This is a genomic window from Phaeodactylibacter xiamenensis, from assembly GCF_965229835.1.
In the GTDB taxonomy this organism is placed as follows: domain Bacteria; phylum Bacteroidota; class Bacteroidia; order Chitinophagales; family Saprospiraceae; genus Phaeodactylibacter; species Phaeodactylibacter xiamenensis.
In genome coordinates this window covers 6084847-6142517 of the sequence record NZ_OZ245931.1, presented here as the reverse complement: position 1 = coordinate 6142517, position 57671 = coordinate 6084847, and the positions used below count along the sequence as shown (strand labels likewise).

General features: G+C 52.9%; 43 protein-coding genes and 1 riboswitch (2 of these 44 only partly in view). Of the genes, 29 read left to right on the top strand and 14 right to left on the bottom strand.

Going from position 1 to position 57671, the window contains the following annotated elements; all coding sequences use genetic code 11:
• A protein-coding gene (locus ACO08I_RS23365; RefSeq protein ID WP_421947275.1) for a 2Fe-2S iron-sulfur cluster-binding protein crosses the window boundary here: on the bottom strand, nt 1-23 show its beginning. It extends 1051 nt beyond the left edge of the window; only the first 23 of its 1074 coding nucleotides appear in the window; its start codon is at nt 21-23; its stop codon lies beyond the left edge, outside the window.
• A gap of 197 nt (nt 24-220) precedes the next feature.
• Between ACO08I_RS23365 and pdhA the strand changes: the two genes are divergently transcribed.
• The 3 genes from pdhA to ACO08I_RS23350 all read left to right on the top strand — a co-directional run bounded on the left by pdhA (nt 221) and on the right by ACO08I_RS23350 (nt 4002).
• The gene (gene pdhA / locus ACO08I_RS23360; RefSeq protein WP_282782041.1) at nt 221-1261 is read left to right on the top strand and encodes a pyruvate dehydrogenase (acetyl-transferring) E1 component subunit alpha; all 1041 of its coding nucleotides are present in this window, start codon (nt 221-223) and stop codon (nt 1259-1261) included.
• Nucleotides 1262-1436: 175 nt separating this feature from the next.
• Nucleotides 1437-3044, top strand: coding sequence for a phosphoenolpyruvate carboxykinase (ATP) (gene pckA, locus ACO08I_RS23355; RefSeq protein WP_282782043.1), 1608 nt, complete (start codon nt 1437-1439; stop codon nt 3042-3044).
• Between the two features lie 124 nt (nt 3045-3168).
• Nucleotides 3169-4002, top strand: coding sequence for a universal stress protein (locus tag ACO08I_RS23350; protein WP_282782045.1), 834 nt, complete (start codon nt 3169-3171; stop codon nt 4000-4002).
• Nucleotides 4003-4100: 98 nt separating this feature from the next.
• Here ACO08I_RS23350 and ACO08I_RS23345 read toward each other — a convergent pair whose 3' ends face one another.
• The 3 genes from ACO08I_RS23345 to ACO08I_RS23335 form a co-directional block, all read right to left on the bottom strand.
• Nucleotides 4101-4637, bottom strand: coding sequence for an META domain-containing protein (locus ACO08I_RS23345; protein ID WP_282782047.1), 537 nt, complete (start codon nt 4635-4637; stop codon nt 4101-4103).
• A gap of 163 nt (nt 4638-4800) precedes the next feature.
• Nucleotides 4801-5499 carry a PolC-type DNA polymerase III gene (locus tag ACO08I_RS23340; RefSeq protein ID WP_282782049.1) on the bottom strand — a complete coding sequence of 233 codons (699 nt, stop codon included), beginning with the start codon at nt 5497-5499 and terminating at the stop codon, nt 4801-4803.
• Between the two features lie 35 nt (nt 5500-5534).
• On the bottom strand, nt 5535-7469 hold the full coding sequence (locus ACO08I_RS23335; RefSeq protein WP_282782051.1) for a DUF294 nucleotidyltransferase-like domain-containing protein: 1935 nt from the start codon (nt 7467-7469) through the stop codon (nt 5535-5537).
• A gap of 158 nt (nt 7470-7627) precedes the next feature.
• Between ACO08I_RS23335 and ACO08I_RS23330 the strand changes: the two genes are divergently transcribed.
• The 5 genes from ACO08I_RS23330 to ACO08I_RS23310 all read left to right on the top strand — a co-directional run bounded on the left by ACO08I_RS23330 (nt 7628) and on the right by ACO08I_RS23310 (nt 11846).
• A complete protein-coding gene (locus ACO08I_RS23330) occupies nt 7628-7918 on the top strand; it encodes an ArsR/SmtB family transcription factor (RefSeq protein WP_044148253.1) in 291 nt (96 codons plus the stop codon).
• Nucleotides 7919-8167: 249 nt separating this feature from the next.
• Entirely contained in the window at nt 8168-9460 is a 1293-nt protein-coding gene (locus tag ACO08I_RS23325; protein ID WP_282782053.1) for a porin, read from the top strand.
• 69 nt (nt 9461-9529) lie between these two features.
• Nucleotides 9530-9787, top strand: a complete 258-nt coding sequence (locus ACO08I_RS23320; RefSeq protein WP_421947274.1) for a DUF4212 domain-containing protein — start codon at nt 9530-9532, stop codon at nt 9785-9787.
• Nucleotides 9788-9841: 54 nt separating this feature from the next.
• Nucleotides 9842-11536, top strand: a complete 1695-nt coding sequence (locus tag ACO08I_RS23315) for a sodium:solute symporter family protein (protein WP_282782056.1) — start codon at nt 9842-9844, stop codon at nt 11534-11536.
• Between the two features lie 73 nt (nt 11537-11609).
• Nucleotides 11610-11846: a hypothetical protein gene (locus ACO08I_RS23310; protein WP_282782057.1), complete on the top strand. Its 237-nt coding sequence runs from the start codon at nt 11610-11612 to the stop codon at nt 11844-11846.
• On the opposite strand, the gene ACO08I_RS23305 is transcribed toward ACO08I_RS23310, so the two are convergent.
• From ACO08I_RS23305 to ACO08I_RS23295, 3 genes are read right to left on the bottom strand one after another with little or no spacing between them, the layout of a single operon-like run.
• Nucleotides 11843-14923, bottom strand: a complete 3081-nt coding sequence (locus ACO08I_RS23305; protein ID WP_421947273.1) for an efflux RND transporter permease subunit — start codon at nt 14921-14923, stop codon at nt 11843-11845. The two genes, ACO08I_RS23310 and ACO08I_RS23305, sit on opposite strands and share 4 nt — an antisense overlap.
• Nucleotides 14924-16144: an efflux RND transporter periplasmic adaptor subunit gene (locus ACO08I_RS23300; RefSeq protein ID WP_421947272.1), complete on the bottom strand. Its 1221-nt coding sequence runs from the start codon at nt 16142-16144 to the stop codon at nt 14924-14926. It lies immediately after the preceding gene.
• A 10-nt stretch (nt 16145-16154) separates the two neighbouring features.
• Nucleotides 16155-17543, bottom strand: a complete 1389-nt coding sequence (locus ACO08I_RS23295; protein ID WP_421947271.1) for an efflux transporter outer membrane subunit — start codon at nt 17541-17543, stop codon at nt 16155-16157.
• Nucleotides 17544-17892: 349 nt separating this feature from the next.
• Between ACO08I_RS23295 and ACO08I_RS23290 the strand changes: the two genes are divergently transcribed.
• The 5 genes from ACO08I_RS23290 to ACO08I_RS23270 all read left to right on the top strand — a co-directional run bounded on the left by ACO08I_RS23290 (nt 17893) and on the right by ACO08I_RS23270 (nt 25449).
• On the top strand, nt 17893-18099 hold the full coding sequence (locus ACO08I_RS23290) for a hypothetical protein (RefSeq protein ID WP_421947270.1): 207 nt from the start codon (nt 17893-17895) through the stop codon (nt 18097-18099).
• A gap of 2 nt (nt 18100-18101) precedes the next feature.
• The gene (locus tag ACO08I_RS23285; RefSeq protein WP_282782066.1) at nt 18102-20855 is read left to right on the top strand and encodes a sensor histidine kinase; all 2754 of its coding nucleotides are present in this window, start codon (nt 18102-18104) and stop codon (nt 20853-20855) included.
• A 111-nt stretch (nt 20856-20966) separates the two neighbouring features.
• Nucleotides 20967-21347, top strand: a complete 381-nt coding sequence (locus ACO08I_RS23280; RefSeq protein ID WP_044145973.1) for a response regulator transcription factor — start codon at nt 20967-20969, stop codon at nt 21345-21347.
• A gap of 114 nt (nt 21348-21461) precedes the next feature.
• Complete coding sequence (gene acs, locus ACO08I_RS23275) at nt 21462-23363, top strand: acetate--CoA ligase (protein WP_282782069.1); 1902 nt, start codon at nt 21462-21464, stop codon at nt 23361-23363.
• 202 nt (nt 23364-23565) lie between these two features.
• Entirely contained in the window at nt 23566-25449 is a 1884-nt protein-coding gene (locus ACO08I_RS23270) for a propionyl-CoA synthetase (RefSeq protein WP_421947269.1), read from the top strand.
• 227 nt (nt 25450-25676) lie between these two features.
• On the opposite strand, the gene ACO08I_RS23265 is transcribed toward ACO08I_RS23270, so the two are convergent.
• Together ACO08I_RS23265 and ACO08I_RS23260 are read right to left on the bottom strand one after the other, a co-directional pair.
• The gene (locus ACO08I_RS23265; protein WP_421947268.1) at nt 25677-28361 is read right to left on the bottom strand and encodes a gliding motility-associated C-terminal domain-containing protein; all 2685 of its coding nucleotides are present in this window, start codon (nt 28359-28361) and stop codon (nt 25677-25679) included.
• An 82-nt stretch (nt 28362-28443) separates the two neighbouring features.
• Nucleotides 28444-30171 (bottom strand): T9SS type A sorting domain-containing protein, encoded by a 1728-nt coding sequence (locus ACO08I_RS23260; RefSeq protein WP_421947267.1) that lies wholly within the window; start codon nt 30169-30171, stop codon nt 28444-28446.
• A gap of 377 nt (nt 30172-30548) precedes the next feature.
• Between ACO08I_RS23260 and ACO08I_RS23255 the strand changes: the two genes are divergently transcribed.
• From ACO08I_RS23255 to ACO08I_RS23240, 4 genes are all read left to right on the top strand, one after another.
• Nucleotides 30549-30824, top strand: a complete 276-nt coding sequence (locus ACO08I_RS23255; protein ID WP_044215854.1) for a co-chaperone GroES — start codon at nt 30549-30551, stop codon at nt 30822-30824.
• 62 nt (nt 30825-30886) lie between these two features.
• Nucleotides 30887-32527: a chaperonin GroEL gene (gene groL, locus ACO08I_RS23250; RefSeq protein WP_421947266.1), complete on the top strand. Its 1641-nt coding sequence runs from the start codon at nt 30887-30889 to the stop codon at nt 32525-32527.
• A 126-nt stretch (nt 32528-32653) separates the two neighbouring features.
• On the top strand, nt 32654-33634 hold the full coding sequence (locus ACO08I_RS23245; RefSeq protein ID WP_421947265.1) for an OmpA family protein: 981 nt from the start codon (nt 32654-32656) through the stop codon (nt 33632-33634).
• A gap of 106 nt (nt 33635-33740) precedes the next feature.
• Entirely contained in the window at nt 33741-34358 is a 618-nt protein-coding gene (locus ACO08I_RS23240; protein WP_421947264.1) for a Uma2 family endonuclease, read from the top strand.
• Here ACO08I_RS23240 and ACO08I_RS23235 read toward each other — a convergent pair.
• Nucleotides 34355-35206, bottom strand: coding sequence for a hydroxymethylglutaryl-CoA lyase (locus tag ACO08I_RS23235; protein WP_421947263.1), 852 nt, complete (start codon nt 35204-35206; stop codon nt 34355-34357). The genes ACO08I_RS23240 and ACO08I_RS23235 overlap by 4 nt on opposite strands.
• A 100-nt stretch (nt 35207-35306) precedes the next feature.
• On the opposite strand from ACO08I_RS23235, the gene ACO08I_RS23230 reads away from it, so the two are divergent.
• Nucleotides 35307-35531: a hypothetical protein gene (locus tag ACO08I_RS23230; protein ID WP_293570250.1), complete on the top strand. Its 225-nt coding sequence runs from the start codon at nt 35307-35309 to the stop codon at nt 35529-35531.
• Here ACO08I_RS23230 and ACO08I_RS23225 read toward each other — a convergent pair.
• Nucleotides 35528-37099, bottom strand: coding sequence for a hypothetical protein (locus tag ACO08I_RS23225; RefSeq protein ID WP_421947262.1), 1572 nt, complete (start codon nt 37097-37099; stop codon nt 35528-35530). The two genes, ACO08I_RS23230 and ACO08I_RS23225, sit on opposite strands and share 4 nt — an antisense overlap.
• Before the next feature lie 215 nt (nt 37100-37314).
• On the opposite strand from ACO08I_RS23225, the gene ACO08I_RS23220 reads away from it, so the two are divergent.
• From ACO08I_RS23220 to ACO08I_RS23195, 6 genes are all read left to right on the top strand, one after another.
• Nucleotides 37315-38487, top strand: coding sequence for a 2-isopropylmalate synthase (locus ACO08I_RS23220; RefSeq protein WP_421947261.1), 1173 nt, complete (start codon nt 37315-37317; stop codon nt 38485-38487).
• Nucleotides 38488-38490: 3 nt separating this feature from the next.
• Nucleotides 38491-39885, top strand: a complete 1395-nt coding sequence (leuC, locus tag ACO08I_RS23215; RefSeq protein ID WP_421947260.1) for a 3-isopropylmalate dehydratase large subunit — start codon at nt 38491-38493, stop codon at nt 39883-39885.
• Nucleotides 39886-39897: 12 nt separating this feature from the next.
• A complete protein-coding gene (gene leuD, locus ACO08I_RS23210; RefSeq protein WP_421947259.1) occupies nt 39898-40497 on the top strand; it encodes a 3-isopropylmalate dehydratase small subunit in 600 nt (199 codons plus the stop codon).
• A 26-nt stretch (nt 40498-40523) separates the two neighbouring features.
• The gene (gene leuB, locus ACO08I_RS23205; RefSeq protein WP_421947258.1) at nt 40524-41660 is read left to right on the top strand and encodes a 3-isopropylmalate dehydrogenase; all 1137 of its coding nucleotides are present in this window, start codon (nt 40524-40526) and stop codon (nt 41658-41660) included.
• A gap of 530 nt (nt 41661-42190) precedes the next feature.
• Nucleotides 42191-44098: a RecQ family ATP-dependent DNA helicase gene (locus ACO08I_RS23200; protein WP_421947257.1), complete on the top strand. Its 1908-nt coding sequence runs from the start codon at nt 42191-42193 to the stop codon at nt 44096-44098.
• Nucleotides 44086-45192, top strand: coding sequence for a glycosyltransferase (locus tag ACO08I_RS23195; protein ID WP_421947256.1), 1107 nt, complete (start codon nt 44086-44088; stop codon nt 45190-45192). The genes ACO08I_RS23200 and ACO08I_RS23195 overlap by 13 nt, the downstream gene beginning before the upstream one ends.
• Here ACO08I_RS23195 and ACO08I_RS23190 read toward each other — a convergent pair.
• Complete coding sequence (locus tag ACO08I_RS23190) at nt 45189-45743, bottom strand: helix-turn-helix transcriptional regulator (protein ID WP_044215871.1); 555 nt, start codon at nt 45741-45743, stop codon at nt 45189-45191. The genes ACO08I_RS23195 and ACO08I_RS23190 overlap by 4 nt on opposite strands.
• Entirely contained in the window at nt 45733-46206 is a 474-nt protein-coding gene (locus tag ACO08I_RS23185; RefSeq protein ID WP_421947255.1) for a hypothetical protein, read from the bottom strand. Before ACO08I_RS23185 ends, ACO08I_RS23190 begins: the two co-directional genes overlap by 11 nt.
• Nucleotides 46207-46592: 386 nt before the next feature.
• Nucleotides 46593-46711, top strand: a riboswitch (SAM riboswitch).
• 224 nt (nt 46712-46935) lie between these two features.
• Here ACO08I_RS23185 and ACO08I_RS23180 point away from each other — a divergent pair.
• The 4 genes from ACO08I_RS23180 to ACO08I_RS23165 all read left to right on the top strand — a co-directional run bounded on the left by ACO08I_RS23180 (nt 46936) and on the right by ACO08I_RS23165 (nt 52448).
• Complete coding sequence (locus tag ACO08I_RS23180; protein WP_421947254.1) at nt 46936-48258, top strand: O-acetylhomoserine aminocarboxypropyltransferase/cysteine synthase family protein; 1323 nt, start codon at nt 46936-46938, stop codon at nt 48256-48258.
• A gap of 58 nt (nt 48259-48316) precedes the next feature.
• On the top strand, nt 48317-49429 hold the full coding sequence (gene metX / locus ACO08I_RS23175; protein WP_421947253.1) for a homoserine O-acetyltransferase MetX: 1113 nt from the start codon (nt 48317-48319) through the stop codon (nt 49427-49429).
• Nucleotides 49430-49517: 88 nt separating this feature from the next.
• Nucleotides 49518-50156 carry a peroxiredoxin gene (locus tag ACO08I_RS23170; RefSeq protein WP_421947252.1) on the top strand — a complete coding sequence of 213 codons (639 nt, stop codon included), beginning with the start codon at nt 49518-49520 and terminating at the stop codon, nt 50154-50156.
• 129 nt (nt 50157-50285) lie between these two features.
• Nucleotides 50286-52448 carry a hypothetical protein gene (locus ACO08I_RS23165; RefSeq protein WP_421947251.1) on the top strand — a complete coding sequence of 721 codons (2163 nt, stop codon included), beginning with the start codon at nt 50286-50288 and terminating at the stop codon, nt 52446-52448.
• Between the two features lie 33 nt (nt 52449-52481).
• Here the strand turns inward: ACO08I_RS23165 and ACO08I_RS23160 are convergent, their stop codons facing one another.
• The gene (locus tag ACO08I_RS23160) at nt 52482-57392 is read right to left on the bottom strand and encodes a DUF7619 domain-containing protein (RefSeq protein ID WP_421947250.1); all 4911 of its coding nucleotides are present in this window, start codon (nt 57390-57392) and stop codon (nt 52482-52484) included.
• 194 nt (nt 57393-57586) lie between these two features.
• Between ACO08I_RS23160 and ACO08I_RS23155 the strand changes: the two genes are divergently transcribed.
• Nucleotides 57587-57671 carry the start of a hypothetical protein gene (locus ACO08I_RS23155; RefSeq protein WP_421947249.1) on the top strand. It continues 1313 nt past the right edge of the window, so only the first 85 of its 1398 coding nucleotides appear in the window; it begins with the start codon at nt 57587-57589; its stop codon lies beyond the right edge, outside the window.

The window sequence follows — 57671 nt, the reverse complement described above, 5'->3', positions numbered from 1 at the left end:
AGGGTTAGAAGTTCCTGGTTCATATTTATGCTTAGTCATGCGCCGACCACCGCTTCCAAAACGGCAATCTTAAGGTACGAACATACAACACTTAGTGTAAAAATTGGCAAAACCCTGCAAGCTGAGTATATTTGCCCACGCGAAACAGCAGCGCCGCAAACAAGGTATACCTTTAGGTGTTGTAATGACAAATATTGAACACTAACCATAGAATTCAGGTATGGATACAGCGACGGAAAAGAAAAAAACCACCCGCAAACCGCGGTCTAAAAAGCCTAAGTACAGCAAAGAACAGTACCTGGAGTGGTACGAACTGATGTTCCGCATACGCAAATTTGAGGAGCGGGCACTGATGATGTACGGCCAGCAGAAAATCCGCGGGTTCTGCCACGTTTATATTGGGCAGGAAGCGGTTGCAGCGGGTATGGAATCTGCCATCCGCCGCGAAGATGCCATCGTTACCGCTTACCGTCAGCACGGTACGGCACTGGGGCGTGGCTGTGACGTCAACGCCTGTATGGCTGAGCTTTTCGGTAAGGAAACGGGCATCGTGAAGGGCAAAGGTGGCTCTATGCACTTCTTCTCAAAAGAGCACCGCTACTTTGGCGGCAACGGCATCGTGGGCGCTCAAATCCCAATCGGTACAGGCATCGCTTTCGCGGAAAAGTACAAAGGGACAGACAACCTTTGCGTCACGATGTTTGGTGATGGCGCTGCCCGTCAGGGTGCGCTGCACGAATCCTTTAATATGGCTATGGCGTGGAAGCTACCGGTGCTTTATATCGTGGAGAACAACGGCTACGCCATGGGTACTTCCGTAAAGCGGACGAGTAACGTGACCGAGCTCTACAAGATGGGGCTGGCCTACGATATGCCCAGTGAAGCCGTAGACGGCATGCAGCCGGAAGCTGTTCACGAAGCAGTGAGCCGTGCTGCTGAGCACATCCGTGCCGGCAATGGCCCTTACTTCCTTGAAGTGCAGACTTATCGCTACAAAGGGCACTCCGTCTCCGACCCGGCCAAGTACCGGACCAAGGAAGAGGTACAGGAGTACAAGGACCGCGACCCGATCAAGATTACAGAAAGAACGATTCTGGACAATAAAATTGCGACAGAAGACGAACTCAAGGAAATCGAGAATAAAATCAAGGAAGAAATCAAGGCAGCTGTAAAGTTTGCGGAAGAATCAGACTACCCTGATCCTTCAGAACTCTACACGGATAATTACCTGCAGGAAGACTATCCTTTCATCAGGGATTAGAATTCCAAAGGATATTCTGTTTAAAGAGACAACGTATCAGCAGTTCCAAATTTGGGGCTGCTGATTTTTTTTGCCCTCCTGATAAATGTCAGTGGCTCAAGTGAGCAATCTCAATTGCAAGGCTAATTATATGGCGCATATTTGAACCGTAATCAACAACAAAAAACTAGGATTCATGCAAAACGCCAAAGCAATTGAAACGGCCCTAAAGAATCTGGGCATAGAAAGCCCGGCAGCAGTTCGCTACAACTTGCTACCGGAGGAATTGGTCGAAGCTACCCTATGCAAGGATCAGGGTGTACTAGCCGACAGCGGCGCACTCTGTGTCAGCACAGGGAAATTTACCGGCCGCTCACCACAGGACCGCTTCATTGTTGAGGATGAGGTGTCTAAGGACCGGGTAGACTGGAATGCGATCAACAAGCCTTTTGAGGCCGCAGACTACGATAAGCTACGCGCCAAATTGGTGAAGTACTTCGGTGGCAAGGAAATTTACGTACGCGATGTACAGGCGTGTGCTGACCCTGAATACCGGACAAACATCCGTATTGTTACCGAATACCCCTGGAGCAACCTCTTCGTATACAACATGTTCCTGCGCATGAGCGAAGAAGAACTCGCACAGTTTGACCCCGAGTGGACCGTACTTTGCGCGCCTGGCTTCGAGGCAGATGTTGAGACTGACCATACCCGCCAACCTAACTTCTCAATCATCAACTTCGCTAAGAAAGAGGTGATCGTAGGAGGCTCCGGCTATACCGGCGAAATCAAGAAGGGCGTATTCTCCGTACTCAACTTTGAATTACCTGCCTTCCGTGACCTACTGACCATGCACTGCTCTGCAAACGTAGGCAAAGACGGCGACGCTGCCGTATTCTTCGGGCTGAGCGGTACCGGCAAGACCACCTTGTCTGCTGACCCTAACCGTCTGCTGATTGGTGACGATGAGCACGGCTGGGGCGAGAATGGCATCTTCAACTTCGAAGGTGGCTGCTACGCTAAGACCATCGACCTGACCCGCGAAAAAGAACCGGAAATCTTCGATGCCATCAAGCATGGCGCAATCCTGGAAAACATTGCGTTCTTCCCTGATACCCGCACTGTCAATTACGAAGACAGTAGCGTTACCCTAAATACCCGGGTATCCTATCCGATTTACCATATTGATAATATCGTCGAGCCATCTATGGCCGGGCATCCGAAGAATATCTTCTTCCTGACCGCTGATGCCTTTGGCGCACTGCCTCCGATCAGCAAGCTGACGCCCGGACAGGCGATGTACCACTTTATCTCTGGCTATACTTCTAAAGTAGCAGGTACAGAAGTAGGTATCGACGAGCCAGTGAAGACCTTCTCCGCCTGCTTCGGCGCACCATTTATGCCCCTGCACCCCACTGAGTATGCCCGCATGCTGGGTGAGCGCATGGAAAAATACGGTGTAAATGTATGGCTGATCAATACCGGCTGGACCGGTGGCCCTTACGGTGTGGGCACCCGCATCAAACTGAAGTACACCCGGGCGATGATCACTGATGCCCTGGAAGGCAGACTCGACAACGTGGAGTATGAACAGGAGCCGGTATTCGGCCTGCACATTCCAAAAGAATGCCCTGGCGTGCCTTCAGAACTGCTCAACCCTCGTAATACCTGGGCAGACAAAGACGCATACGACTACAGAGCTAATAAGATGGCGAAAGCCTTCATTGACAACTTCCGCAAGTTCGAAGACGGCGCGGATGAGGAGATGATGGCGGCAGCACCACGCGTCATTGAAACGGCGTGAGCAACTACAGCATACTGACTGACAACTAGACAATAGCTTGGTTTTCGAATGCTGCGGGCGAACTTTTGTTCTCCGCAGCATTTTTTATTAATACAGGTATTGATCAATACTAAAACCTAACCATATGAAAAACCTACTCATCCCCGTTGATTTTTCCAATGCTTCCCGCAATGCCTTTCAGTATGCCATGGAGCTGGCTGCCCGTATTGGTGCAGAACAGGCCAAACTGGTCCACGTATTCCTCCCGGAATCAAGTGGGGAAGCCGACTTTATCCCACCGGTAAATGCCCTGATGGAGACCCGCCACAAGCTGCTGAATGACTTCCTTGAAGAACTGATCAGCGAAAGCCCGGGCGGCTTGCCTGTGGATGTACAAACGGAACTGCTCGTAGGATTCCCTGCTGATGAAATTGCCTCGAAGAGTGAAGATTACGACCTTGTAGTGATGGGTACTACCGGTGATGGGGGCGTTTTGGAGCGTGTGTTTGGCAGCGTCTCCTCCAGCGTATCGCAAAGAGCCGGGTGCCCGGTGCTCCTGATCCCAAAAGATGTCCGCTATGCCCCGATCAAACATATGGTCTACGCCAGTCATTATGATGCCCACCATGAAACGGTAGTCAAAAAACTTATCGCTTTCAACCGGCTCTTCAATGCCCACGTCCACTTTGTGCATGTACAACGCAACAAGGACATCCCGTTTGAAAAAGAGCAGGGAAAATTGTTTGAAGAGCTATTCGAGCAGGGCGACCCGCCTTTTGCTTTCGAAATGGCAGAAGTCAAAGACGACTCAGTTGTTGAGGGGCTGAGCGCTTATGCTGCTGCTCACGGTGCACAGGTCATCGTAATGGCAACCCGTCACCGGGGCTTTTGGGAAAATATACTCCACAGCAGTCAGACCAAAAAGATGGTGTTAGCTGCAGAAACGCCCTTGTTGATTCTCCACCTGGACATGGACTAAAAAAGAGGGGGCGCCCGGACTTTAGGCACCCCCTTCATGATTTTAACGATGCGTCAAAGACCGCGAGATCACGCCCTTTGACAGAAGTGTCTTTGGGATTACTCCGCGTTATCGGGCTGAGGCTTGTATTCTGCCCGGAAAGACAGTTGCCCCTGCCCGCCTGAGATTTCCAGAAAGACTTTATTCACGCTATAGGCATTTGCAGACTTCAGCAAATCGAAAAAGCGGGATTCCTGAGTCATTTTACCCTGGCAAAGCATTTTCGTGGATGCCAGTTCACCGATATTAAGGGTGCCGTCTTCCTGAAGGGTGATAGTAGAACTGAACTTGTTGCAGCCACTATGACCGGAGATTTTACCGTTAGCGATGGTAATCATGGGGATGTCCTCCTTTCCCATTTTCACACTCCGCCCATCGTAAACATACTCTGTCAGGTACCACTTCTTCACCTCCACCTGAGGAAAAGCAGGCTCATAATCCGGTGATACCAGGCTGGCATCTTCAACAGGTGACACCTCAGCCTCCGCCGGAGCGGCAGGAGCCTGACTCGTACCTCCTTCTGTTCCTTCCTGAGCAGCATCACTGCCACAAGCCAGCAGGCTGAACGACAGCAACATCATCAAAAGCGTTCTCATTTTCTATCTTGTTTATTAGAAATAGATTCTTTTTCGCAGCAGGACAGGCGCTTCGGCCCCACCTGTGCTTGTGCGGGCGAAATTACAAAATTTTAGTGCGATACTATCTTTTAGGTGTGCAGAATGGACGGATAAAACTACCTCTCCATTCACAACCGTATGCTCACAACCCCATTCCTGGCGCTGACCGCAAAGCCCCCAGCGTATCTACTCCCCGTTTTTGGAGCCGGTGCAACAGCTTGAGCAGCAATAGTGCTGTAATGAAAGCGTCTCCCGGGGCCGTATGCCGGTCACTTTGAGGAATCCGGTAGGTATCACAAAGATGATCGAGTCCGAATGTACCGGGGCGGGCTAGCTGAGGGTTCCGCGCGGCTCTGCGGGCCAGTACCCCCGTGTCCAGGACGGTATTCTGCAATTTTCCGCCTCCTGCTGAATGGATTGCCGCGTTGAGCATCGCAACATCAAAGGCAGCGTGGTGAGCAACCAGCACATCGCCCCCAACAAATTCCAAAAAACGGCGCACGCCCTCTGACTCCGCGATACTATGCAGTTTTTCTCCTGGCAAAATACCATGTACGGCTACTGTTTTCCCATCCGGATAGTACTCCTGATGAATATAACACTCCAAACGGTCCTCTACACTGATCTGCCAGTTTTTTACCCGTACGGCACCTATGGAAAGGATCTGATCTTCCTGTACATCCAGGCCTGTTGTTTCGGTATCAAAAACCACAAAGCCAATCTCTTCTATTGGCGTCCTTTTGTCGTAGGCCGTAGCAGCCAGGCTTTCCAGATAAGCCTTCCAGAAAGCAGGGGCATTTGGGTCCGGAGGGGGCGGCTTTTTTTTGAACCATCTGAACATAAGGCGCGGGGTATATTGGTTAGGGAATGGGGCGGTTAACTGAGCAGGGCAAGCCGGAACCGGGTATTCAACAGGGACTGCAACTCTTTAATCGGGCGGAAACAATTGCGCAGGTTGATCCGCTCCATCTTAGTCAGGTCGGACGGATTGAAATACCGGCCGGAATTTTGCTTTTTCAGCCCCTGAAGGGCCCGGTAGCGCATGAGGATTTCGTAGGCATCAGCCGCTTGCTCGTAGAGCTCCCTGTTTTGAGGCTCCAGTTCAGCCAACCGCTCAAACCGGCGAAAGGTGTTGTTGATCATGCCTACCCGTGCGTGCAGGACTAACAGGCGTGCCGCGTCCGCCAGGGGCATCATAGCCCGGGCTTTGATGTCGAACTCATCTTTATGGGCACCACTGCTTTCTACCACAAAGTTGCGGAAGAACGTCAGGGGTGGTGGGTTTTGCAGCGCATTCTTACCCAGGTAGACGAGAAATATCTCCTGATCGTCAAGTGCTTCGAAGATGTGCGTTGTCAGGGCTGAGGATAAGGAACGGTCACCGTGTATAGGGCGGAAGTCGAAGAAAATGGTACAGAACATCACCGCCTTAGGCTCCGGCTTGTGGATCCAGGTAGAGAACTGCTGCTTCCACTCACTCAATGACAGGCACCAGGAAGGATTGCTCGCCATCATATCTGCCGGGCAATACTCAAAGCCTACCTCATTGAGCAGGCGGGTGACCCGGCCGGCAAAATCCAGGTAGTAGTTCTTTGTGCGCTCATAGGCATCCTCCGGCACGTCCTCAAAGACCAGCGCATTATCCTGATCGGTCCGGAGCAACTGCTCTCCCCTGCCCTCGCTGCCCAGTGCCAGCCAGCAATACTTCGCACCGGGGTGCTGCTGTCCTTCTGATGCCAGATCTGCCTCTGCCAGTTCGATGCAACGGACGATGATCTCGTCGTTAATCTCAGTCATCACCGTGGAGATGAATGCAATTGATACTTCCTGGAAAATGTATTTTTTGAGCAATTGCTCGGCACGGTCACGGATATCCCGGAGGGCTTCCACCGCCTTGCAGCGCCGGATTTCCCGGATCAGAATGGCTGGATTGTTGCCCTGCATCACCATCAGATCGTGCTCAGAGAGGACACCAACCACCCGGCTGCCAATTGTCCCATCCTCTGTCAGGCAAATGTGGTTGATCCGGTTTTTGACCATTTCCATTTGCACGTCCGCCACGGTAACGGATGAGGGCATGGTAATGACCGGGCTCGACATGATATCGGAGATGGGCGCGTTCAGCTTCATTTTTCCGGTTGCCACTTTATGCCTCAGGTCCTTATCGGTCATAATACCTACCGGATGATCCGAGGGATTGACGACGATGATAGACCCAACCTCCTTAGCGGACATAATGAGCGCTGCTTCCTGAATGGTGGTCTGCGGCGGGCAGGTGACCGGAGCTTTACTGCGCTCCAGGGATTGCACCTCCATAAGCGCGAAATTCTCGATAGTGCGGTCGGAACGGTCCAGAAAAAGCTGAGAAGGATTGGCCGTTTTATACTTTTGCCCTACACCAGCTGCGTAGTTGCTTGCCAGATAAAAGGCTACCTGAGGGTGCGCTTCCATCACTTTGCGAAAGCCCTCAATATTAATGGCGTACAGCAAAGTTTCCTCAGCAGCACGGGCTGTGAGGGCATAGGCCTCTTCTGCCAGCATGGGGCGGATGCCGAAAACGTCGCCCTCATCGCACTGTTCCACCAAAAACTCCTCTGACTCCGTCTCCCGGTACAATTGGACAGCACCTTCCCGCACGATAAAGATATGCGTACCCGGCTGATCGCCCTGATGAAAAATTTCCTGCCGTGGCTTATAGTATTGCACCAGCACCCGCTGCGAGATCTGCAGCAGCAAATCATCAGGCAGCAAGCTAAACGGCGGATAAGCTTTCAAAAAATCATAGATGCGGCGCGGAATGATATTTTCCATGGCATTCAGGTTTGGATAACGGAATATCCTGCTTTTTGATAATGCCACCAAATATTAACGCAATTAGATGTATATATTTGTTTATATCAGCCGGTAACCCTATTTTGGAGTTTTGTTTCTTTGCTTAACCCAAGTGCGGCCATTCATAGTACATAGCCATGAAAACTCATTTCAACGTCAATTTTCTGGAAGACTCGACTGAGACACTGCGTGCGATTGCCCACCCCATACGCATTGCAATCATTGACCTGCTTTACAACAACGGGCAAATGACTGTAACGGACATCTACCAGCACCTGAATATCGAACAGGCCATTGCCTCCCATCATCTTCGCATCCTTAAAGGAAAGGACGTCGTTACTGCCGAACGCGACGGCAAAAACTCCCTCTACTCCCTGACCCGTGCAGAATTTTATGAGATTATCAAGACGCTGAAAAAAGTCATTTAACCCTTCAGGCAAAGACTGACTACCTCCCTGCAATGTGCCCCTTTCCCGAGCTACGCCACATCTGCCTGCCATAGAACCAACAAGCCACCACCCATTTTTCCACATATTTTTTTGGTCAACCCCATAGCATTTGCAATAAGATTTTGAAAAATGCAGAAAAAAAGCACGAGAAAACTTGCACACATATACATATCTATATACTTTAGCTGAAGTAAAATATGCTCGTCAACAAATCAAACAACAGTTAGTATGAAACTTTTCACCAAAATCCTGACCCTCACCCTGCTGCTGCTGGCAGTAAGTATGCAGGCGCAGATTATTGAGGATGACATCGATCATTCTTACAAGCCACTCACACTTAGGCTTGATGAAAGTGGCAATAAATATATCCGGTTTATCGTCTGGCATCAGCACTGGACGGTCACGAACAACCTGGCAGTGGAAGACGCCAACCTGCAGCTGACGCACCTGGCCCGCCGCTCCCGCTTTTTGGCATTTGCGCAGGTTTCTCCGCGCTTTCTGATCCTGACCCACTTTGGGCTCAATAACCTGACGCCGGGCAATATGACCTCGCTGGGCAATAACGGGGATGCCCCGCAGCTTTTCCTGCATGATGCCTGGACAGAATTCAAAGTCAGCAACGACAACTCCTTCTTTATTGGTGGTGGGCTCCACTACTGGAAAGGCCTCACCCGTTTGTCCAATCAGAGTACGCTCAATTTTATGACGCTGGACAACCCCCGCCCGTTTGTGCACTGGCACTCGCTTGGGGTTACAGACCAATTTGCACGCCACTTAGGCCTGTATGCCAAGGGGGTTATTGGAAAATTTGACTATCGGATCGCGCTGAACAACCCGGGACGAAATGCTAATGCCGGCTTACCGCTCGGAAATGGCGTAAGCTATGGCAGCAACAGCAGCAGCCTTGCCTATACCGGCGTTTCCACTCCTGACAGGGATGGCAATCTAACCGGAAATAACATTATCGAAGGTTACTTCCGGTACAACTTCATGGATAGCGAATCTGTAAAACTACCTTATGCCGTTGGTAGCTACCTGGGCACCAAGAAAATCTTCGCGTTGGGCACGGGCTTTTTTGCCCATCCCAATGGTATGTTCAATGAGGCAACAGGCGAACACGAGAACGTGACCCACTTTGCAGTTGATGCGTTTCTGGATATGCCGGTAACGGATGGCGACTGCCTCAATGCCTACGCTTCTTTTATGAGCTTTAACTACGGCGACAACTACGTTGCCCGCTGGGCAGGAACGGGAAGCGTGCTGTACGGGCATGTAGGGTATAAACTTCCTAACTCAAGGTTCATGCCTTACATCGCTGCACAAACTGGCAACTACGGTGGCTTTAACGAGAACACCTCAGCGGTGGATATCGGCCTCAACTACTTCCTCAACGGGCACAGCGCAAAGCTGACGCTGGAATACCACACGATCAGCAACGATGTCCGCGAGGGCGGCCTTGATGCCAATGGCAACATTCAGGATGTGCGCCAAATCCGTATGCAGGCACACATCTTCTTATAGACTATTTTTTTGCCGAAACGCAACAAAATATTTAGATAACTATATTCAATCATCTTAAAACTCAGGCTTATGTCCAACGACAACAAAGCTCAAAAGTACTGGAAAGAGAACCTGGTTTACCTGGGCATTCTGCTTGCCGTATGGTTCCTTGTCTCTTATGTATTTGGAATTTTTCTGGTAGAGCCGCTGAACACGGTCAAAATCGGCGGTGCCAAGCTCGGCTTCTGGTTCGCTCAGCAGGGCTCCATTTACGTTTTCGTCATCCTCATTTTCGTTTACGTTAGCTTAATGAATAAGCTCGATAAAAAATATGGGTATGACAGTTAGTGGCCAGCAGCCCTAATCTATTATCAAATTAGCGAATAATTAAACAACAATAACATGAGTGTTCAAACCTGGACTTTCATCATAGTAGGCATCACCTTTGCGCTGTACATCGGTATCGCGATCTGGGCGCGGGCCGGGTCTACTTCAGAGTTTTATGTAGCCGGCGGTGGTGTGCCACCAATTGCCAACGGCATGGCTACCGCAGCAGACTGGATGTCGGCGGCTTCTTTCATCTCCATGGCGGGCCTGATCTCCTTTATGGGGTACGATGGCGGTGTATTCCTAATGGGCTGGACGGGCGGCTATGTTCTCCTGGCTTTAACCTTAGCCCCCTACTTAAGGAAATTCGGAAAGTTTACGGTCCCGGATTTTATCGGGGACCGGTATTACTCTAATGTAGCCCGTACGGTAGCCGTGATCTGTGCGCTCATCGTATCCTTCACTTATGTGGCCGGACAGATGCGGGGCGTGGGGCTGGTATTCTCCCGCTTCCTCGAAGTAGACATTAATACCGGTGTATATATCGGTATGGCGATCGTTTTCTTCTACGCGGTTCTCGGCGGCATGAAAGGCATCACCTACACACAGGTAGCGCAGTACTGCGTGCTGATTTTCGCTTTCATGGTCCCAGCTATCTTTATTTCCATGAACATGACAGGCAACCCTATTCCACAGCTCGGCTTCATTGGCACTATGACTGATGGCTCCAATATGGCCTTGCTCGACAAGCTGGACCAACTGCACCGGGATTTGGGTTTTGCCGAATACACAAGCGGCACCAAAAGCATGATCGACGTATTCGCTATCACCTTTGCGCTGATGGTCGGTACCGCTGGACTGCCCCACGTAATCGTTCGCTTCTTTACGGTGCCTGATGTGAAGGGCGCTCGTGTTTCTGCAGGGTATGCCCTGGTCTTCATCGCCATTCTCTACACTACGGCACCGGCTATTGCTGCCTTCGCCCGTACCAACCTTATTGAGACGGTAAGCAATCAGCCATACGCTGATATGCCGGAGTGGTTTAGCAAATGGGAACAGACCGGACTCATTGTTTTCGACGACAAAAACAATGACGGCACCATTCAATACGTAGCTGACGCTGCTACCAATGAATTGAAGATTGACCGCGATATTATGGTACTGGCGAATCCCGAAATTGCGGACCTGCCCGCGTGGGTGATTGCCCTTGTGGCTGCCGGTGGCCTCGCTGCCGCACTATCCACTGCGGCGGGCTTGCTACTCGTGATCTCTACCTCTATTGCCCGTGACCTGATCAAAATGCAGATCAGACCGGATATTTCCGAGAAAGGCGAGCTTCTTTCCGCTCGTATCGGTGCCGTATTTGCAGTAATGGTGGCCGGGTACTTTGGTATACACCCTCCCGGTTTCGTGGCAGCGGTTGTGGCCCTGGCCTTCGGGCTTGCAGCGGCTTCCTTCTTCCCTGCTATCATCCTTGGTATTTTCGATAAGCGGATGAACCGGCAGGGAGCTGTATCAGGCATGATTGTCGGTATCACTCTGATGCTCTTTTACATGATCAAATTCAAGTTCGACGGCTTCGGGGGCGGCACGCCTGAGCAATGGTGGTTCGGTATATCTCCGGAGGGCTTTGGCACGGTAGCGATGTTCGTCAATTTCATTGTTTCCTTTGCTGTATCCCGTATGACGACTCCGCCACCTCAGGATGTTCAGGATATCGTTGAGGATATTCGTCTCCCAAGTGGTGCAGGCGAGGCGCACGCACACTAGAAAAAGTCAAACCATTTACGGGCAGCTGTCTCCGGGTGGCTGCCCAATTTTTCATCTTAACCAAATTCCTGCTATGAAACTTCAACTTGGCCGCAAGGCGTCAGATATTATCGCTTCTATCTACATCATCGGCACTCTTTTCCTGCGTATACTGCTGGAGCCTCAGCTCAACGGGCACTTCATCATCTCCGTAGCGCTGGGTGCATTCGGGCTGTTGTTTCTTTGGGCTCTGGTCAGATCCAAAATTCTTAACCCTTCCTTCTTTGGCTTATGGCCTGGCGAAGAAGCGGAAAAGGCAAAGGCGGCTTAAGCCCGGCTGCCTCCAATATCTTCTAAGGCCAGATACAGGCAGGGAACAATCACCAGAATAATAGAGGTCGCAAAGACTATGCCGAAGCCCAAAGAAATGGCCATCGGAATAAGGTAGGTGGCCTGACGGGAGGTCTCCAGGATAATCGGCGTCAATCCGCCAAAGGTCGTAAGCGTAGTCAGCAAAATAGGCCGGAAACGGCGCACTCCGGCATCCAAAATGGCAGAAAAAGCAGCTTGTTCCTGGCGTTTTTTGTTCGCATAGTCGATCATAATCAGCGCATCGTTGACTACCACGCCGGACAGGGCAATCACGCCCATCAGGCTAATAAGGGAAAGGTCGTAACCCAATAAAATATGCCCTAACACCGCGCCCACAATGCCAAACGGAATGGCACCCAGCACAATTAACGGCTGCGTGTAACTCCGAAAGGCAACAGCCAGCAAGGCATAAATCACCATCATCGCTAAGGCGAAACCACCCCACAGGGCCTGCGTGGACTCCCGCATATCGGCCTGACTGCCCTGGAAACTCCAGGTAATTCCCGGATAATCGGCCCGCAATTGCGGCAGTACTTCCTCCTGAATAGACTCCAGCACGCGGGTCACGGCATTGGAAGGCTCCACGTCCATACCTACCGTTACAATACGGCGGGCATCTCTCCGGTTGATGGAGGTAAATGCTTCCGTCTCTTCCACCCGGGCCACATCCATTAGCGGGACTTCCATTCCGGCCGGGCTCCGCACCAGAAAATCCTCCAGGTTATACATATCCTTACGCTCGGCTTCCGGCAGTTTGACCCGGACTTCAATTTCATTCGTGCCCCGGAGCTGCCGCAGCGCCAGTGCCCCAAAAAACGCATTCCTGACCTGCCGCCCCACTTCATTGGAGGTTAGCCCGAGGTTGCGCCCTTCCGGCAGCAGCTTAAAGTCCAGCTGCTGCTTGCCTTTATTGTAATTGTCGTTCACATCACGGGTGGCAGTGAAGGACTCCATCCGGTTGAGAAAATCCTGGCTGGCCTTTTCCAGAACGGCCACGTCCTCATGGCTCAGGTCTACGCTGATGTCCTGCTGCCAGCCACCGGGGCCGCGCTCTGCCTCAAAGGTGATCTGATCCACTCCTTCGATTTCTCCGATTTCGTCCCGCCAGATTTCTATGACTTCCTGGGCGGTCATATCGCGTTCGGTGGGAGGCTTCATGACAATTTCCACATCAATAAAGTTTTGCCCGCGCACATTCGTCTTCACCCCTTCTGCTACTTCGTACAGATCATGGGTGTCAAACATCCGCTGCGTGGAGGCTGTAATTTCCTCCGCGACCCTTCCGGCCTGATCGATGGTCGTACCTACCGGAAGGGAAACGCCTGCTTCGATTTCATCAGCTGCTACTTCCGGCATCATGATGACGCCCATGTGGTCACTATAGGCATAGGCGCAGACCATACCAAGGAGCGCTACGGCAGTAGTTAGTGTGATGTACCGATGCTTCAGACATAGCTTCAGTAGGGGCCGGTACCGTTGGTCAATAAAGCGGGTAAAGGCTTTGGCTATCCGCTGCTGCCCCCGGTCGAGGTATTGCCCGATTTTGAAGCGGTTGCCCTTTGAGCTGTGGGCCAGGTGTGCCGGCAGGATGAACAGGGCTTCAATCAGCGAAATGGCCAGCACGATAATCACTACGGCGGGCAGAGGCCACCAAAACTTACCGGTGGTACCGGGTATGAACAGCAGGGGCACAAAGGCGATGATATTGGTAAGAATGCTAAAGGTCACCGGACGGGCCATGTCTTTAGCTCCTGCTATGGCGGCATCCATGTAGGAATAGCCCTGCTGCCGGTACTCGTAGATATTCTCACCGACCACCACGGCATCATCCACGACAATGCCCAGCACTACCAGGAAGCCGAACATGGAAACCATATTGATGCTGATGCCAAAAAGCGGCAGGAAAAGAATGCCCCCGATAAAAGAAATCGCCATGCCCATCATTACCCAAAAGGCGAGGCGGTACTCCAGGAAAAGCCCCAGAATGACTAACACAATCACAATGGCCAGCACACCATTCTCTGTGAGCAGAGAAAGGCGCTGCCGGTAGTCTTCGGCGGTGTTGCTGTCGATGCGGCAGGTGATGCCTTCCGGCAAAAAGGTCTCAAAATCAAGCAGTACGCCTTGTACTGAACTCGCAATGTCCAGGGGCGACTGATCGCCCACCCGGAAGATTTGCAGCTCTACCGAGGGTTGCTGATTGAACTGAGCGTGGAATCCGGTCTCCTCAAAGCCATCGTCAATGCGGGCAATATCGCCCAGGGCGACCCGTGCACCATTCTCCCCGGTGACGATCTCGATCTGGGCGAATTCCTCAGCAAATTGCTTGCGCTCCTTCATCCGAAGCAAGATCTCGCCCCGTTTGGTTTCCACTGCCCCGGCGGGCACATCCTGGCTGGATTGGGCAATCAGGTCGGCGACCTGCCCCAGGGTCAGGTTGTACTGGCGAAGCTGATAGCGGGGGATTTCAATATGGGTGACGTATTCGGGCACATTGCCGATTTCCACCTGCGTAATGCCCGGCGTACTCAGCAGCCGGTCGCGGAGTTGCTCCGCCAGTTTGCGCAGCGTCCAGATGTCCGCATCGCCGTAAAGCCCAATTTCAATAACCTCCCGCTGCCGGGCCTGCAGGCGGACTTCCGGTTCCTCAATATCATCCGGGAAGGTACGGATGCGATTGACTGCCTGATCAATATCCTGAAAGGCTTTCATCCGGTCAGTACCCGCCACCAGTTCGATAGAGACCCGGCCCGACCCCTCCTCGGCGGTGGAAGTGATTTCCTTAATACCCTGTACGCCGCGCACGGCCTCTTCCACCGGTAGCAGTATCCCCTGCTCCACTTCTGCCGGAGCAGAGCCCGGATAAACCACGCTTACCTCCACTATATCCAGCTGAAATTGTGGAAAAACCTCCTTTTGGATGCTGTACATAGACCATACGCCCCCACCAATCAGCAGGATCATCAATAAATTTGCGGCTATGGAATTGCGGGCCATGTAGGCAATGCCCCCTCTCTTGTGGTCAGACTGGCTCATTTACTGTACATCTTTTGTGGTGCGGGAATCTGTTGATGTGATTGAAGAATCGGCGGAAGACGCTTTGGGCAGGCGCAGGGCGGCACCTTCCACCACAGTGGACAGATTGGTCTGCACTACCTGGTCGCCCGCCTGCAAACCGGAACTGACGTAGGCATATTCCGCATCTTTGAGCACCACCTCCACCTTGCGGATATCCAGGCTGTCTTTCTGCATTACCCAGACTGTTTCTTCCTCCCGCAGCAGGTCGCGGTTGAGGCGGACCACGCTATCCATAGTTTCTCCTTCCAGATGTGCCTCCAGAAATGCGCCAATCATCAGTCGGGGCTTGCCGGAATTTTCAGCTTTTAGCGCCAGTGGGTCAGGGACTTCGACAATGGCTCTTGCCATGCGTGTGTTGCCCTCCAGGGTACCCAGTAGTTTGAATAAGTAGCCGGTGCGGTAAGCGCCTTCCTTCCAGGCATTCGGGCTCGTCAGTTTTACCGGTGCGCCCCGCTGTTGAGCCGTTTTGGGAAAATCGAGCCATTGCAGTTGTGCCGTGGGTATGGCTACCGTCACCCAGTACTTGTCTGTGCCAATGAGTTGTCCAAGGCTATCGCCGGGGCCGACCTGTGCGCCTACATTTGCGTTTCGGCTCAGCAACTGGGCATCAAAGGGTGCGCGGATGGCGGTTCGTTCCAGATTGAGCCGGGCCTGATCCACTGAAGCTTCTGCCGCTTTCAGCCGGGCTTTAACCGCATTGAGTTGAGGTTTTCTGAGGACGAGGGCCTCCCGTTCCCTGGATAGGGTGTCGCCCAGTAAGGTGTAGTCCTGCCGTGCGACCTGCTGTTGCCCCTGTTCCATTTCCAGGTCGGCTTGCACCTGTGCCAGCTCGCTTTCGCGGAGCTGTAGGGTATTCTTAAAATCGGCGGGATCCAGCTGTAACAGTAGCGTCCCTTTTTGTACAAATCCTCCGGGGACAAAGCTCGGCGTTATTCGGACCACCTGCCCCATTACCATTGGGCTTAACTGTACCTGCCGGGCGGGCTGAACGGTCCCTGTCGCCACAATAGTCGGCTGATAGGTGCCCATTTGGACCCGTTCCACTTCCACCAGCATGTCCGTTTTCTTAGTTGCACCCTGCCGCTGTGCTTCGGGCTCGGTATTGAAAATCCAAAAGACGACCCCGCCAGCTACGGCCAGGATGAGGATACAAATCAGTAAGGTGCGCTTCCAGTTCATGTTCTTTAATTTACTGTGTGGAGGCTTTGGGGGTATCAATGGGGCCTGCCAGTGCCCGGTAAAGGCTGATCCTGAATTCCAGCAGGAGGTAGCGGGCGGAAAGGAGGTTGCGTTGCAATTGCTGTAGTTGGTCCAGGGCAGTCAGCACATCCAGGTAAGTACTTGTGCCGTTGAAATACTGCAGCCGGAGTTGTTCGTAGGATTGTTCGGCCAGGCGGATTTGGTCTTCAATGGACCCGATAGCCTGTTTTTGGTGGAACTCTCTCGCCAGAGCATCCTCAACTTCCCGGAAAGCCAGGAGGGTAGCCTGACCGTATTCGTATAACCTTTGATCGCGCACGGCACGGCTCCGGTCCACCTCCGCCCGCAGCCGTCCGGCGTTCAGCAGAGGCGCTGCAAGGTTAGCGCCCAGGGAGTAGGCCCAGTTTTCAAAAACATCGCGCAGGTTATTGGACCGTAAGCTGGTGGAAGCACTCAGGGAAAGCCTTGGATATTGGTTGCTGATTGCAGCTGCCAGTTCCCGGTCTGCTGCTTTGACCTGAAGGAAGGCCCGCTGCAAATCCGGCCGGCGGCGGACCAGCTCCAGCGGCAAACCGGTTTCGGGAAGATTGGGTGGATCGAATATCGTGTCAGGCAAAGCCGGCAGGCTTGCCCCGGGCGCCTGTCCCAACAATACAGACAACCTGTTTCTAAGGGCCTGTAGATCCGCCCGCACATAAGCCAGCTGCTCCCGGGTAGCCGATAGCAACTGCTCCTGCCGCAGTACATCAACGCCCCGCACCTGACCGATGCCCAGCCGTTGCCGGATGAGGCGCAGAATCTGTTCGTTGGTCTCCACCTGTGCTTGCAGGATGGCCTGCTGCCCGCGGGCCTCTGCCAGTTGCAACCAGGTACGCGCCACCTCTGCTGAAAGGGTCATCGCCCCCGCCTGATAATCGGCCCGGGTCGCTTCCCGCCGGAAACGCTCCGCATCCACCAGGGCATGAATCCGCCCCCAGAGGTCTACCTCATACTGCGACTGCAGGTTCAGCCGCACATTCTCACCGCCCACGAAGTTAGGTTGTGGAAAACTTGCTCCAGCCTGCATATTAGCCTCCAGGTCTGGCCACAACGCTGCCGACTCCCGGTCTGCTACCGCCCGGGCCGCCCGCAACCGCTCCCAGCCTACCACCAGATTGAAGTTTTCGGTCAGAGCCGTATCCATCACCCGGTTCAGGGCCGTATCTCCAAGGGCCGTCCACCATTTTTCCGGCAGCTCCAGTTCGCCCGTTTGGGAGAAAGCATCGGGCACTTCTGCGGGCAGTGTGGTGGTTCCCGTCCTGGGGGCACAGGCCGGCAGGGCGAGCAATCCCGCAAGCAATAAAGTTGTCAAAAAGTGCAGGGGCCGGGCGGCGTGCATGGTCAGTGGGTTTTCGGTTGCGTTTACTAATGTTGCAACTTTGGAACGGGTACAGTGGGGAGAGGTTCGGTTTTGGGGTGGGCCAGGTTTTTTGGGAGATGACTTCAAAAACCACTCCTGCCCACGCTCGCCCCTAGCCCCTGAAGGGGGAGCCGCGCCCATCAAGCCTTCTTATCCAAACTAAATTTCTGCTTTCTAATCGCGGGCGGAACTTCCCCTTTAGGGGACCGAGGGGCAGCAGAGCCTTTTTCCCAATCAAAAAACCACTCCTGCCTGCGCTAGCTCCTGAAGGGAAAACTGCGTGCGTCAAAAAACCAAAATTCCCTATCTTACCCCCAAACCGCCGGATATGACCACCAATGACCGCAGCCTGAAACTCATCAGCATCTTCCTACTGGGAGTAATGCTGTTTAATTTTCCGTTGGTCAGCCTGTTCAGCCGGGAGGGGCTCTTACTTGGGCTGCCAAAGCTGTACTGGTACTTCTTTGTCATCTGGGGCGGTATCATCGCATTGACGGCCTGGGTGGCGCGTCCTGCTAAGGCTAAAAAAGACTGACCGTGCAGCCTATCCTTATCATCAGCATATCAATTGGTTACGTGGCGCTGTTATTTTTCATCGCCTGGATAGCAGACAAGCGGGAGGCAGCTGGCAAGAGCATCGTGAAGAACCCGGCTATCTATGCCTTGTCTATGGCGGTTTACTGTACGGCCTGGACGTTTTACGGGAGCGTGGGCCGGGCGGCAACTACCGGGCTGGGCTTTTTGCCGACTTACCTCGGGCCGGCATTACTGGCTCCGGTTTGGTGGCTGCTGCTCAAAAAAATCATTCTCATCAGCAAGTCCCAACGTATTACTTCCATTGCTGATTTCATCTCCTCCCGCTATGGGAAGAGCACCTTTTTGGGGGTGATTGCCACGTTGGTTGCTGTGCTGGGCATTATCCCTTACATCTCCATTCAGCTTAAGGCGATTTCAAGCAGCTTTGATCTCTTGGTTGGACAAGCCACAGCTTCCCATGCGAATGTCCCTTTTTACCTGGACACTGCCCTCTACATCACCATAGCCCTGGCAGCTTTCACTATACTTTTCGGCACTCGCAACCTCGACCCCAATGAGCGCCACGGCGGACTGGTAGCCGCAATCGCTTTTGAGTCCCTGCTCAAGCTGGTGGCCTTCCTTGCGATCGGCCTGTTTGTCACTTTTGGGCTGTACGATGGGTTTGGGGATATCTTCAGCAAAGGGGCAGCGGTGCCTTCCATCCGGGCACTGTTTACCCTGGAATCGGCCGGGCTGAATGGCTGGGAGTGGTTTTGGCTGCTTTTCCTGTCCATGTCGGCAGTCATGCTGCTGCCGCGGCAGTTTCATGTAGCTGTGGTAGAGAACACTAATGCAGCACATGTGTCCCGGGCATCCTGGATGTTTCCACTGTACCTGCTGCTAATCAATATCTTTGTGCTGCCTATTGCAGTAGCGGGGCTGATGATGTTCCCGGAAGGCGGAGTGGAGCCGGACAGCTACGTGCTGAGCATCCCACTGGCAGCAGGATACGAAACGCTGGCCTTGTTTGTGGCCCTTGGGGGCTTTTCGGCGGCCACAAGCATGGTGATCGTCGCAGTCATTGCGCTCAGCATCATGATCGTCAACAACCTGGTCTTGCCGGGCATTGTCAGAAATCAGGACTTCCGGCAGGACAATCCGTACAGCATCAGCAGCAGTCTTTTGGGCATTCGGCGGGTATGCATCATCCTCGTTTTGCTGCTGGCTTATGCCTATTTCAAAGCTGTGGGCGAACAGTATAGCCTGGTATCGGTGGGGCTGATTTCCTTCACGGCCATAGCGCAGTTTGTGCCGGCGGTCCTGGGCGGTATTTACTGGAAGCGCGCCACCAAGAAGGGGGCCATCTGGGGGCTGAGCATCGGGTTTCTCATCTGGGCGTTTTGCCTCCCTTTTCCCACCCTGGTGGAAACGGGGCTGGTCAACGACCGGGTCATGGCGGAAGGGCTCTTCGGCTGGGGGCTGCTCCAACCTTATGCCCTCTTTGGACTAAGCGGCTACAGCCCGGTAGCTAATGCTGCTTTTTGGAGCCTGGCGCTGAATACCTTTGCTTACATTATTGTATCTTTAAATACTCAGCAGAGCCCGTTGGAGATTTCCCAGGCTGATCTTTTTGTGGACATTTACAAGTACCGCTCCGGTGGTAGCGAGTACGAAGTTATGCGGCGGCGGGCCAGAGTACGGGATATCCGTATTTTGATGAATCGCTTCCTGGGCGTAGCGCGGTCCCAATCTTTACTGACCGCTTATGAAAACCGCAACCGCGTGGATTTATCCCGGCAGCAAACCGCAGAGGCCAACCTGATCAACTATGCAGAAACCCATCTGGCTGGTGCTATTGGGGCCGCTTCAGCGAAAATCATCATAGGTTCCATTGCCAAGGAAGACCCCATCAGTCTGGAGGAAATGTTCAAGGTGCTTGAACAAACCAAGGAAATTGTAGAGTACAGCAAGGCGCTGGAGAAAAAATCGGCCGAGCTCGAACGCACCACTCTGCAGCTTAAACAAGCTAACGAGCAGCTTAAGGAACTGGACCGCCTCAAGGCCGACTTTATCACTACCGTAACCCACGAGCTGCGCACCCCCATCACTTCCATCAAAGCGCTGTCCAAAATCATGCTGGACAACCGCAATATGCCTGAAGAACAGCGTGCAGAGTTTCTCTCTATCGTGGTTACGGAAAGCGAGCGCCTCACCCGGCTGATCAATCAGGTACTCGACCTGGAGAAAATACAGTCACAGCCGGAAGACCTGAAGCTTGAACCGCTTGACCTGGCTGAAGTGGCCCGGCAGGCTTTCAATGGCTTACGGCAACTGATGCGGGACAAAGGCATTGTGCCGGAGCTTATCATCAAAGATGCCCCTGTGCCGGTGTATGGCAACTTTGACCGCCTCACGCAGGTAGTCGTCAATCTGCTGTCCAATGCCATCAAGTTTGCCGATGACGAAAAGGGGCAAGTGCACCTGCGCTGCTATCAGGGGGCCAAAGGCGGCTATATCGAAGTGCAGGATAATGGCCCCGGCATTTCTCCCCGCGACCAGGAACTGATCTTTGAAAAATTTACTCAGATCAGTGATAGCGACAAAGGCAAGCCACAGGGCAGCGGGCTTGGCCTGTTCATCACCCACACCATCGTAAGCCAGCACCGGGGAAGGCTTTCGGTGGAAAGTGAACCTGCCATGGGCGCCACCTTTAAAGTGACCCTGCCTCTGTACTCTGAAAAACAAAGCAATGGTGTACCGCCTCCTGAGCAGTAGAATTGTCGAATAAGAACCCGTGCTGAAATTTTTTTATTTTCCAAAAATCTGTAATTTTAGCAGGCTAATTATAAAACCAGCAAAGTATTATTTCATTCGCCCTGATCAGACATGAATAAACAAACCACTAAGGTGCTACTCGTTGACGATGAGCCGCACATCCTGGTCGCCCTGGAGTACCTGGTCAAGCAGGAAGGCTATCAGGTTTTCAAAGCTTCAGATGGTGAAAGCGCGCTAGACCTTGTACAGCAACAGTCCCCTCAAATTGTAGTGCTCGACGTTATGATGCCCGGTATCGACGGCTTCGAAGTCGCCCGCCGCATTCGCAATACGCCCGAGCATCAGGATACCCGCATTATCTTCCTTACCGCTAAAGGCACTCAGGCAGACCGCTTCCAGGGCTATGCCACCGGGGGCGAAGTCTATCTCACCAAACCTTTTGACAACAAAGAGCTCATTAATACAATAAATGAGGTCGTAGAATTTGGATAACCGAATTCTATTTTTTTACTTTACAGATATAAACATCTAAATATCTAGATATTTTAAAATTTAAAAGCCTTTATTGCCTGACCAAGTAAAAAGGCTTGCCTAAAAACAAGACTTATGACACAGCAAATCAAGTCCTTCGATGACTACAAAGCGGTCTACCAAAAGAGCGTGGAAGACCCGGAAGGATTCTGGGCAGAACAGGCCTCAACATTTACCTGGCGCAAGCAGTGGGATAAAGTGCTGGACTGGAATTTCACAGAGCCTAATGTCAACTGGTTTGTGGGCGGTAAGCTGAATATCACAGAAAACTGCCTGGACCGCCACCTGGAGACCCGGGGCGATCAGGTAGCCATCCTGTTTGAGCCCAACGATGCAGACGCAGAGAACATCACTTACACTTATAAGGAATTGCATGCCGAGGTATGCAAGGCAGCAAATGCACTAAAAGCCAACGGCATTGGCAAAGGCGACCGCGTCTGTTTCTATATGCCTATGGTGCCGGAACTGGCAATTGGTGTGCTGGCCTGTGCGCGTATCGGGGCGATCCACTCCGTGGTCTTTGCCGGCTTCTCGGCTCAGGCACTGGCTGACCGTATCAAGGACGCGACTTGCAAAGCCGTCATCTGTTCGGATTACAACAGCCGTGGCACAAAAAACATCCCGGTCAAAAAAGTAGTAGACGACGCTCTGGCCATGGATTGTGACAGCATTGAGATGGTGCTGGTTCATAAAAATACTGGTGGGGAGCTGAATATGGTAAGCGGCCGCGACAAATGGTGGCACGATGAGGTAGACGGGCAAAGTACAGCCTGCGAGGCAGAGGAAATGGACTCCGAAGATATGCTCTTCATCCTTTACACTTCTGGTTCTACCGGTAAGCCTAAGGGCGTGGTACACACTTGCGGTGGCTATATGGTGTACACCAAGTATTCTTTTGAGAATGTCTTCCAGTATCAGGAGGGCGATATCTACTGGTGTACGGCTGACATCGGCTGGATTACCGGCCACTCTTACATCGTCTACGGCCCTCTGCTGGCCGGTGCGACTACCGTGATGTTTGAGGGCGTCCCCACCTATCCGGATGCCGGCCGCTTCTGGCAAACCTGCGAAAAACTAAAAGTCAACCAATTCTATACGGCTCCTACTGCCATCCGTGCCCTCATGGCTCAGGGCGACCAACATGTGACCAAGTACGACCTCAGCTCCCTGAAAGTACTAGGCAGCGTGGGCGAGCCCATCAACGAGGAAGCCTGGGAATGGTACCACGAGCTGGTGGGCAAAAAGAACTGCCCGATCGTAGACACCTGGTGGCAGACCGAGACCGGCGGCATTATGATCGGCGGGCTGGGCGAGCATAGCCCGATGAAGCCGGCACACGCCGGGTATCCGCTGCCGGGCATTCAGCCCTGCCTGATGGATGCCGATGGGAAAGAGCTGGAAGGTAACGACATCGAAGGATTGCTTTGCGTGAAATACCCCTGGCCATCTATGCTGCGGACCACCTACGGCGACCACGAGCGCTGCCGTCAGACCTACTTCTCCGCTTTTGAGAACCTCTACTTCACCGGTGATGGTGCCCGCCGCGATAAGGATGGCATGTACCGTATTATCGGCCGCGTGGATGACGTGATCAACGTTTCCGGCCACCGTATGGGCACCGCGGAAGTGGAAAACGCCATCAATGAGCACGAGCTCGTTGTCGAGTCAGCCGTAGTGGGCTATCCGCACGATATCAAGGGTCAGGGCATCTACGCTTACGTGATTGTCTCTGGCGATATCGAAGATGAAGATGCTTTCCGCAAGGAGCTGATTCAGGTCGTGGTCAAGGAGATTGGACCGATTGCCAAGCCCGACAAGATTCAGATCGTCTCCGGGCTGCCGAAGACCCGCTCCGGCAAAATCATGCGCCGTATACTGCGTAAAGTAGCAAGCGGAGATACGTCCAACCTGGGCGACACCTCTACCCTGCTCAATCCGGAAGTCGTTGATGAAATCAAAGACACTGCATTGGTATAAAGTTAGATTTGAATTGTGAATGACATAAGTCAATAGAATGGCGGGTATGGCTCCGGATGGAGTGGCCCGCCATTTTTTATCCCGTGACCTTTGTCATTCCTAATCTTCTTCAAAAGCCTCAACTTACCATTTCAATGGCCTCACCACTGGCCAGTTCTCTATTCTTGGGTAAGCCCTGCGCACCCTGCAAACAAAAACCATTATGACTTATCAGGAATTCTACAACAACAGCATGGCGGACCCCACAGCTTTCTGGAAAGCTCAGGCGGACGCCATTGACTGGTTTGAAAAACCGTCCGATATTTCCTTCAAGGACGAAAACAGCCTCTACCGCTGGTACAAGGGCGGCAAACTGAACACTTCCCACCTGGCGCTAGACTACCATGTAGCCAACGGACGGGGCGATCAGCCTGCCATCTTTTATGACTCTCCGGTAACGGATACCAAAGAAACCATCACCTATGCGCAGTTGCTGGACCGCGTGGCCAGATTTGCCGGCGTGCTCAAAGCACAGGGGGTAGAGAAAGGCGATACAGTCATTATCTACATGCCCATGATCCCGCAGACCGTAGTAGCCATGCTGGCCTGTGCGAGGCTGGGCGCCATCCACTCCGTAGTCTTCGGGGGCTTTGCGGCTCATGAACTTGCCATCCGTATTAATGACGCCAAACCCAAGCTCATCCTTACCGCCAGCGCGGGCAAGGAAATCAACCGGGTGATCGACTATATGAAGATTGTCAATCCGGCACTGGAGGAAGCCGAGCATCAGGTGCAGGGGGTGATTGTCTATCAGCGGGATATCCTGGAGGCCCCGCTCAAAGAGGGGCGGGATTTTGACTGGGATGTGCTGCTGGCGGATGCCGAACCGGCTGACTGTGTCCCGGTGGAGAGCACGGACCCGCTGTACATCTTGTACACTTCCGGCACCACTGGCAAGCCTAAGGGCATTGTACGCGACAACGGCGGCCATGCCGTGGCTATGAAGTTCAGCATGAAGTACATCTACGGCGTAGAGCCGGGCGAGGTCTACTGGGCCGCTTCTGATGTTGGCTGGGTGGTCGGCCATTCCTACATTGTGTATGCGCCGCTCATCCACGGTTGTACCACGGTATTGTACGAAGGCAAGCCCGTACGCACGCCCGATGCCGGCGCCTTCTGGCGCGTGCTGGAAGAATATGGCGTAAGTGTGTTTTTCACCGCGCCCACCGCTTTCCGGGCCATCAAAAAAGAAGACTCCGAAGCGAAGCTTAAAGCGCAGTACGACACGAGCAAACTCCGCTACCTCTTTTTGGCAGGCGAGCGCTGCGATGTGTCTACCCTGGAATGGTGCCAGGATGTCCTGCAGGTGCCTGTCATTGACCACTGGTGGCAGACCGAATCGGGCTGGCCCATGCTCGCCAATATGGCAGGGGTGGAACTCTTGCCTGTCAAGCCGGGCTCAGCAGGCAAGCCAGTCTGCGGGTACGACCTTAAAGTCGTGGGCCCCGATGGAGAACCGGTGCCGCCGAATACAGAAGGCGCTGTCGTGATCCGCTTGCCCTTAGCGCCCGGCACCTTGCCCAATCTCTGGCAGGATACCGCCCGCTTCATCGATTCTTACCTCAGTCCCTACCCCGGCTACTACTTCACCGGTGACGGCGGGTATATTGATGAGGATGGCTATGTATTCATTACCGGGCGCATTGACGATATCATCAACGTGGCCGGCCACCGTTTGTCGACGGCAGAGATGGAGGAAGTGGTAGCGGCTCATCCATTGGTTGCCGAGTGCGCCGTCATTGGGGTGCATGATGACCTCAAGGGGCAAATCCCGGTCGGTTTTGTCGTGCTCAAAGCCGGAGCTGATATTTTGGATGCTGAACTGGAACAGGAACTGATTAAGATGGTGCGTGATCAAGTCGGCCCGGTCGCCTCCTTCAAAAAGGCCACCGTGGTGCAGCGACTGCCCAAGACCCGCTCGGGCAAAATCCTGCGTCGGATTATGCGCCATATTGTGGATGGCAAGCCGTATAACCCACCCTCTACTATTGAGGATATGAGCGTGCTGCCGGAGCTGGAGGCTCAGGTGCGAGAGGCTCAGGTTTAAGCATAGCTACAGATTGAATAAAACCCGGATTACTTTCGATTGTGTGTATAACAAATTGCACAAAACACAAAGGCAACCCTCTGCATTTAAGCCCTATGGCTGCTGGGGTAGAGCTTCCCGCTCTGCTCCAGCTTATCCAGGAAAAAGTGCAATTTTTTATGCACACCTTTCGATTACGAAGGCAATCCGGGTTTCTATTTTTCACTAACTTTCGTATCAAGCGCTCTTTAACGCAGCAACAACACCTCTCCCTGCACTTGCTCCACTCTGCCATTTGGCAGCCTTACCTCTAGCATCCAGACGTAAACGCCAGCCGGGGCGCTTTCGCCCCTGACCTGCCCGTCCCAAAAGAGGCGCCCGTCTTCCAAAGGCAGATTGCTGCGCTCAAAAACCAGACTGCCCCAGCGGCCAAACACCCGGAACTGTGCCGCCTCAATGCCCGGACGTGCTGGCAGGGGCCCAAAGGTATCGTTGCGGCCGTCTCCATTAGGTGAAAAAGCATTGGGCAGGTAGTATGCGGACGATGGCAGGACAGTTACTTGCACCTCATCCATCGCCGTGCAGCCCAGGCTATCTGTGGCTAACAGCTGGTACACTTGGGTAGCCATCAGCTCTACATCGGTGGACAAACAAGTTGGGCAGCTTAATCCCTCTTCGGGGAGCCATTGCACCATTGCTGCGCTGCTGCTGCCCGACAGCGTGACCGGCTGCCCCGGCAACACTTCCTGATCTGCACCTGCGCTCACCACTACAGGCGGCGCAACAACCAGTTCAAGACAGGTAAGAGAATCACAGCCAGCCACCGTATTGTAAGTCATACAAACGCTTGTATCCTGCTCCCACACCTGCCCTTCCCAGCTAAATGTGCCGCCCGCACAAATGTCAGCCTGCAAACTGCTCCGGACTGTATCTGAGAAGTACAAATGCAGCTCATACAGCGAATCACATCCCTCAACACTGCTGTAAACCCCTTGCAGCAAGGTATCCGAAAGGACCGGCTCCCCTTCCCAAAAGAAAGGCTCCCCGGCGCAGCGGCGCAGGGTGTCGGTGACTGCTATCGGTGAATCAGGCTGTTCAATGATAGCTGCCGAAGAGAACGCACAGCCCGCCGCATCTGTGGCCGTAACGCTGTAAGTGCCCGCAGGCAGCCCGGTAACTGTTGCACCCAACCCAACAGGCTGCCAGTTGTACGCATACGGTGGCAAGCCGCCGGAGGGCACCGCCTCCAGCACACCGGTGCTGTCCCCAAAGCAGACAACATCCGTAGTTTCCAGCAGCAAGCCCGAGAAATCCGAATAAGCGATTGTTATCGTATCCGAACCGGTGCAGCCTTCGCTGTTACTGGCTTGCAGGGCATAATCTCCTGCCTGTGCCACCGTGAAGGACAAACCCGTGCTGCCATCCTGCCACTGTTCCACCTGAAGGCCCGCCGGGGCTTCCAGCACCAAGGTATCGCCCTGGCATAGGGCCGTGTCTGCGCCCAGGCTGAACACCGGCGGGGGAAGCAGGCTGACCGTAGCCACAGCGGTATCACCGGGGCAGCCAGGCGCACCAGACTGAATGTAAAAATAAGCGCCCGGCGCATCTGCTTCCGGGTCGAAACTGCCACTGCCGGGCTGCCATTGCCCACCGGGAGCCGGGCTGCCGCCGAGCTGAGCAAACAAGTCTACCGGGGCACTGCCCGGACAGAGGGCCACCGTTACATCTTCTCCCGCTGATGGCGGATATGGGAAAATGGGAAGGTACGCCAGGGCTGTATCGCTCGCATTGCCTGCCGCATAAGCAACCACTCTGATTTCCCGGGTGCCCTCCGGAGGCAGGCCCGGGCCTCCGTAGGTGTACTGGGCTGCACCCAGCGCGGCCTCCCAGGCAGGCAATGAAGGCCGGCCTTGTTGGGGCAGGAAGCGCAGCTGAGCACTGCCACTGCCAAGCACTACAATGCTATCAGTGCCAGTACCTGCCAATTGCTCATCTATGCCGCCCGGGCCTGACAGCGTAACCCGGATAGAATCTATAAACCCAATCTCGGAGAGCAGCTCCAGGCTTGGCGGCAGGATGGGCTGTGGGGCACCCGTACAAGCCGTGTCGGCCTGATAGGCGCTACCTGGGGATGCACCACCTATTGGGTTAACTTCCAGCGCGCAGGGCGGGGGGAGGGATTCTTCAAGGGCGAAAAGACTGATAATTCGAAAATCTACACTACAAACGAATTCAAGAGTTTGTGTTTCAAAGTTAACTTCTAGAATTTCGTCTGTTTGCTGTAATACCGCATCAGTCACAAAAGTACGGCTATTCTGGCAGTCCACGGACACCGTACCCAGACCATTGGAAAAAGGCTCTAAAATTGGGTGAGGGAAAAGCAATTGGCTATTGGACAAATCATTGGTATCTAACTGATAAAATCCATCTTTCCAAGTACTAGCCACCAGATGTCCGTTAATCACAGTTAATCCGGAAGCCGCAGCAATAGGGTCTACCTCTCCGAAACTGGGGTTCAGTATTTCTTGCTCCCCGGTAATTAGGTTATATTTCCCCAAAGCAACCCCAGGTGAATAAAACACAGCAAACAAGGTCTCTCCAATGACTTCTAAGCCAAAAACTACAGCACCAAACTCTCCTGGTATTACTCCAAAATCTGTAACATAGGATAATATTCCGGTCTCCAAATCCACCTGATATATCGTATCTGCTATTGCAGTGTAAAGGTTCGTATCCCGGTCAAAGGTGCAATTGCCAATCGGGCGTTCCGGCTCTATGACATGTGCAGTATCACAGGTTGACAAATCAATAATTCCAATATAACTGTTCAGTGAATCATCGTCTGAGCCTGCTGAAAAATACAACTCCTGAGCCGAAACGGAAAGTGAAACTAGGGCAAAGCCAAGCAGCAATAGAAGTTTAGAATGCGCCATGGGATTAGAATTTGGGAATAGGAAGAAAGCTCAGCTCTCCATAAAGAGAAAGCCGAGCCATGTTTTGATTTTAGAAACAGAACTACTTACGGATGAGCTTACCGGAAGTCGTAGCAGAAGGGGTCTCCACCCGGTAGAAATAGACGCCGGGCTGCCAATTGTGGGCTATGATCTGATGCTCTACTAAAGGCTGAAGCTGCTGCTGATGGATCAACTGCCCTACAGCGTTAAATACGCGGAGTTGACCTACTTCCACTGTCCCACTGATTGTAAATTGCGCTCCAAATGGATTAGGGAAAACCGCAACTTTTGAGTGCTGTTGCGGGGATATTGACCAACTGCGCTTATTCCCGTCCGGGTAAATATTCGCACCGTTCAATAGCGAAAAGACTTCAGCTATGGTTGAGAAAGGCTGCTTCACTTTCGCCCTTACGGTCAATTGGTCGCCCTTTCCAAGTTCCAGGAATTGCTGTTCTAGTGGAAGCCAGATGCCATGAAAGTGCCCGGTCTGAGCATTCACGGCATATCCCTCTTCCTGTAACCTGAAACCTCCTTCCCCACGGATTTCCAGTATTTCAAGGTGCTCGGGAGAAAGGATAAACTCAAGCCCAATTAACCATAGCTGTTGGTACGCTTCCTCCGGTGATAATCGAAGCTCGATTATTCCGCCTTCCGATAGATCCCCTCTTATTTCTGATTTCAAGCCGGCTAGCGGAACGCTGTTTGCGGAACTATTGGTAGTGATGCATTGATTGCAGGATACCTTTACATCTCCTGTTTTAACCGCAATAAAATTGATGTTTGACACGCCTGACAACGGGACATCAGCCACAGTTGCCGTCTCTGTAATTAAGCTTAAGGCGTTTTCATTTAAGCTGCCGCCATTTAAAACGCCAGCATTAACTATCCGCCAAGATTGAAAGCCTTCCGGGTAAACATCAAACAGAATTGCCCTTCTCATCCCAATTTGGTCAAGGAGGCTTATAGAGTTGCTTAAGTTGAAATCAGCCGAAACAACCGACCATGGGCTGGTAAAAGGAGCGACACCCAAATTATAGCCTGATACCAGTGCAATATCCAGATCATCTAAGCCACAATCAGGCTCAGATAGGTTAAACCCAGGGCTCACCAGATAATCTCCTCCGCCAACAACAATACCAGAAAAATCTCCAGCAGCATCCGTTTGAGTATAAACAGGCGTAAAATCTGGCATATTGGTGCTTGAAATAACAACCGTAGCATTTGCTATACTATGATTAATGGCCCCCATGCAGTTCTGGAGCGACGTTATAGTCCCGGAAAGCACAGCCCCCTCGTTAAAGATACAAGAAGCACTAGAACTTGATATGGTATAGGGGTTATCTATTCCTATTGAATCTTCAGTTGCCAACGTTATCATCACTAAAGAATCGATTTCTGCTGTAACAGTATCCCCCAATTGCCCAAAAAACTCAAAGGCAAAAAGTGTCAGGCTTGTATCGGGCATGGACGGCAATTGAAAGTTAGTAGCAGCAGAGGTGCTCAGCCTGCTTATTGTAATTGAATTTATTGATGTAACCTCCAAATCATAGTCATCTGCCTCAAGCGCATTGCCTAACGTGGCATTGAGATTGCTCCCATTAGGGGAAATAGAAACTGTAATTTTTAAATGTTCCAAAGCGCCCGTTGGGGGGTTGGACATGCTCACCTCGTAAGTATTGCAATCGCTTCCCGTTGGAATCAGAGCAAGGTCAGGAATTGTATCTACCTGAGCGGGTACCATAATACCAGTGAAGAAAAAAGCAGAAAAGAGAAAAGCGTATTTTTTCATGTTTTAGTTTTCTTTCATACCACAGGAAGGCTTCCGAAGTATAGGGATTCAAGTAAATAGGTTGAAATAGAACGCTGGTTTACGACACTGTAAAGTTAGCAAATGCCCGAACATTGCCGAAGCAGAAACCCCCTTTTTAACAGTAACTTTTGTCAACTTTTGCCCTGGCAGACGCTCGATTGATTCCAAGTGCTTCTCTCCCCTCCCATGCCAACTAAAACTGCCAATTCTGCTCCTACTCCCGCCAAAAGACCTGCCACTCCCCTGCCATTTCTGCAATATTGTCAGGAAAACCGTTTTGGCACGTCCTGTGATAGGACATAGATGAGCCTGTGGGCTCGCTATATCATTGTTTAACAAAACGGATTCTAAAGATTATGAAGCCCATCAATGACAGAGTTGTGGTCAAGCCCGCCCAGGCAGAAGAAAAGACACAGGGCGGCATCATTATTCCTGATACAGCCAAGGAAAAGCCACAGCGTGGCGAAGTGGTTGCAGTAGGTCCAGGCAAGGACGGCAACGCAATGACCGTTAAGGCTGGCGATATCGTACTTTACGGTAAGTATGCAGGCCAGGAGCTGCAGTATCAGGGCCAGGATTACCTGATCATGCGCGAAGACGACATCCTTGTCATCCTGGAAGGCAACGAATAAGCCTTTCCGCTCTTACATCCCAATCCTAACCTTTTTAACAAAACAAAAAAATCAAGCTTACAATGGCTAAAGAAATTAGCTTTGATAGAAATGCCCGGGAAGGACTGCGCAAAGGCGTAGACGCTCTGGCCAATGCAGTAAAAGTAACCCTCGGCCCTAAAGGCCGTAATGTGGTCATCCAAAAAAGCTTCGGCGCACCTCAGGTAACGAAGGACGGTGTGACGGTAGCCAAAGAAATTGAACTGGAAGACGCCGTACAGAACATGGGCGCTCAGATGGTCAAGGAAGTCGCGTCTAAGACAGCAGATATCGCTGGTGATGGTACGACTACGGCTACCATTCTGGCTCAGGCTATGGTGGCTGCCGGCCTGAAGAACGTAACCGCAGGTGCCAACCCGATGGACCTAAAGCGTGGCATCGATGCTGCGACTAAGGCCGTGATTGCCAACCTCAAGGAGCAGTCTGAGGTAGTAGGCGACGACTTCGAGAAAGTGAAGCAGGTGGGTTCCATCTCTGCCAACAACGACGAGGAAATTGGTACACTGATCGCTGACGCGATGAAGCGTGTATCCAAGGACGGTGTCATCACTGTGGAAGAAGCCAAAGGTACAGACACCTACGTAGACGAAGTACTGGGTATGCAGTTCGACCGCGGCTACCTGTCTCCTTACTTCGTAACCGACACCGAGAATATGGTGACGGAGTATGAAAACCCATACATCCTGATCCACGATAAGAAAATCTCCAACATGCAGGACATCGTACCTGTACTGGAGCAAGTGGTGCAGGCTGGCCGCCCGCTGCTGATCATCGCAGAGGACATTGAGAGCCAGGCACTGGGCGTACTCGTTGTGAACCGCCTGCGCGCACAGCTGAAGGTTGTTGCCGTGAAAGCGCCAGGTTTTGGCGACCGCCGCAAAGCCATGCTGGAAGACATTGCCATCCTGACCGGTGGCACCGTGATCAGCGAAGAGAAAGGCTACAAGCTCGAGAATGTGGGCATGGAGCATCTGGGCTCTGCTGAGAAGATCACCGTGGACAAAGACAACACCACTATCGTAAACGGTAGCGGTGACGAGAGCCAGATTCAGGCACGTATCAATCAGATCAAGCAGCAAATCGAAGCCACCACTTCCGACTACGACCGGGAGAAGCTGCAGGAGCGCCTTGCCAAACTGTCAGGCGGTGTAGCTGTACTGTACGTAGGTGCTGCCACTGAAGTGGAAATGAAAGAGAAGAAGGACCGTGTGGATGATGCCCTGCACGCGACCCGTGCGGCCGTGGAAGAAGGTATCGTTGCCGGTGGTGGCGTGGCACTCGTTCGTGCGATCGCTGCAATCGAAAACATGAAGGGCGCCAACGAGGACGAGACCATTGGTATCCAAATCGTTCGCAAAGCTCTGGAAGCACCACTGCGCACTATCGCGGACAACGCAGGTATGGAAGGCTCTGTGATCTTCCAGCGGGTGAAGGAAGGCGAAGGCAGCTTCGGCTACAATGCCCGCACTGATGTCTTCGAAGACCTGAAGCAAGCCGGTGTGATCGACCCGACTAAGGTGACACGCATCGCGCTGGAGAACGCCGCTTCTATTTCAGGCATGCTGTTGACTACCGAGTGTGTGATCAGCGACAAGCCAGAGCCGGAAGGCGCTGGTGCAGGTATGCCAGGTGGTATGCCAGGTGGTATGCCGGGCATGATGTAATCATGAATCCGTAAAAGTAACGCTCGCAGCTCCTGATTTTTGCTGCAGCGGATACAACATAAGCCTTCTTGCCTCCCTTATAGGTAAGAAGGCTTTTCTTTTCACAGTCCTTAAAAAACAACAACGATGCTACGTTACCTATTACCCGTTTTTATACTGGCGCTGTCCCTGAGCAGCTGTGTGGGCTATCAAAAATACGAAGCAGCCCTGGCCGACCGCGACAAACTACAGACCAACTACAACGATCTCGAACAGCAGCTGGAAACCGCTCAGTCTCAAAACAAAACCCTGCGGGAGCAAAAAACCAACCTGGAGAAGGACGTGGCCGAAACCCGTCAAGACCTCCGTACCCTCCAAAACCGCTACAATCAGCTTGACAAAGCCAATGAAGACCTGCTCAAACGCTACGACCGCATGCTGGAGCAGAATGAAAAAATGCTGGAATCCTCCTCTGACGAACGCCAGAACCTGATGGCGCAGCTGACGCTCAAAGAACAGGAACTCGACCGGCGGGAACGCCAACTGCGGGAACTGGAATCCGAAATCAAGCAGCGGGAAACCGAAACGGAGGCCTTGCGCAAAAGCCTGGTGGAACGCGAAGCCCGCGTCAATGAGCTCGAATCGGCTATTACCGAAAAAGACGAAAAGCTGAAAGCCCTGCGCGAGCGCATCAATCAGGCCCTCCTTGGCTTTTCGGATACCGACCTGACCGTGCGGGAACAAAACGGCAAAGTCTACGTCTCCCTGAGCCAGAATCTACTCTTCCCGTCCGGCAGCAAAACCATCAACAGCGCGGGCAAAGATGCCATTCAGAAAGTAGCGGAAGTGCTCAAAAACAACCCGGATATTGCCATCACGGTAGAAGGCCATACCGATACCGATGGAGACGCCGCCTTCAATTGGGACCTGAGCGTGGGCCGGGCCACTTCAGTCGTCAAGGTACTCACGGCCGATGGACTGGACCCCGCGCGCATCACCGCCGCCGGGCGTGGGGAGTTCTACCCCGTTGCCTCCAATGATACAGCCAAAGGCAAAGCCCAAAACCGGCGAACGGAAATTATTCTGACGCCGAAGCTGGAGGCGTTGTATGAACTAATTGGAGAGTGAGGTTTTAATTGCCGGGTAATTTTAGAAGGCTTACCCGGCAATTATTTGTTGCAGATACCAAACAGATTTTCTAACTTAAGAGTCAAAATCAAATAATCATTCATCCATGACGCTCACCAGGGATATCACCCTATCACTTCCTGAACAGGAAGGGCTGCAAATCAGTCTGACTGATCCTATGTCCGTTACTGATTTCGAGCAGTTTTGTGCAGCAAATCCGGATATTCGTGCGGAGCGCTCTGCGGATGGGAAAGTCTGGATTATGGCTCCAGTGAACTTAGAATCGGGCTATTACGAGGGTGAAGTCTTGGGAGAACTACGCAATTATTGCCTTCGCACCCGCAACGGGAAAGCGTTCAGCCCCTCGACTGGATTCCAGTTGCCCGATGGCTCCACCCGGGCAGCAGATGCTTCATGGGTATCAAATGAACGGCTCAGCCAGCTGACACAGGCACAACGACAAACTTTTCCACCAATAGTCCCCGCTTTCGTTATTGAAATCCGGTCTAAAACCGATGCCCGTTCTGCTTTGGAGCAAAAAATGCAGGAAACCTGGATTGCCAACGGCGTACAACTCGCTTGGCTAATCGACCCTCAGGCACAGCAGGTGGTCGTTTACAGCCCGGAAAGAACGCCCCTTATTATTGATGGATTTGATCAAACTATAGATGCCTCACCTATTCTGCCGGACTTTGAGTTTGACTTACGCCTGTTGATCTTCTAAAGCGGAAAAACCTCCCCCGCCATTTCCACCGACTTCCCGAAACGGTCAATATCCACCCCTGTATCTGCGCCAATATCACGGAAGTAGTACACCATGTTTTCGGTAGGCATATTACCCGTCAGGTCATCCTTGGCCATGGGGCAGCCGCCGTAACCGCGAATGGCACCGTCAAAACGCCGGCAGCCGTGCTCATAGGCCGTGGCGACTTTCTCTTTCCAGGCCGTGGGGGTGGTGTGGAAATGCGCCCCGAATTCAATATCCGGGTAATGGGGCGTAATATTGCTGAACAGGTAACGGATGCTCTCCGGGCTGGCCACGCCAATGGTATCCGAAAGCTGTAAAATGCGGATGCCCATATCCACAAGGCGGTCGGTCCACTGCTCGACAATCTCCACATTCCAGGGGTCGCCGTAGGGATTGCCGAAGCCCATGGAAATGTAGACCACAAGCTCCTTACTGCTGGCGGTGCAGATATCCTGGATTTGTGCCACCCGCTCGATAGACTCTTCTATAGTGGCGTTGGTATTTCGAAGCTGAAAGGTTTCTGAGATGGAGAACGGGTAGCCCAGGTAATCGATTTGTTCAAATTGGGCAGCATCATTCGCGCCCCGGCGGTTAGCCACGATAGCCAGGAGTTTGGTCTTCGTCTTTGAGAGGTCGAGCTGACCGAGCACCTCCGCCGTATCCCGCATTTGGGGAATGGCTTTGGGCGATACAAAACTGCCGAAGTCCAGGGTATCAAACCCCACTTGCAGCAGCTGATTGAGGTACGCTGCTTTGGTTTCGGTAGGAATAAAAGGCTTGATGCCCTGCATAGCATCCCGGGGGCATTCTATAATTTTGACCATGGACAGGTTTTGGTTAGGGTGTGCGCTAAGAGATGCTATGTTTGCATCTCGAAAACTGTTCTGATCCAAAAACGTTAACGCTAATATAAGCACTAAAAACATGAATAAGAACAAGGCGATTTACACATTGGTTGGCTTCATTATTGCCGGGCTTGGCTTTTCTTCTATCATCCTCAGCCTTGTGGGCGCCAAGCTCTCCTTTCTGGTTTGGATTGATGATTTTGGCGCACTGAGCGGCTTTGTCATCAAGCTACTGATGATCATCAGCGGTATTGTAATGATTTACCTCGCACGTACCGATTTCAGCGGAGAGGAGCCGGTTTAGCCCCCCTGCCCTTCCGGCTCAATCGCGTAACGCGCCTGCGCTTTTTCCTGCGCCACGGCCTCTACCGTACGGTCCGACACTTTGGCCTCCAGCCAGGAAATGATATCCAGGTACAGGAATGGGCGGCGCTCGTAGGGGTCTGACTCGTGCTTCAGCAGGCGGTCACGCAGATTGCTAAACTCCTCCTTCAGGTCTTCCTCCATAATCCGGGGCACCCGGCGGATGAAGCGGAAAATCTCCTTCTGTACGGCGTGCAGCTCCTCCATTTTTGATAGAAAACGATACACCGACTTCACCTGATACTCCACCAGCTGAGCATTGCCCAGTTCGTAGTGGGCGATAAGATTGAGAATGCGCGCAAAGCACTGTATGTCGGCCCGGTAGTCCGGGTTCTTCTGATTGATGATCAGGTTGAGGTAATCAATAGCTTTATCATTGTCGCCACTACCAAAGTACAGGCAGGCAATCCGGTAGTAGAAGACCATCTCCCGGCGTTCATCCCAGTTGTAGCGGTCCTCTTCGATGGCTTTCATCAGGTCAGGCACCAACTCCAGCCCCTTGCTGAAGGTACCGGTCAGGAAATGCTGCTTAATGGAATGGATGTAGTGGTAGAGGTAATAAAGCCCTTCTATATTCTTGCTCTGACTGAGCCCATATTTATCTTTGAAGGCCCGGAGCTCCTTCAATGCCTCTCCAAAGCGATTGTACTGAAGGGTGTTAAACAGGGAATTGAGCAGGTTGTGCAGCCCTTTGAGGTAGAGCGGCGCATAAATCGAGCGATAATCCGGGTGCTCAGTAAATAAATCCACCCACTTTTGCGCATAGCGGTAGCAAAGCGCAAACTCCTGCGTCATGTGATAATACCAGACGTGTGACTGGCAGAAGTAAAGCTTCCCGAAGAAATCCAGCTCCTGATAATCCGCTTTAGGCAGGTTGGACTGGAAAAACTCCCGCACGTAGAAATAGTCTTTTTCATTGCGCACATAGCCCACCTTGAGGTAAAGCCCATACAGCTGCAGGGAGAGATTGGAAAACTGATTCGTATGGTTGAGACGCTCGGAGAGTTGCAGGGCCTCGGCGGTCAATGCTTCTGCCCGGCCCTCGATACTCCGGGTAATGTACTGGCCTTCAATCAGCTTCTCGAACTCCACGATCTCCATTGCCAGTGTCATGAGGCGGCACTCATAGGCGCGCTCCTTGGCTTTCGCCAGCATGTCAAGCGCCTGCCGGTACAGCCCTTTATCGTACAGCACCCGCGCGTAGTCCACCATTTCCCGCAGTTGGATATCCTCGTTGTGGTTGGCATTGAGCAGGCGAAGGCTGACCAGCAACTGCTTGTACAAATGTGCTTTCAGGTTAGACAACTGCCGCTTCTTGATGGCCGGTATTTTTTTCAGGATCTGCGACTCATCATAAGCCTTATACTTATCCATAAAGTCGAAAAGCTTCAGAAAAAGGATATCATCCGAAGCCTGATTGCGGCGGACAAACAGCCGAAAGTGCCGCTTTTCAGCACGGGTCAGGGATTTGATAAGGGCGAGCAGGTCATCAGTCTTCTGCTTGGGCATTGTAATTTGTTCTTATCTAATTCACTATGTATCAACAACTTGAAAGCTGTAACCATCCATTCCCGCATAGTAGTAGCAAGCGATTCTGGTTTTAGGAGCCGTACGGAAGCTCCCATATTTGCCGTTCGGCTAAAGCAATCGGTCAATGAGGCTTGGCTTTGCCAAATTAAACCGAAGTAAGCAAAAATACACTTTTGCACCCAAAAAAATGGATTATGACTGACAACCAGGTATTCATATTTGATACAACGCTCCGCGATGGAGAACAGGTACCGGGCTGTAAGCTCAACATGGACCAGAAGGTGGAAATCGCCCGGCAGCTCGAAAAGCTGGGCGTTGACATTATAGAGGCCGGCTTCCCCGTTTCCTCACCTGGTGATTTCCAGGCGGTGCAGGAAGTGTGCCGGGCGGTTACGGAGCCTACAGTCTGCGGCTTGTCACGAGCAGTGGAAAATGACATCAAAACAGCGGCCGAAGCCCTGCAATACGCCAAACGCCCAAGGATACATACCGGTATTGGCACTTCTGATTCGCACATCAAATACAAGCTGCGCAGCACGCAGGAGGATATTCTGGAGCGGGCAGTAGCAGCGGTTAAATACGCGAAGTCTTTTGTGGAGGACGTGGAATTCTACGCCGAAGATGCCGGCCGTACAGATAATGAATACCTCGCCCGTGTGCTGGAAGCTGTTATCAAAGCAGGGGCCACCACCCTCAACATCCCGGATACCACCGGCTACTGCCTCCCGGAGGAGTATGGCGCTAAAATCCGCTACCTGCGCGAAAATGTAAAGGGTATAGAAAAAGCCATCCTTTCCACCCACTGCCATAACGATCTGGGGCTGGCCACAGCCAACTCCATTGCCGGTGTGCAAAACGGGGCACGCCAAATCGAATGCACTATTAATGGTATTGGTGAACGGGCAGGCAATACGTCACTGGAAGAGACCGTAATGATTCTGAAGCAGCGCCCGGACCTGCCCTACTTCAGCAATATTAACTCCAAACTCATCTATTCCACGAGCCGCCTCGTGAGCGAGCGTATGGGCATGCCCGTACAGCCCAATAAAGCCATCGTTGGCGCCAACGCCTTTGCCCACTCTTCCGGTATCCATCAGGATGGAGTGATCAAACGGCGGGATACGTACGAGATCATCGACCCCCTTGAAGTCGGTGTTGACCATTCCAAAATTGTGCTCACGGCACGCTCCGGCCGGGCGGCAATCGCCTACCGCGCCAAGAATATCGGCCATAACCTGACCAAAGATGAATTGGACATCGTTTACGCTGAGTTCCTGATCGTGGCAGATACTATGAAAGAAGTAGACGATGCTGCGCTGGAGCAAATCATTGTCAGAAAAACAGAACACGTAGCTCAAACCGCTTAACCAATGGGCAAAACCTTATTCGATAAAATCTGGGATAACCACCTCGTCTCTCAGGTAGGTGAGGATACACAGGTCCTCTACATCGACCGCCACTTCATACACGAGGTGACGAGCCCGCAGGCGTTTGCGGGTTTGGAAAAACGGGGCATTCCGGTCTTCCGCCCACAGCAAACCGTGGCTACGGCAGACCACAACGTGCCCACCAAAGATCAGCACCTGCCCATCCGGGAGGAACTGTCCCGCTTTCAGGTGGATAAACTGACGGAGAACTGCGAAAAGTTTGGTGTGGAACTCTACGGCCTGGGGCACCCCTATCAGGGCATTGTGCACGTCATCGGGCCGGAGCTCGGCATCACCCAACCCGGCATGACTATCGTTTGCGGCGACAGCCACACCTCCACCCACGGGGCCTTTGGCTGTATTGCATTTGGGATTGGCACGAGTCAGGTGGAACAAACCTTAGCTACTCAGTGCGTCCTGCAGCGCAAGCCTAAGCGGATGCGCATCAGCGTGGACGGGGAATTGCAGCCCGGCGTGACGGCTAAAGATATTATCCTCTACATCATCGCCCAGCTGACCGCAAGTGGCGGCACCGGGCACTTTGTGGAGTATGCAGGCTCGGCTATCCGCGCCCTGAGCATGGAAGGCCGAATGACCATCTGCAATATGAGCATAGAGATGGGCGCCCGGGGCGGCATGATTGCACCGGACGACACCACTTTCGAGTACATCAAAGGGCGGGAATTTGCGCCCAAGGGAGCTGATTTCGATGCAGCGGTGGAGCGTTGGTCTCAACTTTACACGGATGAGGATGCGACCTTTGATCAAGAATATCACTTCAAGGCAGAGGATATTGAGCCGATGATCACCTACGGTACCAACCCGGGCATGGGCATTGGCATTAGTCAGGCGGTACCCGAAGTGCCCGCCGGCAACGTCACCTTTGAGAACTCCCTGAAGTACATGGGACTACAAGGCGGGCAGGCCATGAAGGGTCAGAAAATCAACCACGTCTTCATCGGCAGCTGCACCAATTCCCGGATTGAGGACCTGCGTGCGGTGGCTGCTTTTGTAAAAGGCAGGAAGAAAGCCGACCACGTGAACGTGATGGTGGTGCCCGGTTCCAAACAGGTAGAAGCTCAGGCGAAAGCGGAAGGGCTGCACGACATCCTCACCGCTGCCGGTTTTGATTTCCGGGAGCCCGGTTGTTCGGCCTGCCTGGGCATGAACGAAGACAAGGTGCCTGCCGGCGAATACTGCGTGTCCACCTCCAACCGCAATTTCGAAGGGCGGCAGGGGCCCGGCGCCCGCACCATTCTGGCCAGCCCGCTCATGGCGGCAGCTACGGCCATTTACGGCGAACTGGTGGATGTCCGCGAATTGCTCAATCAGAATTAGACCCAAACAGACATGGAAAAATTCCAAACCTTACATAGCAGCGCTGTACCCCTGCCCATTGAGGAAGTGGACACCGATCAGATCATTCCCGCCCGCTTCCTGAAAGCGACGACCCGGGAAGGCTTTGGCGATAATCTCTTCCGCGACTGGCGCTATCAGAACGACGATACGCCCAAGCCTGATTTTGTGCTCAACAATCCGGCCTACGATGGTACAATTCTGGTGGCCGGGCGCAACTTCGGTTGTGGCTCAAGCCGGGAGCATGCAGCCTGGGCCTTGTACGACTACGGTTTCCGGGCGGTGGTTTCCAGCTTTTTTGCGGACATCTTCCGGGGCAATGCACTAAATAATGGCCTGCTGCCGGTACAGGTGAGCGAAGACTTCCTGCACGATATCTTCTCTGCCATTGAGCAAGACCCGCAGGCGACCTTCACCATCGACCTGGAGCAGCAGCAATTTACCATTGATGCCACAGGGCAGTCCACCGATTTCGAAATCGATGCCTACAAAAAGCACTGCCTGCTGAACGGGCAGGACGACATCGACTTTCTGCTCAGCATTAAAGACAAAATTGAAACCTATGAGCAACAGCGACAGGCTGCTGCCGTATAAGTTTTACACTCAAATCGTTAAAGACCATGAACTTATCCAACGCACCCAAGACAAAAATCGCCCTCCTGCCTGGTGACGGCATCGGTCCGGAGGTCACCGAACAAGCCATCAAAGTGATGGATGCGGTAGCCGAGCGTTTCGATCAGCATTTTGAATACTGCCATGCCGACGTCGGGGCCATTGCCATCGACCGCCACGGCAGCCCGCTGCCGGAGGAGACGCTGGAAGCCTGCCTCAATGCCGATGCCGTGTTCTTCGGTGCCATCGGCCACCCAAAATATGATAATGACCCTTCCGCCAAGGTACGCCCGGAACAGGGGCTGCTGCAACTGCGGAAGTCGCTGGGGCTGTACGCCAATATCCGCCCGGTAACCACCTATGAAAAGCTCCTGCACCTCTCCCCTTTACGGGAAGACCGCATCAAGGGCACCGATATGGTGATTTTCCGGGAGCTCACAGGCGGCATTTACTTCGGAGAGAAAAACACTGCCGAGGACGGGCAGTCGGCCTATGATACCTGTTCCTATCAGGTAGACGAGATCGACCGCATCACCCGCCTGGCCTTTGAGCAGGCGATGCTGCGCCGCCAGAAAGTCACACTGGTGGACAAGGCCAATGTACTCGAAACCTCCCGATTGTGGCGGCGGGCCGTGCAGGCGATTGCCCCCGAATACCCGGAAGTGGAGCTGGACTTCATGTTTGTGGACAATGCTGCCATGCAGCTGATTCAGTACCCCAGTCAGTTTGATGTCATCCTGACCAGCAATATGTTTGGGGACATCCTCAGTGATGAGGCCAGCGTTTTGGCAGGATCTATGGGCCTGTTACCCTCGGCTTCGGTGGGCGTGCACACTTCCATGTTTGAGCCCATTCACGGTTCCTTCCCGCAGGCCGCAGGGCAGGACATTGCCAACCCCATGGCGGCTATTCTTTCTGCTGCGATGCTGGTAGAGTCTCTCGGTATGAACGAGGCTGCAAAGAGCATACGCACCACCGTACAGTACGTATTGGAAAAAGGCATTGGCACACCCGAGCTTAAACCGAATATTGTTTATGGTTGCAGTAAGATTGGCGACCTCATCGCCCACCTCGTGGCGGACCCGGAGGAGGAAATCCTGGTGCGGGAGGACAAGGCGAATCAGCAAATGTCAACGATCATTTAAGACTTAACGATTTGAGATTTCCCGGAGGAGCCTGCCCGTTGGGTAGGCTCGTCTTTTTTTGGGGACGCCGTTAATTCATCGCCTCCCGGTATTTCGCCCGGAAAGCAGAAGGCGAAAGCCCTTTGACTGCTTTTTACAACCTGCCGGATCCAGATAGAAAGCCCGGCCTGCTGGTGTAGAGCTTAATCCAGGACCATTCCAGGAGCCCTGCCCCAGCTTATACCTAGAAAGAACCTGCCGGATTCCGGTAAAGACTGGGAAAAGCTCCCCGATAGGATGCCTGGGCTTGCTGGTGTAGAGCTTAAACCAAGGCCTACCCAAGAGCTCTGCTCCAGCTTTTCCCATGGAAGAACCTGCCTGAGAGCCAAAAGGAGGCTACACTGTAACCACTTCATAACCGCCTATTTCAGCCTGAAAACTTCGCGACCTTCGCGACCTCAACCTCTGCGTTCTTTGCGTGCACTCCATTCTTCCCCTTTGTATATCCACCGCGAGTTCGTAATTTCCCGCCACACCAAAACAGCGCACGATTGAGTACCGCACCCATCGAGATATTGCAGCAATACTGGGGGTACGACCGCTTCCGCCCCCTGCAGGAAGACATCATACAGTCGGTCCTTGATGGGAAAGATACGCTGGCCCTGCTACCCACCGGTGGGGGCAAGTCCATCTGCTTTCAGGTGCCCGCGCTGGCACGGGAAGGCATCTGCATTGTGGTCTCCCCCCTCATCGCGCTGATGAAAGATCAGGTAGAAAACCTGCGCAAGCGGGGCATTTTGGCGGAAGCCATCTACTCCGGCATGCGCAAAAGCGATATTGACCGCATCCTGGACAACTGCATCTATGGCAAGACCAAGTTCCTCTATCTCTCCCCCGAACGCCTGACCACCGAGCTCGCCCGGGTGCGCATCAGCCGTATGCCCGTCAATCTGCTGGCGGTGGATGAAGCGCACTGTATCTCGCAGTGGGGGTACGATTTCCGGCCGCCCTATCTGGATATTGCCAGCATCCGGGAACTCTTGCCGGAAAAAGTGCCTGTCCTTGCCCTCACCGCCACCGCTACCCCGGAAGTCGTGCGCGACATTCAGGAAAAGCTGGAATTCCCGGAGCCCAACGTCTTGCAAAAGAGCTTCAGCCGCTCCAATCTGTCCTACTCCGTCCTCTACGAAGAAGGCAAAGACCAGAAGCTGGTCGATATTTTCAAGCGGGTAAAAGGCTCGGGCATTGTGTACGTACGCAACCGCCGGAAGACCAAGGAGGCAGCTATGCTCCTGCGCCGCCACGGCATCTCAGCCGACTACTACCACGCCGGGCTGACGAGCGAAGAGCGGAGCCAAAAGCAGGAGGCCTGGATGAGCGGGAAGTGCCGGGTTATGGCCTGCACCAACGCCTTTGGCATGGGCATCGACAAACCGGATGTGCGGGCGGTTGCCCACCTGGAACTCCCGGACAGCCTGGAGGCCTACTTTCAGGAGGCAGGCCGGGCCGGGCGGGATGGAGAAAAAGCCTACGCCGTCCTGCTCTACCAATCGCAGGACGGGCAGCGGCTGCTTAAACAGTTTGAGCAGGCTTTTCCCCCACTGGAGGAAGTGCGGCGGGTCTACCGGGCGCTTGGCAGCTATTTTCAATTGGCGGTAGGCAGCGGAGAGGGGGAAAGCTTCGACTTTGACATCGTGACGTTTACTCAGAACTTTCAGCTCAATATTTTCACCACCTACAGTGCCCTGCGCATTCTGGAGCAGTCAGGCTGGATTGCCCTGACAGAAGCCGTCTTTATTCCTTCCCGCCTTCAGATTATTGTAGGCAAGGAGGTCTTGTACGACTATCAGTTGCGGCACTCGAAGCTGGATAAGCTTCTCAAGGTTATCCTCCGTACCTATCAGGGCGCCTTTCAGTACCCCATCAAACTGCGGGAGGGGCAACTGGCCAACTTTCTCAATATCACCCGCGATCAGCTTCAGCAAATGCTCCGCAAGCTGCATCAGGATGAGATCGTGGACTATCAGGAGCAAAAGGACATGCCGCAGATCCTCTTTCTAAAGGAGCGGGTAGATGCCGACAACCTCCTCATCGACCATCAATTGCATAATTTTCGCAAAAACCGGCAGTACGAGCGCATTCAACAGGCCATCACCTACGCCGAGACGCCCGTCTGCCGCTCCCGTCAACTGCTCGCCTACTTTGGGGAAACCGACAGTGAGAAGTGCGGCATCTGCGATGTCTGCACCGGCCGTACCAAAGCCGAGCTCAGCACCGAAGATTACGAAAAGTACAAAGCCAAAATTGAGCAACTGCTGAGGCGCGAGCCCCTGAGCCTGAAAGCCCTGATGGAATCTTTCCCGCCCCGGCGCGAAGAGCAGGTGCTCAAAGCATTGGAATACCTTCTGGACGAAGGCTTTATTGACCAAACCGAAGACCGACTGCATTGGAACGCCTGATTTGCACCGTCACCAACGACCTGACCTACGATCAGCGTATGATCCGGATCTGTACGAGCCTGAGCCGGGCGGGGTATGCGGTGACGCTTGTGGGGCGGCAGCGGCCGGGCTCGGTGCCGCTTACGGAGCGCCCGTTTGAGCAAGTGCGGCTGCGGTGCCGTTTTGATGCCGGCAAGCTGTTTTACCTGGAGTACAACCTCCGGCTTTGGTGGTGGCTGGCATGGCAGCGCTTCGATGCCGCGTGCGCGGTGGATTTGGATACCATCTTGCCGGCCTTTTTCTGGTGCCGCCTGAAGGGCAAGCCCTGTGTGTACGATGCGCATGAATACTTTACAGAAGTGCCTGAGGTGGTACGCCGACCGATGGTGCAGCGGATTTGGTCGGCGGTGGCCCGCCTGACGATCCCGCGCCTGCGCTATGCCTACACCGTGGGACCTGAGCTGGCCCGTATTTTTGAGGAACGCTATGGCACGCCCTTTGCAGTAGTCCGCAATGTACCCTTCGCCCGGGCGGAATTCCCGGACGCGCCTAAACCTCATCCCCGCATTATCCTTTACCAAGGTGCGCTAAACGAAGGCCGGGGGCTGGAGACCGCCATCGCCGCCATGCAGCAGGTGGACAATGCCGTCCTCTGGCTGGCCGGAGAAGGCGACCGTTCGCAGGCGCTCAGAGAGCAGGTGCAGGCACTTGGGCTGGAGGACAAGGTGCGCTTTCTGGGTTATCTGCAACCGGAGGAACTGCGCGGCATCACGCCCAAAGCCTACATCGGGCTCAATCTGCTGGAAAACCGGGGGCTGAGCTACTACTACTCCCTCGCCAATAAAGCGTTTGATTATCTGCAGGCAGGCGTGCCCGCCATCCACATGGCGTTCCCGGAATACGAGGCGCTGCATCGGGCGCACCCTGGCTTTTTGCTGCTCGACAAGCTGGAACCTGCCGCACTCTCCAATACCCTTAACCGGATATTACAGGACGAGGTGTTGTACAATCAGCTCCGGGAAGCCTGCAGGACCGCTGCAGTGGAATTGACCTGGGAACGGGAGGAGGAGCGGTTGCTGAAGGTTTACAGGTCAGCGGTGAGAAGCGATTTTTAAGCCCTTTGATATCCCACGTTGACCACCTTTTTTTGCTCTTCTTTCCTTTTTTCTTCGTCGGTCCTGATTTCCTGTTCTACTTCTTTTTGAACGACTTTCCACCACATGATCGCAGGTATCAAGTCCCCGGAATGAGCTTCCAGGCGGTAGGCAATGGATAAACTTAACCGCTCTTTACCGTTTAGTATCCTACTCAACCGAGCGACATGAAGCCCTATGTCTGCGGCTAATTCTTGTTGCTTCTTGTCCGTTGCTTTCAAATATTCCTTTAAAAAATAGATGGTTGTTTTATTTTGATCAAACTGGGCCTGGTCAATGTATTCCTTCATCTGGTATTTTATCCGCAGTATACCCGAAAGTACGCGCTCTTCAGGTGTCCTGTTTGCCAATCTCTTTAACCTGTCTTCTTTCAGTTGCCGTTCCGCTTCTTCTTCCTCTTCGGCATTAAGATCAGGAGGAAACACAAAAGCCTCTGCCAGTTCTTCTTTGGTATACTCGCTTAAGAGTTTTTCATACAGGCTTTTGTAGTATTCTTTTTGTTTATCTTCCATTATTTAGATATTCATTAATTAAACGCTCAGCATCTGCCAGTTCAACAAACAAGTTTTTTCCTAATTGCCGGAAGCCGTATTTGGACACATAATGTCCGATTAACTCTGTTTTTGGCCGCAAAGAAACGTATCCTTCATAATCCCTCTTGAAGGACTGTTCAGAAGCAAATGCAAGAAGACAACCAGCCAGGTGATCGTATCTTTTCTTCCTTCCCACGTCTCTGCGGTTCACTTCAATCAAACAAATGCGGATTCTAAACTCTCCCGGAATGTCTTTAAATGAAATTAAGCCGAGTATCTCTTCATCTGAATCCAATCTGATTTTATAGGTTTCATGGCGCTTTTCGAGGGTCCAGTCAAATTGGAATGCATTGTTTTTCTCGATATTTGCCCAATCTTTTCCTTCTACTGGTTCTACTCTTGCCCCAATGAGCTCTCCAGGTGATTTATGACGCACTTTCATCACTTAAAAATAAAAAAGTTAACATAAAAAGTCAATTTTATTGATAATTCCTATTGATATCTTTCTGAAGATAGCTCAAACCAGTTGCCTTCATCTGGTATTCTTGTAGGTTATCAACCTACATTTAGTTCTGTTTCAATTAATTATGGAGTTCTGCGTAGACGGCCGCATCGCTCTCCTAAACAACATCAAAACCCAACTATTAATTACAAAGAGCAGCATAAACATAAAAACCTATAAATCCCATAGATTTTATTTTATTTTTTATCCCTGACAATGAGCCGATTAGACGGTTGACCTCAAAAAACACTGGCATCGTACCAAAATTTTACATAGATTTGCATTCAACAATCTCTTCTAAGAGGAAAGCCCTCTGTTTGGAAGCGATTTTATGAAGAAGGGTGGAGAGATCGGGCTCTGTGAAACCCTGGCAACCGCACGAAAGTGAAAGGTGCCAATTCCCGCCAAAAAATGTTGCCTCTGGCAGCGATTGGAAAAATAAAATCAGAGTATCCAATGTCTTCATTTCACGTTTCCACATTACTACCTGCTACTGTACCGAACCTTACACCTGTGCACCCTTTGATGCGCTGTTGTATGTGTTGTTGTTGATCCTGTATCCCTATACAGGATGAACCGCTGCTGCTGTGCTGCCTTCCGGGCAGTCCCGGCTGGCTTTATCTGTTTGTTTTCAAACATTACCATTACGCTATAAAATTTGCATTAGCCATGTCAGACTATCGTTATGAAACGCTTCAGCTTCACGCTGGGCAGGAAGAAGTAGAAGGTACCACCCGCTCCCGCGCAGTACCGATTTATCAGACCACGTCCTATACGTTCAAAGACTCTGAGCACGGAGCCAATTTATTTGCGCTCAAGGAGTTTGGCAATATCTATTCCCGCATTATGAACCCTACGGTGGATGTCCTGGAGAAGCGCATCGCAGCGCTCGAAGGTGGCGTGGCTGCGGTTGCGGTAGCCTCCGGGCAGGCCGCTCAATTCATCGCCTTGTCTAACATTCTGGAGACCGGCGACAACCTCGTTTCCAGCGCCAACCTCTACGGCGGCACCTACAATCAATTCAAGGTCAACTTCAAGCGCCTGGGAATTGAGGCCCGCTTTGTAGCCGACGAATCGCCGGAAGCTTACGAAAAGCTCATCGATGAGAATACCAAGGCCCTGTACGTGGAGGCGATTGGCAACCCCAGCTTCAATGTGCCGGACTTTGAGGGCATCGCGGCAGTAGCGAAGAAGTATGACATCCCACTCGTGGTGGACAATACCTTTGGCGCTTGTGGGTACGTCTTCCGGCCTCTCGACCACGGCGCAAACATCGTGGTACAGTCAGCGACCAAGTGGATTGGCGGGCACGGCACAAGCATTGGCGGGGTGATCGTAGACGGCGGCAACTACAACTGGAGCAACGGCAAATACCCGCAGTTTTCTGAGCCGAGCGAAGGCTACCACGGACTGGTATTTGGTGATGTATTCGGAGCCGATGGGCCTTTCGGCAATATCGCTTTTGCCATTCGGGCACGGGTGGAAGGACTACGCGACTATGGCCCGGCACTTAGCCCGTTCAATGCCTTCTTGTTGCTGCAGGGCCTGGAGACGCTGAGCCTGCGGGTACAGCGTACGGTAGACAACGCTCTGGAGCTGGCCCAATGGCTGGAAAAACACCCTAAGGTGGACCATGTCAACTACGCTGGACTGGAGAGCAGCCCTTCACATGCTAATGCAAAAAAGTACCTGCAACATGGCTTCGGCGGTGTCCTTTCCTTCACCATCAAAGGCAGCAAGGAGAATGCAACAAAGTTTGTGGACAGCCTGCAACTGGTCAGCCACCTGGCCAATGTGGGTGATGCCAAGACCCTCATTATTCAGCCCTCTGCCACGACGCACCAACAGCTGAGCGAGGAAGCACAGCTCGCAGCTGGCGTACTGCCCAACTTGCTGCGCGTTTCAGTTGGCATTGAGCACATTGACGACATCCGGGGCGATTTCGAGCAGGCTTTCGCCAAAATCGAAGCAGGCGACCCGGTGCTGGCATAATTTATTTTGGGGGCCGTGTGCCCCCACCTCTTTTTTCCTGATGCAAAACAACACGACCTTGAACTACCTGACCATCGCGGAACCACTGAAACTGGAAAACGGCGCCCAATTAGAGGACGTCCAAGTCGGCTATACAACCTACGGTACGCTTTCGAAAAAAAAGGACAACGTCATCTGGGTCTTCCATGCCCTCACGGCTAATGCGGCGGTAGAGGAATGGTGGCCGGGCCTGTTTGGCTCGGGCAAGCTGCTCGACCCCGACCGTTACTTTATCGTATGTGCCAATATGCTGGGCTCCTGCTACGGCTCTACCAATGCCCGCAGCATCAACCCGGCAACCGGCGCACCTTACGGCAAAGACTTCCCTCATCTGACCGTCCGGGATATGGTCAAAGCCCATCAGCATTTGCAGAAGCATCTGGGCATCAGCCGGATTCAGTTTGGCATAGGCGGCTCAATGGGCGGGCAGCAGTTGCTGGAATGGGCAGTATCCGACCCTGATCTATTTCGTAGCATCTGTGTGCTGGCTACCAACGCGAAGCATTCCCCCTGGGGCATTGCCTTCAATGAGGCCCAACGCATGGCGATCGAGGCAGACCCCACGCTTTATACGGATGCGGAAAATGCCGGCGCGGCTGGTTTGGCAGCGGCACGGGCGGTAGCCATGCTTTCCTACCGTAATTACCGGACCTATCAGAATTCCCAGGAAGAGGACAGCGATGAAGTCCGCAATGGCTTCAAAGCCGCTTCCTACCAACGCTATCAGGGACAGAAACTGGTGGACCGCTTTGATGTACTGTCTTACCTGACCCTTAGCCGGGCGATGGACAGCCATAACCTGGGACGTGGGCGGGGTGGGATTGAAAAGGCACTGGAGCGCATCAACGCCAAAGCGCTGGTCATTGGCATCCACTCCGATGTCTTATTCCCGGTCGAAGAGCAGGCGACGCTGGCCATGCATATACCACAGGCACAGCTCGAGCTCATCGACAGCACCTACGGCCACGATGGTTTTCTCATTGAATTTGCCGAAATCGGCCGCCTGGCTCAACCCTTCCTGGAAGGAACCGTTGCTATTGATAGAAAACGGAAATACCGCCTGCGGGAGCAATCCAAAAACGGCTTCGGCTTCCGCCCGGTGGAGGCGCTGCCGGGAACAGAGAGATTATGACCTGGTCGTGACTGGCATCACTGAAATAGCCTCTGCTTTTATTTTATTTTGCAAACGTAACTCTTAACCACCAAAAACGATATAACCTATGTCACTCAGATTAGGAGAAGAAGCACCTAACTTCAAAGCTCAAACTACCGAAGGTGAAATTGACTTTCACGAATGGCTCGGAGATAGCTGGGGTGTACTCTATTCTCACCCCGCAGACTTTACGCCGGTTTGTACGACCGAACTGGGCCGTACCGCAGCGCTCAAGGAAGAATTTGCCAAGCGTAATGCCAAGGTGATCGCCCTGAGCGTGGATCCGATTGAAGACCACATGAAGTGGCTCAGCGATATTGAGGAAACGCAGAATGTAAAGATGAACTTCCCCATCATCGCAGACTCCGACAAAAAAGTTGCTGTGGCCTACGATATGATCCACCCGGAAGCAGACCAGAAATTCACGGTCCGTTCTGTTTTTGTAATCGATCCGAATAAAAAGATCCGCCTGACGCTGACTTACCCGCCATCAACCGGCCGGAACTTCCACGAAATCCTGCGCGTGATCGACTCTCTGCAACTGACCGACAACTACAGCGTAGCCACGCCGGTAGATTGGGAAGATGGGCAGGAAGTGGTGATCTCGCCTGCCATTTCCAGTGAAGATGCGAAAGACAAATTCCCGAAAGGCTTCAAGGAAATCAAGCCTTACCTACGCATGACACCGCAGCCGAATAAGGACTAATACACCATAAGAATTTAGGTTACGAGACCGGAGTTCTACCTAAGGGTGGGGCTCCGGTTTTCTGTTTGCCAATCCGCTCTTTTGGTCTGCCGGGAAGTTAGTAATTTGTGGGTTCAACAACTTGACCACATGCTAAAGAAGGGGACGTCCGCGGGAATTTTCATGCTGCTGTTGCTGCTATACACCGTATTGCAATGGCGCTACGTAGCCCTTGACTTCTGGAACGACGAACTCTACACCCTCCGCTACTTTGCCTATGCATCCTTCACGGCTATACTAACGGACTATCACGTACCCAACAACCACATCCTCTTCAATGCGCTCAACCGCCTCTACCTCCTGCTGATTGGCGAAACGGACTTTCCCACCCTGCTGCAAAGCCCCGAAAAGCTGCGCGGGCTGATGTTCGTCTACGCCGGGCTAACACTTTGGGGCATATGGAAGCTGGGCGCGCGCTTTTTCAGCCCGCTGACCGGGCTGCTTGCCGTAGCCATTACCGCTACTACCCTGCCCTACCTCAATTTTGCGCTGCAAATCCGTGGGTATGGTTTAAGTGCACTATGGCTTATGGGGTTGTTGTACAGTACACTTAGCTTTCACAAAAAAAGAAGCCGGGAGGCTGCTTTTGGCATCATCGGCTCAGCGGGTGCCCTGATGTATACGGTACCGTCCAACCTGTACTTCATCCTGGCTATTGGGCTGTTTTGGGGGATATTCTGGGTACGGCAAATGCTCCACAGCGGGCTGCATTTACGCAATAAAGCTTTCCAAATCGCCCTGCTCACCGCCATTGGGCTGAAGCTTGCCCTGCTGGCCTATGTACCGGTTTTCGGGCAGGTCTTTAACAATCCCTACGTCACCTACGAGCCCTTCAAGTGGAGCAACCTGACCTACTATGCCCCGGTAGTGCTGGGTGACTTCATAAGCGGTAGATGGTGGCTGTTGCCTTTTGCTGTACTGGGCTATGCGCTGGGGCGCAGGCATTGGCTGCCACAGGCTCAAAGCGCACTGCTGTTGCTCACGGTGCTTGTCCTGCCCTTTCTGTTGGTGTACATCCTTGGCAATACCGCTCCAAAGCGGATTTTCATCCCGTTGGTGCCGGTCTTTGCCCTGTTGTTGTCCATTGGTATTGCGGCAGAGGTAAAGGAACTGCCGCGCTTTCGCTGGCAAGGGGTCGTAGCCCTGCTCCTGGTGGCAGGATACGGCGTTTTCCAGGTCTTCCAGAGCTGGAGCGAGAGCAGTGCGCAGATAATGGCCGACATCAAGCTCGGCGGGCGCTCACAGGGGCTTACCCATCAGTACTATTCCTGGCATTACCAGCCGCAACTGGAAGTAGAGCTGTATAAAGGCGATTACTTTAATCCCGGCATACCGGTGGGCATTGTGGGCTGCGAACCCCACGGGCTGCGGTACTTTCTGGAGGCTGCGGGCATACCCTATCTTCAGGATGCAAATGTGGACTCGCTCCTGAACCAGCACGATACTGTAGATATTTTCAGCAGCCGTCCCTTACGCGTAGCAAGAGATTTCGCTTACGCAAATGGCGAGATCATCAGTTACAGTGGAAAATTGTCCTACCACACACCGATCCGGTTGAGGATTGATCCTGCTATCCGGGACACCCTGCGGCAGTTACTCCCAGACACCACAATTCGGCTGATTGCACAGGGACTTCTGCCGGGCAGCCTGCCACCGGACCAGCCTGCCCTGTCTCTGAAAGCCCAGCCAGCTAAGCTCGGAGACCTAAGCACCTTCCTTCGGCAGCAGCAGCCCTTTGTCCTGTTGCAACCCGACTCATTAGGCCCGGAAAGCCTGCCGCTGGCTGGAATGGAATACACGTTTGATTTTCGCGACAGCCTGGGTAGTTACCATACCTATGAAGCACAGCCCCGCCTCTTGGAAAGAAGGCAGATTTGGTCATCCCAAAAGGCACAGGAAGCTGATGGCGAAAATCCGTACGCTAACCTATGGGCCGCCACACTATCGGATACCATGGCCAACCACACCCCGGAATGGCTGCGCATTGACCTCGAAGCCCGTTTTGAAGCCGGGCAAGGCGGCACCCTCGTCTTTGATGTCAATCGGGATGGAGAGACCGTCCACTGGAAGGGGCTACCGCTCAATGATTACCACCAGGCCTGGCAGCCTGTTCAAACCGCAACACTTTATTTTCGATGGCCGGAGGGGCTTCAGACAGGTGACTACGTACAGGTGTACCTTTGGAGCAATGCCGGAGGGCGGGTTGTATTGGAAGGGGCCAAGATTTGGCAGGGCTATGGCCTTAACCAATAACCCTGCCTCCACCAACACTTCAGCGGTCAAGTTTTACTGCCCCCAAATCAGCCGTCCGCTGGCTTGATGCCCTTCAACAGTCCTGATCCGGAAAAAGTACAAGCCCGATTGCAAAGCAGCCCGATTCAACTGTAGCTGATCGCCTGAAAAAGCCTGCGTCAGAACGGTCTGGCCCTGACTGTTGAACAGCTCCAAGGTCCGTGCCCCGGCAGGCCAGCCTTCTAACGTCAGCCATGCGTACTCCTGTGCAGGGTTCGGTGCAATACGGACCTTCGCACCGCCTAATGTTAGGTCCAAAGCCACGCTGATGATTTCCACGAAGTCGATACCAAGCTTATGCACCGTGGTATTGGTGATGATGGGATCGTTGATGTCAAAGTAGATAGCAGCCCGGTTTTCGCTAACGGTTCCTAAAGGCAGGCCGTTCCGCTGCTCTATTTTGTATTCCACAAAGCCCTGACTGCCTTCCAGGTTGGTGGTGCTGTCGGGCAAGAGGATGTTTTCATAAGTGAAGACCAACACATTGTCTCCGTCAATATCCCAGGTATAGGCATGGCTGGAAGCCCCCGGGCGCAGCGTAGTGATGTCGAGATGCTCGGAGATGGTATCACGGATCACCACCAAAAATGCCGTATCGTTGCCGGTGTTTTGAAAATTCACCAGATACTCCAGAGCAGTGCCTGGCTCAATCAGATGCTCCTCTCCGTAGCCTCTCGGGAAACCATGTTTATCGTTGGGGTCATAAGAAGCTACGACCTCCCGGCATTCGATGTCTATGAACTCATCGGTATCGCCCAGCTCAAACTGATTGACGAAACCCGTGCTGAAGCTGCCCTCGTCATTTTCGCCGCAGCCTTCCACCACGGAGACCGGCTGACTGTTGCCCGGGTGCAGGGGGACTTGTTCTACCTCCAGCCGGTACGTGGAACCGTTAGCAGGGAAGCTGTACTCAAAGGCCTCTCCTACCTCCAACTCCAGAGAGTCCGGAGCGGTGAGCAGCATCACCCCGTCTTCGATGACAATACAGGCAGCCGGGGCTTCCATATTACCACTGCCTATGTTTTGTACGGTGAAGCGGACTTCTTCATCCACGCAACTGCTTTGCACAGCCAGGCTTGCCCCGTTCCAGAGCGGGTCAGGAGGTGCACAGGGGTCGTTGGGGTAGATTTTAGCCTGGGCGCAGAGGGACTGACCAAGCACGGCATCACAACTGACCACAAAATTGACCGCCAGGTAGCCGCAGGCATTTGCCGGCACCTCACCAAGGTTAAAGGTGAAGGTCTGCCCATCTTGTCCAGCAACGGGCAGCGTAGCGGACTGGAAGTCAAAAAGCTCATCCAGCGTCACCTCTACGTAGGCATCTGTTGCGGTCGCCGTGCCTTCATTGCAGTATTGAATGTGGAGCGTCCGCGTCCAGCAGGCCCGAAGGAGCGGCATACTAAAGTCTACGGTTAGCTCGGGGCAGGCTTCTTGCTCCTGCATTGGGATATCCATTGTGCTCATACTGCCTGGTACGCTCAGGTCCACCATATAACTGTCCTGGCATTCCAGCCAATAGCTGGCCGGTACCAGCGGATAAACCTCATAACTGCCGGCCGGCACCTCCTGCTCGTAGCTGCCATCGGCCTGGCTAACGGCATAGTACAATTCATTCCCGTTGTTGATGGCTATCAGCCAGCCGTTGATGCCTGGCTCTTCGGGCATGGGAATACAATCTGTCAGGGTATCCAGCACCAACCGGCCTTTTAGGGTGGTACAAGTTTGAGGATCGAGTTCCACCAGAACACTGTCCTCGTAAATGCAGCCATTCTCCGTATTTGTCAGGGAGAGAAGATGCATGCCACTTTGTGTCGTACCCGTTGGATTTTGGCCCGATACCGTTGATCCATCCGGGTAGGTCCAGATGGGATTGCCTCCGGGCAGTGCCGGAGCATACAAAAGATTGGCAGAATCACAGCTGATCAAATCCGCAATGAGGGTGGGCTCGTAGAGGTCCTCGGTAACGATAACCAGGTCTTCTGAAAAACAATCCGGCTGGCTATTGTCCGTTACAATCAGGATGTAGGTTCCAGGGGCATCTACCAATGGGTTCAGGGTATTGGCACCCGAAAGGATATTTCCATCCGGAGTAGTCCAGGCGTAGGAGATGTCCGGTCCGGCAATACTGGCGCTGCCCTCCAGGACAACAACCGTAGTGGTACAGTCGAGCTCTTGCTCAGGACCAGCATCAGCGTTAAGTCCGGGCTCCAGCGTGTAGCTTACAATGATGGAGCAATCGTTGGCATCTGTCACGGTCACTGTATAGTTACCAGATGGCAAACCAATCCATGGTGAAGTGCCACTTCCGTCTGGCCAGTTGTAAGTATAGGGCGGTGTGCCTCCGGTGACAAACACGGACAGTATGCCATCTGAAGAAGAGCCACAGCTTAGGGCCTGTTCTTCCTGTATGACAGCCTGCAAGGGCGGAGGCTCATTGATCAGCACCATTTCTTCCACCGTGCATCCGTTGGCATCTGTGATCCAGACAATGTAGACGCCAGCGGGCATATTACAGACCTCTGAAGTAGTGGCGCCAAAGTTCCAGTTAAAGACGTAAGGGGGCGTACCGCCGGATACTTCTACGGACACGCAGCCTGAGGCGGTGCCGAAGCAGGTGGCGTCTAAGGTGGTGAAGTTAACAATCCAGTCTTCCGTATTACAGTCAATACCACAACCTGTTATTGTGACCGAACTGCTGGCCTGGCACTCCGGATCAGCATCATCCGTAATCAGCACATCATAAACTCCAATTGGTAAAGGGACTTCTTCAAGCAGTAAGGGGCTGCCGTAGGTACCCTGGTAGGCACCACTTTCAAGCTCCAAGAGGTAGGTTTCACCAGCTGAAGTACTATTCGAAACGACGAACTCGATATCATAATAGTCGTCATCGGGCTGATTCGGCGTGTCATTATCGTTGCAGTCCAGAATATTGGCTGTGACAAACTCAAAGATACAAGGTGGAGGCGTGCATTCCGGTGCAGCTACCAAAAAGCTAGCGGTACAGTCGGTATTGCTGATGTCATTAACGACTACCTGTATATCTCCCTCTGCTACAAGATATGGCCCAAAGACGTATTCTGAATCATATAATCCAGACTCGGCTTCTCCTCCTATTCCAGCTATCCAACTTCCTGAACTACCTCCGCTAACGGTGAGCGTAAAGGTAAAGGTATCATCAGACAAATCAGCCGGCGTTCCATTGTCGTTACAATCCGAAACGCTGAAGTCCGTATCGATCCCAGAGACATCAATCAACGTTTGCCCCACCCCCACACAACCGTCTGCCTCATTCGTTACGGAGACGGTATAAATAGTGGATTGGCTAGGGGACACGGTGACCGAAGGGGTCGTGGCCCCGATATTCCAATCATAAATAAAAGGAGGCGTCCCTCCGGTCACTTCGGGCGTAAGGGTAGTGATGTCACCCGGGCACCGCTCCAAAATAAAAGGTAGCGCTACATTGGCAGCAGGCAATGCTATTGCCTCAGTGGTGGTGGACGCAACACAGCCATTGCTGTCGGTAACAGTGAGATGATAACTCCCAGACTGAGCAATGACAATAGTACTGTCTGTCCCGCCAGGGTCCCAGCTAAAGGTATACGGAGGGACACCACCGGTAGCGGTAGCTCCAAAGATGAAAGGATCATTCTCACAAAACTCCAATATACTTGGGCTCGTTGCCCCCAATGCTTCAGCCGGGAAGAGCACCACAGAGTCGAGGCCGACACAGCCACTCTCATCGGTTACTGTTACGCCATAAACTGCTCCGGGCGTAGGCGTAATTTCCTGAAAGGAACTTGTACTGCCGTTACTCCAGATATAGTCCTTTCCACCAATGCCTCCCTCTACTCCAGGGGTTAGCAAATATTCAAGGTCTTCACAATATTGAATGGTATCCCCTAGCGTCACCTTAAGGCTATCTACAAAATTCACTTGCACCTGATCTTCCGCCCAGCAATCGGGCAAGCTCTCATCTGTAACCCGTAGGGTATAAATCCCACTTTCTGAAACTGTTGTAGCCGGGGTTTCGTCGGTGAAGCCATTGGGGCCAACCCACTGGAAAGCCAGCTCCGGAGGCGAGGCCAGTACGGTAAAACATACCTGGAACAGTGTATCTCCATCAGCCAGAGTGACCGGGGCAAGGTCTTCCGGAAACCAATTCACACTTATAAAGCCTTGCGGAAGCGAGGAAAAGGGCTCAGGAAGCCCCATATTGTCATCTATTGAAAACGCCGACCATCCGGAGTTGATATCGGCTATTGAGGAAAATTGTAAGAAGTCGGGGTTGTAATTTAGGGTAAAGGATGTTCCGAGAATATTAACAAAGTTTTCAATTGTCAAAGGCAGGCAGACCTGGTCCCCAGCCTGTGCCTGTACCCCTCCTAATACCAACTGCAGGACGTCGGGATTATTTGGGGAAGGTGGTGTCGGCGGATTGCTACCCACGTATCCATTAGTCAGCTCGAAGTCCAGAGGCACTTCATTTCCATCAACAAACTCAATCGGTGCCAGGTCGTCAGTAATCCAGATACGGGCTGGATCCGACAGTAAACTGCCAATTTCGACCCCAGGCTCACAGAAGACTTTCCGGTCCGGCCCCGCATCCGCAGTAAGCCCTGCCAACAGCTCAATTGTCTCTTCAGCAGTACAGCCTTCCCCGTCCACCAGGGTCACCTGGTAAGTACCTGCCTGAAGGCCATTTTGCTCAGGCCCAAAAAGGCCGTTGTCCCACTGAAAGTCATAGGGCGGCGTACCTCCTGACCCCGTCAGAAATATCCATCCGGTGGGGGTATCCGGGCAATAGGGGTGCTCGATACTCACCGTATCAATCTGTAGGTTGCACTGTGCCAGGACAGGCATAGCGCCAAACAGGAGGCTTACAAGCGTCAGGGTCAAATTTCGCATGGGATTCGGTTTTGTTTTATTTCACGTTACAAATGTTGGGAGAAAACACGGGTAAGGCAAATGCATTTTTTGTGATTTGTAGAATAGAATTAAACCCTATATCTTTTTTAGATGCTTAAAAAAAGGCGTTTTGAAAAAAAATTGTAGTTTAAACTTGGCATTATCTCCTACTTCATATGCAAAATTAACCGCCCATGCAGCCGACCTACCTGTACGAGCTGGTCCAATCTTTTAGCAAACAGGAACAGCGGGAAGCCCAAAAGTGGCTGGCTTCCCCTT

Coding starts and splice junctions, on each gene's coding strand:
- pdhA (WP_282782041.1), top strand. CDS start 221: ATGGATACAGCGACGGAAAAGAAAAAAACCACCCGCAAACCGCGGTCT.
- pckA (WP_282782043.1), top strand. CDS start 1,437: ATGCAAAACGCCAAAGCAATTGAAACGGCCCTAAAGAATCTGGGCATA.
- ACO08I_RS23350 (WP_282782045.1), top strand. CDS start 3,169: ATGAAAAACCTACTCATCCCCGTTGATTTTTCCAATGCTTCCCGCAAT.
- ACO08I_RS23345 (WP_282782047.1), bottom strand. CDS start 4,637: ATGAGAACGCTTTTGATGATGTTGCTGTCGTTCAGCCTGCTGGCTTGT.
- ACO08I_RS23340 (WP_282782049.1), bottom strand. CDS start 5,499: ATGTTCAGATGGTTCAAAAAAAAGCCGCCCCCTCCGGACCCAAATGCC.
- ACO08I_RS23335 (WP_282782051.1), bottom strand. CDS start 7,469: ATGGAAAATATCATTCCGCGCCGCATCTATGATTTTTTGAAAGCTTAT.
- ACO08I_RS23330 (WP_044148253.1), top strand. CDS start 7,628: ATGAAAACTCATTTCAACGTCAATTTTCTGGAAGACTCGACTGAGACA.
- ACO08I_RS23325 (WP_282782053.1), top strand. CDS start 8,168: ATGAAACTTTTCACCAAAATCCTGACCCTCACCCTGCTGCTGCTGGCA.
- ACO08I_RS23320 (WP_421947274.1), top strand. CDS start 9,530: ATGTCCAACGACAACAAAGCTCAAAAGTACTGGAAAGAGAACCTGGTT.
- ACO08I_RS23315 (WP_282782056.1), top strand. CDS start 9,842: ATGAGTGTTCAAACCTGGACTTTCATCATAGTAGGCATCACCTTTGCG.
- ACO08I_RS23310 (WP_282782057.1), top strand. CDS start 11,610: ATGAAACTTCAACTTGGCCGCAAGGCGTCAGATATTATCGCTTCTATC.
- ACO08I_RS23305 (WP_421947273.1), bottom strand. CDS start 14,923: ATGAGCCAGTCTGACCACAAGAGAGGGGGCATTGCCTACATGGCCCGC.
- ACO08I_RS23300 (WP_421947272.1), bottom strand. CDS start 16,144: ATGAACTGGAAGCGCACCTTACTGATTTGTATCCTCATCCTGGCCGTA.
- ACO08I_RS23295 (WP_421947271.1), bottom strand. CDS start 17,543: ATGCACGCCGCCCGGCCCCTGCACTTTTTGACAACTTTATTGCTTGCG.
- ACO08I_RS23290 (WP_421947270.1), top strand. CDS start 17,893: ATGACCACCAATGACCGCAGCCTGAAACTCATCAGCATCTTCCTACTG.
- ACO08I_RS23280 (WP_044145973.1), top strand. CDS start 20,967: ATGAATAAACAAACCACTAAGGTGCTACTCGTTGACGATGAGCCGCAC.
- acs (WP_282782069.1), top strand. CDS start 21,462: ATGACACAGCAAATCAAGTCCTTCGATGACTACAAAGCGGTCTACCAA.
- ACO08I_RS23270 (WP_421947269.1), top strand. CDS start 23,566: ATGACTTATCAGGAATTCTACAACAACAGCATGGCGGACCCCACAGCT.
- ACO08I_RS23265 (WP_421947268.1), bottom strand. CDS start 28,361: ATGGCGCATTCTAAACTTCTATTGCTGCTTGGCTTTGCCCTAGTTTCA.
- ACO08I_RS23260 (WP_421947267.1), bottom strand. CDS start 30,171: ATGAAAAAATACGCTTTTCTCTTTTCTGCTTTTTTCTTCACTGGTATT.
- ACO08I_RS23255 (WP_044215854.1), top strand. CDS start 30,549: ATGAAGCCCATCAATGACAGAGTTGTGGTCAAGCCCGCCCAGGCAGAA.
- groL (WP_421947266.1), top strand. CDS start 30,887: ATGGCTAAAGAAATTAGCTTTGATAGAAATGCCCGGGAAGGACTGCGC.
- ACO08I_RS23245 (WP_421947265.1), top strand. CDS start 32,654: ATGCTACGTTACCTATTACCCGTTTTTATACTGGCGCTGTCCCTGAGC.
- ACO08I_RS23240 (WP_421947264.1), top strand. CDS start 33,741: ATGACGCTCACCAGGGATATCACCCTATCACTTCCTGAACAGGAAGGG.
- ACO08I_RS23235 (WP_421947263.1), bottom strand. CDS start 35,206: ATGGTCAAAATTATAGAATGCCCCCGGGATGCTATGCAGGGCATCAAG.
- ACO08I_RS23230 (WP_293570250.1), top strand. CDS start 35,307: ATGAATAAGAACAAGGCGATTTACACATTGGTTGGCTTCATTATTGCC.
- ACO08I_RS23225 (WP_421947262.1), bottom strand. CDS start 37,099: ATGCCCAAGCAGAAGACTGATGACCTGCTCGCCCTTATCAAATCCCTG.
- ACO08I_RS23220 (WP_421947261.1), top strand. CDS start 37,315: ATGACTGACAACCAGGTATTCATATTTGATACAACGCTCCGCGATGGA.
- leuC (WP_421947260.1), top strand. CDS start 38,491: ATGGGCAAAACCTTATTCGATAAAATCTGGGATAACCACCTCGTCTCT.
- leuD (WP_421947259.1), top strand. CDS start 39,898: ATGGAAAAATTCCAAACCTTACATAGCAGCGCTGTACCCCTGCCCATT.
- leuB (WP_421947258.1), top strand. CDS start 40,524: ATGAACTTATCCAACGCACCCAAGACAAAAATCGCCCTCCTGCCTGGT.
- ACO08I_RS23190 (WP_044215871.1), bottom strand. CDS start 45,743: ATGGAAGATAAACAAAAAGAATACTACAAAAGCCTGTATGAAAAACTC.
- ACO08I_RS23185 (WP_421947255.1), bottom strand. CDS start 46,206: ATGAAAGTGCGTCATAAATCACCTGGAGAGCTCATTGGGGCAAGAGTA.
- ACO08I_RS23180 (WP_421947254.1), top strand. CDS start 46,936: ATGTCAGACTATCGTTATGAAACGCTTCAGCTTCACGCTGGGCAGGAA.
- ACO08I_RS23170 (WP_421947252.1), top strand. CDS start 49,518: ATGTCACTCAGATTAGGAGAAGAAGCACCTAACTTCAAAGCTCAAACT.
- ACO08I_RS23165 (WP_421947251.1), top strand. CDS start 50,286: ATGCTAAAGAAGGGGACGTCCGCGGGAATTTTCATGCTGCTGTTGCTG.
- ACO08I_RS23160 (WP_421947250.1), bottom strand. CDS start 57,392: ATGCGAAATTTGACCCTGACGCTTGTAAGCCTCCTGTTTGGCGCTATG.